General features: G+C 62.2%; 60 protein-coding genes and 4 tRNA genes (2 of these 64 cut by a window edge). 26 read left to right on the top strand and 38 right to left on the bottom strand.

Features of this window, described 5'->3' with window-relative positions:
- The 16 genes from gspJ to AB5I84_RS07195 form a co-directional block, all read right to left on the bottom strand.
- Window positions 1-376 carry the 5' portion of a type II secretion system minor pseudopilin GspJ gene (gene gspJ, locus AB5I84_RS07270; protein ID WP_369455192.1) on the bottom strand. 260 nt of this gene lie to the left of the window's left edge, so only the first 376 of its 636 coding nucleotides appear in the window; it begins with the start codon at window positions 374-376; the stop codon falls past the left edge of the window.
- The gene (gspI, locus tag AB5I84_RS07265; RefSeq protein WP_369455191.1) at window positions 373-810 is read right to left on the bottom strand and encodes a type II secretion system minor pseudopilin GspI; all 438 of its coding nucleotides are present in this window, start codon (window positions 808-810) and stop codon (window positions 373-375) included. Before gspI ends, gspJ begins: the two co-directional genes overlap by 4 nt.
- Window positions 807-1,421, bottom strand: coding sequence for a type II secretion system protein (locus AB5I84_RS07260; protein ID WP_369455190.1), 615 nt, complete (start codon window positions 1,419-1,421; stop codon window positions 807-809). The genes gspI and AB5I84_RS07260 overlap by 4 nt, the downstream gene beginning before the upstream one ends.
- Window positions 1,405-1,842 carry a type II secretion system major pseudopilin GspG gene (gspG, locus tag AB5I84_RS07255; protein WP_369455189.1) on the bottom strand — a complete coding sequence of 146 codons (438 nt, stop codon included), beginning with the start codon at window positions 1,840-1,842 and terminating at the stop codon, window positions 1,405-1,407. The genes AB5I84_RS07260 and gspG overlap by 17 nt, the downstream gene beginning before the upstream one ends.
- A 17-nt stretch (window positions 1,843-1,859) precedes the next feature.
- On the bottom strand, window positions 1,860-3,086 hold the full coding sequence (gene gspF / locus AB5I84_RS07250; RefSeq protein WP_369455188.1) for a type II secretion system inner membrane protein GspF: 1,227 nt from the start codon (window positions 3,084-3,086) through the stop codon (window positions 1,860-1,862).
- Window positions 3,086-4,618 (bottom strand): type II secretion system ATPase GspE, encoded by a 1,533-nt coding sequence (gene gspE / locus AB5I84_RS07245; RefSeq protein WP_369455187.1) that lies wholly within the window; start codon window positions 4,616-4,618, stop codon window positions 3,086-3,088. Before gspE ends, gspF begins: the two co-directional genes overlap by 1 nt.
- Before the next feature lie 378 nt (window positions 4,619-4,996).
- Window positions 4,997-5,083 (bottom strand) — tRNA-Leu (locus tag AB5I84_RS07240).
- Window positions 5,084-5,122: 39 nt separating this feature from the next.
- A tRNA-Cys gene (locus AB5I84_RS07235) sits at window positions 5,123-5,196 on the bottom strand.
- A 205-nt stretch (window positions 5,197-5,401) separates the two neighbouring features.
- The gene (locus AB5I84_RS07230; RefSeq protein ID WP_369455186.1) at window positions 5,402-5,980 is read right to left on the bottom strand and encodes an LOG family protein; all 579 of its coding nucleotides are present in this window, start codon (window positions 5,978-5,980) and stop codon (window positions 5,402-5,404) included.
- A gap of 100 nt (window positions 5,981-6,080) precedes the next feature.
- Window positions 6,081-6,156 (bottom strand) — tRNA-Gly (locus tag AB5I84_RS07225).
- 119 nt (window positions 6,157-6,275) lie between these two features.
- Window positions 6,276-6,887: a CDP-diacylglycerol--glycerol-3-phosphate 3-phosphatidyltransferase gene (gene pgsA / locus AB5I84_RS07220; RefSeq protein ID WP_369455185.1), complete on the bottom strand. Its 612-nt coding sequence runs from the start codon at window positions 6,885-6,887 to the stop codon at window positions 6,276-6,278.
- A gap of 100 nt (window positions 6,888-6,987) precedes the next feature.
- On the bottom strand, window positions 6,988-8,826 hold the full coding sequence (uvrC, locus tag AB5I84_RS07215) for an excinuclease ABC subunit UvrC (RefSeq protein WP_369455184.1): 1,839 nt from the start codon (window positions 8,824-8,826) through the stop codon (window positions 6,988-6,990).
- A 62-nt stretch (window positions 8,827-8,888) separates the two neighbouring features.
- Complete coding sequence (gene uvrY / locus AB5I84_RS07210) at window positions 8,889-9,530, bottom strand: UvrY/SirA/GacA family response regulator transcription factor (RefSeq protein WP_369455183.1); 642 nt, start codon at window positions 9,528-9,530, stop codon at window positions 8,889-8,891.
- Between the two features lie 95 nt (window positions 9,531-9,625).
- Complete coding sequence (locus tag AB5I84_RS07205; RefSeq protein ID WP_369455182.1) at window positions 9,626-10,018, bottom strand: fluoride efflux transporter FluC; 393 nt, start codon at window positions 10,016-10,018, stop codon at window positions 9,626-9,628.
- Window positions 10,015-10,395, bottom strand: a complete 381-nt coding sequence (locus tag AB5I84_RS07200) for a fluoride efflux transporter FluC (RefSeq protein WP_369455181.1) — start codon at window positions 10,393-10,395, stop codon at window positions 10,015-10,017. The genes AB5I84_RS07205 and AB5I84_RS07200 overlap by 4 nt, the downstream gene beginning before the upstream one ends.
- A 6-nt stretch (window positions 10,396-10,401) precedes the next feature.
- Window positions 10,402-11,253, bottom strand: coding sequence for an SIMPL domain-containing protein (locus AB5I84_RS07195; protein WP_369455180.1), 852 nt, complete (start codon window positions 11,251-11,253; stop codon window positions 10,402-10,404).
- Between the two features lie 173 nt (window positions 11,254-11,426).
- Between AB5I84_RS07195 and AB5I84_RS07190 the strand changes: the two genes are divergently transcribed.
- Window positions 11,427-11,516, top strand: a tRNA-Ser gene (locus tag AB5I84_RS07190).
- A 673-nt stretch (window positions 11,517-12,189) separates the two neighbouring features.
- Complete coding sequence (locus tag AB5I84_RS07185; protein ID WP_369455179.1) at window positions 12,190-12,531, top strand: SMR family transporter; 342 nt, start codon at window positions 12,190-12,192, stop codon at window positions 12,529-12,531.
- Between the two features lie 37 nt (window positions 12,532-12,568).
- On the opposite strand, the gene bfr is transcribed toward AB5I84_RS07185, so the two are convergent.
- Window positions 12,569-13,051 (bottom strand): bacterioferritin, encoded by a 483-nt coding sequence (gene bfr / locus AB5I84_RS07180; RefSeq protein ID WP_369455178.1) that lies wholly within the window; start codon window positions 13,049-13,051, stop codon window positions 12,569-12,571.
- Window positions 13,052-13,253: 202 nt separating this feature from the next.
- Here bfr and AB5I84_RS07175 point away from each other — a divergent pair, with 202 nt between their 5' ends.
- From AB5I84_RS07175 to AB5I84_RS07155, 5 genes are all read left to right on the top strand, one after another.
- Window positions 13,254-13,643 (top strand): DUF1294 domain-containing protein, encoded by a 390-nt coding sequence (locus tag AB5I84_RS07175; protein ID WP_369455177.1) that lies wholly within the window; start codon window positions 13,254-13,256, stop codon window positions 13,641-13,643.
- An 87-nt stretch (window positions 13,644-13,730) separates the two neighbouring features.
- A complete protein-coding gene (locus AB5I84_RS07170) occupies window positions 13,731-14,408 on the top strand; it encodes a Bax inhibitor-1/YccA family protein (RefSeq protein WP_369455176.1) in 678 nt (225 codons plus the stop codon).
- A gap of 4 nt (window positions 14,409-14,412) precedes the next feature.
- Window positions 14,413-14,796 (top strand): sulfurtransferase complex subunit TusD, encoded by a 384-nt coding sequence (tusD, locus tag AB5I84_RS07165; protein ID WP_369455175.1) that lies wholly within the window; start codon window positions 14,413-14,415, stop codon window positions 14,794-14,796.
- Between the two features lie 3 nt (window positions 14,797-14,799).
- Complete coding sequence (locus AB5I84_RS07160) at window positions 14,800-15,126, top strand: hypothetical protein (RefSeq protein ID WP_369455174.1); 327 nt, start codon at window positions 14,800-14,802, stop codon at window positions 15,124-15,126.
- Entirely contained in the window at window positions 15,126-15,392 is a 267-nt protein-coding gene (locus tag AB5I84_RS07155; protein WP_369455173.1) for a hypothetical protein, read from the top strand. The genes AB5I84_RS07160 and AB5I84_RS07155 overlap by 1 nt, the downstream gene beginning before the upstream one ends.
- A 4-nt stretch (window positions 15,393-15,396) precedes the next feature.
- On the opposite strand, the gene cysG is transcribed toward AB5I84_RS07155, so the two are convergent.
- The 5 genes from cysG to AB5I84_RS07130 form a co-directional block, all read right to left on the bottom strand.
- Window positions 15,397-16,785: a siroheme synthase CysG gene (gene cysG / locus AB5I84_RS07150; RefSeq protein WP_369455172.1), complete on the bottom strand. Its 1,389-nt coding sequence runs from the start codon at window positions 16,783-16,785 to the stop codon at window positions 15,397-15,399.
- Window position 16,786: 1 nt separating this feature from the next.
- A complete protein-coding gene (serS, locus tag AB5I84_RS07145; RefSeq protein WP_369455171.1) occupies window positions 16,787-18,082 on the bottom strand; it encodes a serine--tRNA ligase in 1,296 nt (431 codons plus the stop codon).
- A gap of 77 nt (window positions 18,083-18,159) precedes the next feature.
- A complete protein-coding gene (locus AB5I84_RS07140; protein ID WP_369455170.1) occupies window positions 18,160-19,497 on the bottom strand; it encodes a replication-associated recombination protein A in 1,338 nt (445 codons plus the stop codon).
- Window positions 19,490-20,113: an outer membrane lipoprotein periplasmic chaperone LolA gene (gene lolA / locus AB5I84_RS07135; RefSeq protein WP_369455169.1), complete on the bottom strand. Its 624-nt coding sequence runs from the start codon at window positions 20,111-20,113 to the stop codon at window positions 19,490-19,492. Before lolA ends, AB5I84_RS07140 begins: the two co-directional genes overlap by 8 nt.
- 17 nt (window positions 20,114-20,130) lie before the next feature.
- Entirely contained in the window at window positions 20,131-22,452 is a 2,322-nt protein-coding gene (locus AB5I84_RS07130; protein WP_439650192.1) for a DNA translocase FtsK, read from the bottom strand.
- Between the two features lie 290 nt (window positions 22,453-22,742).
- Between AB5I84_RS07130 and trxB the strand changes: the two genes are divergently transcribed.
- The 4 genes from trxB (at window position 22,743) to infA (ending at window position 25,482) form a co-directional block, all read left to right on the top strand.
- Window positions 22,743-23,684, top strand: coding sequence for a thioredoxin-disulfide reductase (trxB, locus tag AB5I84_RS07125; RefSeq protein WP_369455168.1), 942 nt, complete (start codon window positions 22,743-22,745; stop codon window positions 23,682-23,684).
- A 3-nt stretch (window positions 23,685-23,687) separates the two neighbouring features.
- Window positions 23,688-24,464 carry a leucyl/phenylalanyl-tRNA--protein transferase gene (aat, locus tag AB5I84_RS07120; RefSeq protein ID WP_369455167.1) on the top strand — a complete coding sequence of 259 codons (777 nt, stop codon included), beginning with the start codon at window positions 23,688-23,690 and terminating at the stop codon, window positions 24,462-24,464.
- Window positions 24,461-25,177 (top strand): arginyltransferase, encoded by a 717-nt coding sequence (locus AB5I84_RS07115; RefSeq protein WP_369455166.1) that lies wholly within the window; start codon window positions 24,461-24,463, stop codon window positions 25,175-25,177. The genes aat and AB5I84_RS07115 overlap by 4 nt, the downstream gene beginning before the upstream one ends.
- Before the next feature lie 86 nt (window positions 25,178-25,263).
- Entirely contained in the window at window positions 25,264-25,482 is a 219-nt protein-coding gene (gene infA, locus AB5I84_RS07110) for a translation initiation factor IF-1 (protein ID WP_246947371.1), read from the top strand.
- An 88-nt stretch (window positions 25,483-25,570) separates the two neighbouring features.
- On the opposite strand, the gene clpA is transcribed toward infA, so the two are convergent.
- Both clpA and clpS read right to left on the bottom strand, forming a co-directional pair.
- Window positions 25,571-27,838, bottom strand: coding sequence for an ATP-dependent Clp protease ATP-binding subunit ClpA (gene clpA, locus AB5I84_RS07105; RefSeq protein WP_369455165.1), 2,268 nt, complete (start codon window positions 27,836-27,838; stop codon window positions 25,571-25,573).
- A gap of 48 nt (window positions 27,839-27,886) precedes the next feature.
- Complete coding sequence (clpS, locus tag AB5I84_RS07100; RefSeq protein WP_439650191.1) at window positions 27,887-28,255, bottom strand: ATP-dependent Clp protease adapter ClpS; 369 nt, start codon at window positions 28,253-28,255, stop codon at window positions 27,887-27,889.
- Between the two features lie 285 nt (window positions 28,256-28,540).
- On the opposite strand from clpS, the gene AB5I84_RS07095 reads away from it, so the two are divergent.
- The gene (locus AB5I84_RS07095; protein ID WP_369455164.1) at window positions 28,541-28,798 is read left to right on the top strand and encodes a cold-shock protein; all 258 of its coding nucleotides are present in this window, start codon (window positions 28,541-28,543) and stop codon (window positions 28,796-28,798) included.
- Window positions 28,799-28,801: 3 nt separating this feature from the next.
- Here the strand turns inward: AB5I84_RS07095 and icd are convergent, their stop codons facing one another.
- Window positions 28,802-30,061: an NADP-dependent isocitrate dehydrogenase gene (gene icd / locus AB5I84_RS07090; protein ID WP_369455163.1), complete on the bottom strand. Its 1,260-nt coding sequence runs from the start codon at window positions 30,059-30,061 to the stop codon at window positions 28,802-28,804.
- A 170-nt stretch (window positions 30,062-30,231) separates the two neighbouring features.
- Here icd and AB5I84_RS07085 point away from each other — a divergent pair, with 170 nt between their 5' ends.
- The 7 genes from AB5I84_RS07085 (at window position 30,232) to AB5I84_RS07055 (ending at window position 36,222) form a co-directional block, all read left to right on the top strand.
- Window positions 30,232-30,870 (top strand): pseudouridine synthase, encoded by a 639-nt coding sequence (locus AB5I84_RS07085; protein WP_369455162.1) that lies wholly within the window; start codon window positions 30,232-30,234, stop codon window positions 30,868-30,870.
- A 59-nt stretch (window positions 30,871-30,929) separates the two neighbouring features.
- On the top strand, window positions 30,930-31,394 hold the full coding sequence (locus tag AB5I84_RS07080) for an NUDIX hydrolase (protein WP_369455161.1): 465 nt from the start codon (window positions 30,930-30,932) through the stop codon (window positions 31,392-31,394).
- Window positions 31,363-32,535: a tRNA 2-thiouridine(34) synthase MnmA gene (gene mnmA, locus AB5I84_RS07075; protein WP_369455160.1), complete on the top strand. Its 1,173-nt coding sequence runs from the start codon at window positions 31,363-31,365 to the stop codon at window positions 32,533-32,535. Before AB5I84_RS07080 ends, mnmA begins: the two co-directional genes overlap by 32 nt.
- Window positions 32,532-33,164: a high frequency lysogenization protein HflD gene (gene hflD, locus AB5I84_RS07070; protein WP_369455159.1), complete on the top strand. Its 633-nt coding sequence runs from the start codon at window positions 32,532-32,534 to the stop codon at window positions 33,162-33,164. The genes mnmA and hflD overlap by 4 nt, the downstream gene beginning before the upstream one ends.
- Window positions 33,165-33,286: 122 nt before the next feature.
- Entirely contained in the window at window positions 33,287-34,657 is a 1,371-nt protein-coding gene (purB, locus tag AB5I84_RS07065) for an adenylosuccinate lyase (RefSeq protein WP_369455158.1), read from the top strand.
- Between the two features lies 1 nt (window position 34,658).
- Entirely contained in the window at window positions 34,659-35,789 is a 1,131-nt protein-coding gene (locus AB5I84_RS07060) for a JmjC domain-containing protein (protein ID WP_369455157.1), read from the top strand.
- 7 nt (window positions 35,790-35,796) lie between these two features.
- Window positions 35,797-36,222: a GNAT family N-acetyltransferase gene (locus AB5I84_RS07055; RefSeq protein WP_369455156.1), complete on the top strand. Its 426-nt coding sequence runs from the start codon at window positions 35,797-35,799 to the stop codon at window positions 36,220-36,222.
- On the opposite strand, the gene trmB is transcribed toward AB5I84_RS07055, so the two are convergent.
- A complete protein-coding gene (trmB, locus tag AB5I84_RS07050) occupies window positions 36,154-36,897 on the bottom strand; it encodes a tRNA (guanine(46)-N(7))-methyltransferase TrmB (protein WP_369455155.1) in 744 nt (247 codons plus the stop codon). The two genes, AB5I84_RS07055 and trmB, sit on opposite strands and share 69 nt — an antisense overlap.
- 66 nt (window positions 36,898-36,963) lie before the next feature.
- Between trmB and AB5I84_RS07045 the strand changes: the two genes are divergently transcribed.
- Window positions 36,964-37,680: a hypothetical protein gene (locus AB5I84_RS07045; RefSeq protein ID WP_369455154.1), complete on the top strand. Its 717-nt coding sequence runs from the start codon at window positions 36,964-36,966 to the stop codon at window positions 37,678-37,680.
- A 13-nt stretch (window positions 37,681-37,693) separates the two neighbouring features.
- On the opposite strand, the gene traF is transcribed toward AB5I84_RS07045, so the two are convergent.
- The 6 genes from traF to AB5I84_RS07015 all read right to left on the bottom strand — a co-directional run bounded on the left by traF (window position 37,694) and on the right by AB5I84_RS07015 (window position 45,403).
- A complete protein-coding gene (gene traF, locus AB5I84_RS07040; protein ID WP_369455153.1) occupies window positions 37,694-38,830 on the bottom strand; it encodes a conjugal transfer protein TraF in 1,137 nt (378 codons plus the stop codon).
- A gap of 158 nt (window positions 38,831-38,988) precedes the next feature.
- A complete protein-coding gene (locus AB5I84_RS07035; protein WP_369455152.1) occupies window positions 38,989-41,160 on the bottom strand; it encodes a malate synthase G in 2,172 nt (723 codons plus the stop codon).
- A gap of 134 nt (window positions 41,161-41,294) precedes the next feature.
- Entirely contained in the window at window positions 41,295-42,164 is an 870-nt protein-coding gene (ttcA, locus tag AB5I84_RS07030) for a tRNA 2-thiocytidine(32) synthetase TtcA (RefSeq protein ID WP_369455151.1), read from the bottom strand.
- Between the two features lie 24 nt (window positions 42,165-42,188).
- Complete coding sequence (locus tag AB5I84_RS07025; protein WP_369455150.1) at window positions 42,189-42,989, bottom strand: SDR family oxidoreductase; 801 nt, start codon at window positions 42,987-42,989, stop codon at window positions 42,189-42,191.
- A gap of 103 nt (window positions 42,990-43,092) precedes the next feature.
- Window positions 43,093-44,298, bottom strand: a complete 1,206-nt coding sequence (locus AB5I84_RS07020) for an acyl-CoA dehydrogenase family protein (protein ID WP_369455149.1) — start codon at window positions 44,296-44,298, stop codon at window positions 43,093-43,095.
- A gap of 10 nt (window positions 44,299-44,308) precedes the next feature.
- Window positions 44,309-45,403: an acyl-CoA dehydrogenase family protein gene (locus tag AB5I84_RS07015; protein ID WP_369455148.1), complete on the bottom strand. Its 1,095-nt coding sequence runs from the start codon at window positions 45,401-45,403 to the stop codon at window positions 44,309-44,311.
- Between the two features lie 188 nt (window positions 45,404-45,591).
- Between AB5I84_RS07015 and AB5I84_RS07010 the strand changes: the two genes are divergently transcribed.
- A complete protein-coding gene (locus tag AB5I84_RS07010) occupies window positions 45,592-46,752 on the top strand; it encodes a GGDEF domain-containing protein (RefSeq protein WP_369455147.1) in 1,161 nt (386 codons plus the stop codon).
- Window positions 46,753-46,794: 42 nt separating this feature from the next.
- A complete protein-coding gene (locus AB5I84_RS07005; protein WP_369455146.1) occupies window positions 46,795-47,367 on the top strand; it encodes a YecA/YgfB family protein in 573 nt (190 codons plus the stop codon).
- Window positions 47,368-47,374: 7 nt separating this feature from the next.
- Here the strand turns inward: AB5I84_RS07005 and AB5I84_RS07000 are convergent, their stop codons facing one another.
- On the bottom strand, window positions 47,375-47,944 hold the full coding sequence (locus AB5I84_RS07000; protein WP_369455145.1) for a hypothetical protein: 570 nt from the start codon (window positions 47,942-47,944) through the stop codon (window positions 47,375-47,377).
- A gap of 330 nt (window positions 47,945-48,274) precedes the next feature.
- Between AB5I84_RS07000 and AB5I84_RS06995 the strand changes: the two genes are divergently transcribed.
- Window positions 48,275-48,649 carry a DUF4398 domain-containing protein gene (locus AB5I84_RS06995; protein ID WP_369455144.1) on the top strand — a complete coding sequence of 125 codons (375 nt, stop codon included), beginning with the start codon at window positions 48,275-48,277 and terminating at the stop codon, window positions 48,647-48,649.
- Between the two features lie 2 nt (window positions 48,650-48,651).
- Complete coding sequence (locus AB5I84_RS06990; protein WP_369455143.1) at window positions 48,652-49,410, top strand: OmpA family protein; 759 nt, start codon at window positions 48,652-48,654, stop codon at window positions 49,408-49,410.
- Between the two features lie 58 nt (window positions 49,411-49,468).
- Here AB5I84_RS06990 and AB5I84_RS06985 read toward each other — a convergent pair whose 3' ends face one another.
- On the bottom strand, window positions 49,469-49,786 hold the full coding sequence (locus AB5I84_RS06985) for a BolA family protein (RefSeq protein ID WP_369455142.1): 318 nt from the start codon (window positions 49,784-49,786) through the stop codon (window positions 49,469-49,471).
- Entirely contained in the window at window positions 49,783-51,309 is a 1,527-nt protein-coding gene (locus AB5I84_RS06980; RefSeq protein ID WP_369455141.1) for a carboxylesterase/lipase family protein, read from the bottom strand. Before AB5I84_RS06980 ends, AB5I84_RS06985 begins: the two co-directional genes overlap by 4 nt.
- Before the next feature lie 218 nt (window positions 51,310-51,527).
- Here AB5I84_RS06980 and AB5I84_RS06975 point away from each other — a divergent pair, with 218 nt between their 5' ends.
- Window positions 51,528-52,508, top strand: a complete 981-nt coding sequence (locus AB5I84_RS06975) for a malate dehydrogenase (protein ID WP_369455140.1) — start codon at window positions 51,528-51,530, stop codon at window positions 52,506-52,508.
- A 391-nt stretch (window positions 52,509-52,899) separates the two neighbouring features.
- Window positions 52,900-53,385, top strand: a complete 486-nt coding sequence (locus AB5I84_RS06970; protein WP_369455139.1) for a DUF805 domain-containing protein — start codon at window positions 52,900-52,902, stop codon at window positions 53,383-53,385.
- Between the two features lie 22 nt (window positions 53,386-53,407).
- On the opposite strand, the gene rraA is transcribed toward AB5I84_RS06970, so the two are convergent.
- The 3 genes in view from rraA to AB5I84_RS06955 are tightly spaced (at most 11 nt apart) and all read right to left on the bottom strand, a layout consistent with a single transcriptional unit that may run on beyond the window.
- Window positions 53,408-53,890, bottom strand: a complete 483-nt coding sequence (rraA, locus tag AB5I84_RS06965; RefSeq protein WP_369455138.1) for a ribonuclease E activity regulator RraA — start codon at window positions 53,888-53,890, stop codon at window positions 53,408-53,410.
- 11 nt (window positions 53,891-53,901) lie between these two features.
- Window positions 53,902-54,576, bottom strand: a complete 675-nt coding sequence (locus AB5I84_RS06960; protein ID WP_369455137.1) for an NAD(P)H-binding protein — start codon at window positions 54,574-54,576, stop codon at window positions 53,902-53,904.
- A protein-coding gene (locus tag AB5I84_RS06955; RefSeq protein WP_369455136.1) for a response regulator crosses the window boundary here: on the bottom strand, window positions 54,573-54,762 show its end. Its footprint extends 2,087 nt past the window's final position; only the last 190 of its 2,277 coding nucleotides appear in the window; its start codon lies off the right edge, out of view; its stop codon occupies window positions 54,573-54,575. The genes AB5I84_RS06960 and AB5I84_RS06955 overlap by 4 nt, the downstream gene beginning before the upstream one ends.

Below are 54,762 nucleotides of genomic sequence, written 5' to 3'. Positions count from 1 at the left end.
GCCAGGTGCGCCGAATCAGTGATTTGTCTTCATCCAGCAAGTAGCTGACGCGCTGCTGCTCGCTGCGGGCGCGCAACGCAAATGGGTTGGCCCAACCGAGGCGGGTAAATTCAACCCCCTCTAGGGTGCCGCGTAGCGCCGGCTGCAGATCACCGAAGCCATCCCGCGCCGGGCGCGCGATCATTTGCTCGAAATCCTGCGATAAGGTCAGCAACAGCCGCTGGTGCTGCTCCTGACGACCAAGGTAGTCACCCAGCAGATCGCGGTTGTTGAGCGATTCGTGGAAAGCCATCTGCGCCAGCACAAACATCAGCGCAAAGATCGCCACCGCAATCACTACTTCCAGCAGCGTAAAGCCGCGTTGCCGGCGCCTCATGATTGCGGATCCTGATCATCGCTGGCGGCGGGAGTAAAGCGTGGCGCCGGTTTGCCAAGCACGCTGGTGAGCACGAAGGTGACTTGCCGCTGCGAGCCAGAGGCCGGCTCTGGACCTACTTCAATATCCACTCGGCGGGTGTCGGGGTAAGGCCCGGCGGTGACTTTAGTGCGGATATGCCAGGTGCGGCCGTAAGGATTGTCCTCATCCGGCTTCAACACTTCGTCATTGGTGCCGACATTGAGGTACTGGTTGAACACCTGGTATTCCACCAGCTTATTGCTGGCCACCAAGTAGGCTTCGGTGTGGTCTTCTAGCATGCGGGCGTGGTTGGCGGTGGAGCCCATGGTCTCCATCATCACCATGATGCCCACCGTTAGCAGTGCCAGCGCCACCAGCACCTCCACCAGCGTAAAGCCCGCCTGCCGCGTCATGCCGACGGTTCTCGAGTGATGCGACCGAAGGTGTCGAGCTTCAATTTGAGCGGCATTTCGCTTTGCCCCACTTCCCGCAGCATCAGCGTGGCGGCAGTGGATTCACCGCTGGGGAAAAAATACAGCTGCGGCCGTTCGCGCTTGTCTTCACGTTTTTCGCCCGTCGTCAGCCGTGCCTCGGCGGCATCGGCCAGCGACAGCCCTTGTTCACTAGGCGCACTATCATGACGGCGCTCATCATCACGGCTGCCGGGTTCCACCAACTGCCATTCGAGGCGCACGCTACCATCCAGCGTCAACGGCGCGATGCCATTGCGCCGATCACTGCTGAACGGCATGAATTTCTGCTCATCGGGGTCAAAACGCAGCGGCATCAGCCGCTCATCAGACAGGTACAGTCCCACCAATTCACCGGAAAACAGGCTGTGCTCGCTGAGCACCGCCACCAGATCAGTGACCTGAGCGGCGTCCTTTTCCAGCGCCTGCTCACCGGTAACGCTGACGTTGGGGATGATCACCGCCGCGCACAACGCAACGATGGCGACCACCACCAAGATTTCCAGCAGGGTAAAACCCCGCTGGCGATGCACCAGATCAGCGTTCGCCGTCACGGAACAGGATGTCGCTGTTGACGCCGTCACCACCTTCCTGACCGTCCGCGCCCAAGCTCATCAGATCAAACGGACCGGATTGGCCCGGGCTGGCGTAGATGTAGTCAGTGCCCCAAGGATCCTTGGGGATGCTGCGCAGGTAGCCACCATCCGGGAAAGTACGCGCTGATGCCGGGCGCTCCACCAGTGCCCGCAGGCCTTCCTCGGTGGACGGGTAACGGCCGTTCTGCAGCCGGTACATATCCAGCGCGGTGGCGATGCTGGCCATATTGGAACGGGCCAGATCCACCCGCGCCTGCTCACTCTGGCCCATTACGTTGGGCACGATCATGGCGGCAATCAGACCGATGATGGCCACTACCACCAGGATTTCGATCAAGGTCATGCCCTGTTGCCGGCTACGCCGGGACATTGTCTTCATGGTTTTCTCCAACCGCGTCATCGTAAGCCAAACATACTGTTCATCTGCATGATCGGCAGCATCATCGCCATCACGATCACCACCACCAAGCCAGCCATCATCAGCAGCATCATCGGCCCCAACAGGCTGACCATGGTATTGACCACCGCGCCCATTTCCCGCTCCTGATACTCAGCAGCACGGGTGAGCATGCGGTCCAGCTCGCCGCTCACCTCACCACTGGCAATCATCTGCACCAGCATCGGCGGGAAATAACCGCTCGGCTCCAGCGCTCGGCTGAGACTGCCGCCTTCGCGTACTCGGTGTGTAGCGGTGCGCACCGCCTCGCGGATGGCCAGGTTGCCGACCACCTGGGCAGAAATATCCAATGCCTCAACCAACGGCACGCCGCTGCGTGAGAGGATGCCGAGCGTACTGGCCAAACGCGAACTTTCGGTGGTGCAGATCAACGCCCCCAGCAACTTCATGCGTGCCAACCGACGGTGCACCCGCAACTTGAACTTGGGATTGCGCAATGCACGCACGAACAGTACGACGCCGGTTACCAGCAGCAGCGCCACCAGCCACAGCCAATCACGGAAAAAATCACTGACACTGATGACCAGTCGGGTGATGAACGGCAGCGCCTGTGCGTTATTGGTGAATACCTCCACCATGCGCGGCACCACGTAGGTCATCAGCGCCACCACCACCAGCACCGAGAACACCAACATGAAGATTGGGTAAATCAACGCCTGCATCACCGAGCGACCGGTATCAGCGCGGTTTTCAAGATATTCGGCCAGTTGCTCCAGTACCTGCTCGAGGTGGCCACTGGATTCGCCGGCGGCCACGGTGGCACGGTACATCTCCGAGAACGCGCGCGGGAATTCGCCCAAGGCGCGGGCCAAACTGTGGCCTTCCAAGACCTTGGCGCGAATCGCCATCACGATGCGTTCAACATGGACCTTGCCGGCCTGGCGCCCCACCGCTGCCAGCGCCTGCTCCACCGGCAGACCGGAGCGGATCAGGGTCGATAATTGGCGCGTGAACAGCGCCAGCTCGCCCATATTGAGATTGCCGCTGCGCCCGAGCCGGCTGAGCAGCGACGGCGCGCCTTTCTGGTCGCGGGTCTCGCTGACATCAATCGGCACCCAGCCTTTGTCGCGCAGTTTCTGGCGCACCATGCGGGCACTGTCGGCCTCCATGAAGCCCTTGCGGACTTTGCCAGCGGCATCCAGTGAGCGGTATTCAAACGCCGGCATCAGCCTTCCCTCGTGACGCGCAGCACTTCTTCAATGGTGGTCTCGCCAGCCAACACCTTGCGCCAGCCATCGTCGCGGATACCCGGAGTGCGCTGGCGAGCACGGCTTTCCAGCGCTTGTTCGCTGGCGCCGCTGTGGATCATCTCGCGGGTGGGATCATCGATCACTACCAGTTCATAGATGCCGGTCCGGCCGCGATAGCCAAGCTGGTTACAGTGATCGCAGCCCTTGGGGCGGTACACCGTCACTGGCGCATCGGCGGCAAGCCCCATCAGCTCGCGCTCGCTGTCACTGGGTTCATAGCCTTCCTTGCACTGGGAACACAGCACCCGTACCAGCCGCTGAGCCATCACTGCCAGCAAGCTCGACGACAGCAGGAACGGCTCGATGCCCATGTCCTGCAACCGCGTCACCGCGCCGACAGCAGTGTTGGTGTGCAAAGTGGACAATACCAAGTGACCGGTGAGCGAGGCCTGCACCGCGATCTCCGCAGTTTCCAGGTCACGGATCTCGCCGATCATCACCACATCCGGGTCCTGGCGCAGGATGGCGCGCAGACCGCGCGCAAAAGTCATGTCGACCTTGTTGTTGACCTGGGTCTGCCCGATGCCTTCGAGCTGGTATTCCACCGGATCTTCCACGGTGAGAATGTTGCGTGTGGCGTTATTCAGCTCTGTAAGGCTGGCGTAGAGCGTGGTGGTTTTACCGGATCCAGTCGGTCCGGTCACCAGAATGATGCCGTGGGGTTTATGGATCTGCTCCATCATTTCCCGATAGCACAGTTCGCCCATGCCCAGGTGCGCAAGGTGCAGACGGCCGGCCTGCTTGTCGAGCAGACGCATCACCACCCGCTCGCCGTTACTGGACGGCATGGTCGACACCCGCACGTCCACATCGCGGCCCCCAACGCGCAGCGAAATACGACCATCCTGCGGCACGCGCTTTTCAGCAATGTCCAAGCGCGCCATGACCTTGATGCGCGAGACCAGCAGCGGCGCCAGCTCACGGCGCGGCGACAGCACTTCGCGCAGCACACCGTCCACGCGCATGCGTACCAATAAGCGGCGTTCGAACGTTTCAATATGGATATCGGAGGCGTCTTCGCGGATCGCTTCCTGCAACAGGGCGTTGATCAGACGGATGATCGGCGCGTCGTCTTCCTGTTCCAACAAGTCGGAGGTTTCCGGCAGTGCTTCGGCGAGACTGGCGAGGTCAAGCCCTTCCAGATCGTCCACCGCTTCCAGCGCGCCGCCCCGCTGCTGTTCATAGGTCAGCGCCAGCGCGCTTTTGAAAGCCGGTTCGTCCAGTGTCACTAAGCTCGGCATGTGGCCGAGCCAACGGCGCACCTCAGCCAGCACTCGCAGCTCTAGCGGCGCTACCGCGCACAGTTCCTGCTGGCCGTCCTGCCGCCGCAGCAACACACCATGGCGGCGGGCATAGCTGTACGGCAGTAATTCACGGCTTTCCACCGCCGGCAGCGACGCCTCATCCTCGTCCACCAGCAGTTCCGCGGCAGAGATGGCTTCAGACATGATTGGTGTGACTCCCATCCAAACTGCACCATGCCGCTCGTTCATTACGGCCTGGTGCTGACACTGTTTGTTCTGTTGTGATGCCTGCAGCACGCTACGGCATCGGCGCGTCCTTGCCCGTGGCCGCCAACGCGCGGCTCACCCCACACCGGCATGTACCAAGCGCTCTACATTGCCATTGCGATTGCGCCGGCACAACCGCCGAAACCACTGCCTGCATTGAGTACAACGGCCAGGCGACAGTTCCCGGCCACGGCCCAGCGGCAGTGCTGCGACGACAAAACGGCAGTGTAAAGGCACGGCATGACAGAAAGATCACCGCCGCGTCCAGCGCAGCTGATCGGATCATGTGAGAACAGAAGGAGGTGTTCAGAAGAATGGTGCCCGGAGCCGGACTCGAACCGGCACGCCCCGAAGGACAAGGGATTTTAAGTCCCATGCGTCTACCCATTTCGCCACCCGGGCTCAGGGGGCTGCTGAAACGCTGACGAGAACTTCGGGAATTGGAGGCGCGGGTCGGAATCGAACCGGCGTATACGGAGTTGCAGTCCGCTGCATAACCACTTTGCTACCGCGCCTTTGATCGGTGAGACACCTAAGCACCTATTGTTCCGGTTTTCCTGCATCCTGCCGGATCTACCGCGAGGTTCTTAGGCAAGGAATCATAAAAAGCTAATTCCTTGATATCGCTGATCTTTTCACCCCATGTGTGCAGCGAGGCCGAATTATGGCCCAGTTGCCCGATGGTGGCAACCACCTTGAGTTTGATTGCTGTTATTTCGATCAACCGGGCTGATGGCCATACCATTTGTTGATCACCGGGGCCTGATATTGCTCGCAGCGATCCAGCAATGCAGACACCTCAGTATCCACCAGCAAAGTCTGTCGATGCGCCGGTTTCATGAAGCCCTCCGCACTAACGTGGTCGAGAAATGACAGCAGGCCGTCGTAGAACCCGGCCACATTAAACAAGGCACAGGGTTTGCTGTGATCGCCGATCTGCGCCCAAGTCCAGACCTCGAACATTTCCTCCAGCGTGCCGGCGCCGCCCGGCAAGGCGATGAATGCATCCGCCCGCGCAGCCATCGCCGCCTTGCGCTCGTGCATGCTGTCGACCAGATGCAACACGGTCAGCCCCAAATGCGCCATTTCCTTTTTTTGCAGTCCCTGCGGTAGTACGCCAATCACCTCACCGCCTGCGGCAAGCGCGGCGTCAGCCACTGTGCCCATTAGCCCCTCTGACGCACCACCGTAGACCAAGCTGTGGCCACGCTCCGCGATCGCGGTACCAAGCTGCACTGCTGCGTCACGATAGATAGGTTGATGGCCGGGGTTGGATCCGCAGAAAACGGCAATGTGCAAGCTGCACCTCCTTTGCGGTGAGGTCAGGAAAACCAATAACGCAGAAACGAGAAAAGGTGCCGAAGCACCTTTCCTGTTACCTGCCAGAGCAGGTGAATGTTGGAGCGGGAAACGAGGTTCGAACTCGCGACCTCAACCTTGGCAAGGTTGCGCTCTACCAACTGAGCTATTCCCGCTTGGCTGCCATCCTGCTGCTGCATGGGTGACAACGGTGGCCATTCTATCTTTCTGCGCAGGACTGTCAAGCCTTGCTCCAGCCAATCCCGCTCAACTGCCTAATTTTCAAGCAATTTACTCAGCGGGCAGCGCCTGGGCGCAGTTCCGGCCAAGCCGCTTTCAGATAACTCATCATCGACCACAGCGTCAGGACTGTAGCGATATAGAGCAAGCCGTAGGAAATCCACAAATCCCAGGTCATCAACAGGTCACCGGCCTTGGTCTTCCCCGGGGTCTGCACCAACAACGCAGTGATCGAGGCAATTTGCATCACCGTTTTCACCTTGCCGACCCAGCTCACCGCCACGCGCGCGCGCTGACCGATTTCAGCCATCCATTCACGCAACGCGGACACCGCGATTTCTCTGGAAATGATCACCAGCGCCGGAATCGCCAACCACGCGGTGGCATGATTCTGCACCAGTACCACCAGTGCGGCAGCCACCATCAGTTTGTCCGCCACCGGATCCAGGAAAGCGCCGAAGCGACTGGTCAGCTTCATGCGGCGCGCGAGGTAGCCGTCAAGAATGTCGGTGATGCCGGCGGCGAGAAAAATACCGGCCGCCAACCAACCACTCCAGTTGTACGGCAGATAAAACGCCAGGATGAACACCGGGATCGAGGCCAAGCGCGCCAAGGTCAGCAGGTTCGGCAAATTGAGATGGGAGGTATGACTGTTTGAATCCGGCATGCTGTTCTCGAGCTCATCAACTGCGGGCGGGCGGCACGCCGAACGAATCGGCGCGACATTATAGCCACATTCGTTCTACGACTTCATCGGCCTGCGGCCTTCAGTCATGCAACCACTCGTAAATACTGGTGGCGAGTACATCGCTGATGCCTGGCACCGCCGCGATGGCCTCACGGCTGGCATCGCGGAGCTGCGCCAAACCGCCAAAATGACGCAACAACTGTTGCCGCCGCCGCGGACCGATCCCGGGAATGCCTTCCAAGCTCGAACTGCTGCGCGTCTTGCCGCGTCGAGCCCGGTGACCGGTGATGGCAAACCGGTGGGCTTCATCACGGACTTGCTGCAGCAAGTGCAGGCCGGGGTGATCAGCGCCGGGGATTAGCGGCGCCCCTTGCACTGGGTGCAGCACCTCCAGACCCGCTTTGCGAGACGGCCCCTTACTGATGCCGAGCACGCGCATGCCGTCCGGCAATGTCAGCAAGGCCAGGGCGTCGTGTACCGCCCTCACCTGTCCCTTGCCACCGTCAATCAGCAGCAGTTCTGGCAGCGCTTTGCCTTCGCGCGTCACCCGCTCATAACGGCGGGTGACCGCTTCGGCCAACGCCGCGTAGTCATCACCGGCCTGTGGTGGCGACACATTGAAGCGCCGATAGTCTCCCTTAATTGCGCCTTCCGGACCGAACACTACGCAGGAGGCCACCGCGTTCTCGCCGCCGGTGTGACTGATATCAAAACATTCAATACGCTGCGGCGGCGTTGATTTGAGCAGTTCGCCAAGCGCTGCAAAGCGCTGGTCCAGATTGGACTGCGTGGCCAGATGAGCGGCCAAGCTCTGGTTGGCATTAGCTTGCGCCATACGCAGCCAACCGGCGCGCTCGCCACGTACCGCACTGGCGAAGCGCACCCGGCGCCCACGCGATTGTTTCAGCGCATCAGCCAGCGTATCAGCCACTTCGACTTGGCGATCGAGCAATACCTCCGCCGGTAGCGCTTGGTCCCCGAGATCGTTGAGGTAGTACTGGGCGAGGAAGGCTTCCAATACATCTTGCTCGGTTTCCTCGCCGCGATAGCGAGGAAAATAACTCTGGTGCCCGAGCACTCGGCCTTGGCGCACCATCAGCAACTCCACCACCACCACGCCGGGGGCGCTGGCTACTGCCAACACGTCCGCATCACCACGCTGGGTATCGACATATTGTTTCTGCTGCACCTGGCGGATGGCGGCAAGCTGGTCTCGCAGTTCGGCAGCGCGCTCGAAATCCTGCGCCTGCGCCGCATCCAGCATGCGTTGTTCCAGCTGCTGCGATACCGCGGTGTCACGCCCTTCGAGAAAGTCGATCGCCAGACTGACCTGACTGCGGTAATCCGCTTCAGACACCAACCCGACGCAGGGGCCGGTGCAGCGCTTGATCTGATATTGCAGGCAAGGACGGGTACGGTTGTTGAAATAGCTGTCCGGGCAATTGCGCAGCCGGAACACCTTCTCCACCGTTGCCAGCCCTTCGCGCACACTGCCAGCGCTGGGATAAGGGCCAAAATAACGGGTGCCACTGCGGCGCTTACCGCGATGGAAGCTGACGCGCGGGAAAGCTTGCTCAGTGCTGATACGGATGTACGGATAGGACTTGTCGTCGCGCAGCAAGATATTGTACGGCGGTCGCAATTCCTTGATCAGCGCCTGCTCCAGCAGCAACGCCTCGGTATCGTCAGCGGTCACGGTGGTGGCAATGCGGGCAATGCGCTGTACCAGCGCCCGCGTTTTCACCGAACTGACGTTTTTCTGAAAATAGCTGTTCAACCGCGCCTGCAGGTCACGGGCTTTGCCGACATAGAGGATGCTGTCATCGGCACCGTACATGCGATATACGCCCGGCCGGCGGCTGCAATGGCGCAGGAATTGGGCAGAATCGAACGGTACGGTGGTTTCAGGATTGAACATGCAGACGTCTGGGTGACCAAGGACGTCTGCATGATACGGCCCATGCCGGCCGTGGACAAAACTCAGGCGGTTTCGGTGTCGAGCATGCCGTGACGCATCGCGATCAGCGTCATTTCCACGTCAGTATTGATGTTCAGCTTCTCGAAAATCCGGTAGCGGTAGGTGTTCACCGTTTTCGGTGACAAGCACAGCTTGTCAGAGATGTCCTGCACCTTCTGGCCGTTGACGATCATGATCATGATCTGCAGCTCTCGCTCAGACAGCAGCTCGAACGGCGTGGCATCGGCGCTATAGGGTTTAAGCGCCATGGCCTGAGCGATATGCGGGCTGATGTAACGTTGACCGGCGTGGACCACGCGGATGGCGCGCACCATTTCGTCGATATCAGCACCTTTGGTGATGTAACCCACGGCACCGGCCTTCAGTACCCGCGAGGGAAACGGCTCTTCCTCACACACCGTCACCGCGATGATGCGGATGCCATCATTGGCACGCAGCATCTTGCGGGTGGCTTCGAGGCCACCGATACCGGGCATTTTGATGTCCATCAACACCACGTCCGGCTCTTGCTCGCGACTGATGCGCACCGCGTCCTCGCCGCTGGCTGCTTGGGCGATGACACGGATGCCATCCACATCTGCCAGCATGCGGGCAATGCCGGTGCGTACCAGATCGTGGTCATCCACCACCATTACCTTGATCATTTTGGTCTCCTTGCTACGTTCCGCGTGCCCTCCCGGCACCCTGCCTCCCCCGTTGGAGACCGGTGCAGCCTAACACGCCTGGTGTGGCGGGCCTGTCAGCCGTTGTCGCGCCGCTGCCGAAGATTCTGCCCCAGCCGCCGACCACATTCCGCCGCCGCCAACCACACCAGGACCGAGCACAATGCATACACCAATGCCTGGGAAAGGCTATCGGCGCCAATGCGCACCACTTCCACACTGAACAACGAAAAGGTAGTGAAGCCACCGAGCACGCCGACCTGCCAGAATAGCGCCACTGGCCGGCGCGGGTTGTCCAGCCATGCGGCCAGCAGTGTCATCAGCCCGGCCCCCAACCCATTTACCAGCCAAAGCCAGCTCCAGTCCAGCGACGCCAGTTCCGCCGCCAGGCCGGCTCCCCAGCGGAGCGAAGCGCCGAGAGCGCCCCCGGCGGCCACCCACAGCAATTCAGAGAGCCTAATCCCGTTCACGGCCACAACCCCGCTCCCAGCTGGTAACCGGCCGCGGCGGCCGCGATGCCTAAGCATAGAGACAGCAGTAAATAACGCAGCGCAAGCCAGTGACCGGCGGGCCGGTGCCAGAGCCCAATCACCTGTCCTGCCAAGGACGACACCGTGGACAGACTGCCCAGTACGCCCACCATCACCAGCAATTGCCATACCGGCGAGGGCGGCGCCCCGGCCGCCAACATGCCCAGCACCGCCGACGCCACCAGATTGGCCGCCAAGGTTCCCCACGGCAGTAGCGGCCGGTCAGCCGCGCGCGCCAAAGCGAAACGCAGCACCGCGCCAAGCGCACCGCCGACCGCGACCATCGCCAGCATTGACCAGGAAGACAGTGGTTCCATAACGGCTTATTTCAGCGCGTAGATCACGCACACGCTGCTGCTGAGTTGCTGCGGAGATTGATCCGCGGCCAGCGCAAACTTCTCGGCACGCTCGCGGCCCGCATTCATAGTCGGTGCGGGTGCCGGCGCGGAACGCAGCGCCACATGATCCATCATCGCGCTGCGACCCATCGCGCCCTGGCTCTGTCCCCGGCACGGGCCGCTGCCCTCCTGCGCCACCAATACCCCGGCCAATTTGGCACCGGTCGCCGCCGCTGCCGCTTTGGCGCGAGCGGCGGCGTCAGCCATGGCGTCAGCAAACACATCCCGTTGCAGCGACGCATCCGGTTCTAGATAGAAGCCGAGTGCCCCACTCTGCTGCGGCCCCAACGCCAGTGCCGCGCCACGCACGAGACTGGCTTGCGCTGGTTTCAGCACCTCCACTGCCACCGTCACCCGCGCCACGTAGCCGAGCAGCGCGTCGGGGTGCACGTTTTCCTGCAGCCGCTCCTCAAACTCATTGATGCGTACGCTGACCTGGCGGTAATACGGCTGCACACTCAGGTCTGATTGCACCCGCAGTGCATCCTCTCCAGCTACCTCTCGCATGGCCGCAGTGGCCGCATTAGCACGCTCCACCGCAGCTGCAGACGCCGCTTCGCTGGTCTCAGCTTTGGTTTGGTAGGTAACGCTGAAGCGTGCGCGATTGGGCGCTTCTTCACGGAATGCGCGGCCGATCACTTCTAGCGACGGCCCCTGCTCCCACAGCGGGCGGGTATCCACCGCAGTGGGGCGCTCCGGAGCACTGCAGCCGGCCAACGTCAGGGCGGTGGCCGAACATAGCAGGACCAATGAACCAGTGCGGGAAATCGCAGACATCGAGGGACTCCTTGGGGGGCGGGTGTGGCTCAGCACACCGGAACGGGATTGGACGACAGCGCCGCCACGGGGTCGCTGACGACCGTTGGCGACAGACATCATCAACACACTGTTGACGTCGTCAAAGCAGACGCTATTATGCGTCCTTCAATTCGCGCACCACAACGCGTTACGGAGGGGTGGCAGAGCGGTTGAATGCAGCGGTCTTGAAAACCGCCGAGGATTTGCGTCCTCCGTGGGTTCGAATCCCACCCCCTCCGCCATCTTCTTATCTGCGCCCAGCGCTGAGCCGCTCCAACCTTTCTGATCCATCCTTTCGCGTTTAAACGACAATGGCTGCAGTCATTGCGAAGACGGCTCTTTGCGCTGCTGGCAGTGGAGAAGCTGCAAGGTGAGCAGCTAGAGTGTGTTGTTATCATTGACCCCACGCGCCCCTCCCGTCTCGCGGCGGCTCAATCATTTTCAGGCTCCACCACTGCGTGACTTCGGCCCGCGAGCGGTCCAGTCGACTTCACCTTGCAACACTTCCAAGCTGTTCGCGCTTACAGCGCTAGTGGGCAATGTGCCTGCCCAGCGGGCCGCGCGTTCGCGGCACCCGTCATCCATGCGGTATGCCAGTCCGAGGACGCTCTGTTTTCGCTGCGGCGAAAAGCATCGAGGCGATCACGCGCAACGAGTCCTCACAACCCGCTTGACCGGCTTCGACAGCGCTGTGCCGTTTCTTTCCTATCAGGCTCCGAGGATGATTGATAACCGCCCAAGCTTAGCGACTATGCCAGCGCCGGCTGCAGTAGGTGGCCTGTGAGCAACGATCTGATGGACGCACTTCGCACAGATAGATCGACTTCCGCATTCCAGCGCGGCAGTCTTGCCCTCCCTGCCAGGTAGCCACTGCCACCCGCTGCCGCCAGCTCGGCATCTTTAGAGGACTCCGCCATGCCCCTGCTGCATACCTACTTGTTACTCAGCGTTGCCATCATCGCTGAAGTGATCGCCACCACCGCGCTCAAATCAGCCGACGGCTTCACGCGGCTGTGGCCGAGTGTGATCACGGTGGTGGGTTATGTGGTGGCGTTCTATTGCTTGGCGCTGACGCTGAAAACACTGCCGACCGGTATCGCCTATGCGATCTGGTCCGGCGTGGGCATCGTGCTGATTTCACTGGCGGGCTGGGTATTGCATCAGCAACGGCTGGATCTACCCGCGCTGCTGGGAATGGCAATGATCATTGGCGGGGTGCTGGTCATCAATCTGTTCTCCAGCACCACCGGGCACTGAAGCCAGAACGGGGCCGGAGATGCCAGCCCCGTACGGGTCATACTGCCGGGCTGTCGCCCAGTTGGGATTGCAGGTAGTTCTGCGCGCCCAAGGTTTCAATCAAGCGCAACTGCTTTTCCAACCAGTAGGTGTGATCTTCCTCGGTGTCGGCCATCTGGCTGACCAACACATCGCGGCTGACATAGTCGCCGCGCGCTTCGCACAGCGCCACACCCTTGGCCAGCGCCTCACGCACTTTGTACTCCAGCGCCAGGTCGCTCTTTAGGCAACTCACCACGTCGGTACCGATGTCCAGCGCATCGCGATCCATATTGGGCGTGCCTTCAAGGAACAATACCCGGCGGATCAGCGCGTCAGCGTGCTGGCCTTCTTCCTCCGATTCGTGGTTCAGGCGCTCGTACAAACGGGTGTAGCCCCAGTCTTCATACATGCGCGAATGGATCAAATACTGATCGCGGGCGGCCAGTTCGCCACCGATGAGCATATTGAAATAGGCAATGACTTCCGCGTCGCCACGCATGGATATTCTCCTTTTTTCAAGCTGGCCCGCATTATTGGTCAAGCGCTCCCGCGTGGGAAGTATTATTTTGCAAACAAGCACTTAAGTGAAAAACCAATGAGAACAAGGTGCGTTAAGAAGCGCATTCGGCTTGCGTTTGCGGTGGGTTCCAGATGCCGTTTCTGGCACCCTTCTGCGCTTTACGGCGTGAGGCGGCGACCCTATGTTCATCACTCCTTGGCTGGCCGCTGGCGGGGGCCTGCTGCTGGCGGCGCTGCTGGCATTGGCATCGGGCGGCCTGATCGAACCCTATTGGGCCGGCCACCACCTGCTGCTGTCGCTCCTGACAGCACTGTGTTACGGGTTCGATAAGTGGGCGGCGCACCGTGACTGGCGACGGGTGCCGGAACGGCGCCTGTTACTGCTTGATCTGTTGGGCGGCTGGCCGGGCGGCGCGGCGGCGCAATGGCTGTTTCACCACAAAACGCGCAAGCACAGCTACCAACAGCGCTTTCTGATGGCGGCAGTGCTTCACCTCGGCGCCTTGGTCGTGTGCTGGCACTGGGGTCCGCAGCCGCTGATGGAACTGTTGTGGGCGACAGTGTCCAAATAAAGCGCCCCACTCGCCGTCTGCTTTCTTGCTTTCCGGCGGTGCGGCCCTATGATTTCCGCTGATTCAACACTCACTTGGGGAAAGACCATGGATCGTGACTACCGCTACGTCGGCCAGGCCCACGCGCAGACCGCTGCCAATGAGCGCGCCGCGGCCGTATTGCGTAACACCTATGGACTGCTGTCCATGTCGTTGGTGGTGTCTGCCGTCGCCGCCTGGTTTGCCATGAGCATGGGCATCGGCTTCATCAACCCGTTCATTGTGATCGGGGTGTACTTCGTACTGCTGTTCGCCAACGCCAAGTTGGAAAACAGCTCCGCGGGCATTCTTACCGTGTTCGGCATCACCGGCTGGCTTGGCTTCACCACCGGCCCGCTGATCAATGCCTACGCGCAGATGCCGGGCGGCATGGACGCAGTATTCCTGGCGCTGGCCATGACCGCAGTGGTGTTTGCTGGCATGACTGCCATTGCCCTGGTGACGCGCAAAGATTTCTCGTTCCTCGGTCGCTTCTTGATGGTTGGTCTGCTGGTGGCCTTCGTCGGCGCCATTGCCGGGCTGTTCTTCAAAGTTCCGGCGCTGCATCTGATGGTGTCTGCGATGTTTGCGTTGCTGTCCTCGCTGCTGATCCTGTGGCAGACCAGCGCCATCATCAACGGCGGTGAGGACAACTACATCCGCGCCACCGTGACCCTGTTTGTCAGCCTCTACAACCTGTTCCTGAGCCTGCTGCACCTGCTCGGCGTCTTCGGCGGCGACGACTGAGTCCGTGCGTTTTAGTCTCATGATCACTGCCGGGCCTGACCACCCGGCAGCCTCCACCGCCCTGCAACTGGCCCAGGCGCTGCTGCAGGGCGGACATCAGATCGTCCGCTTATTCTTCTACCGCCAAGGTGTGCTGCTGGCCAACCGCCTGACCGGTGCCGATCATCTCGCCCTCTGCCAAAGCTGGCAAAAACTGATTGTCGAGCATCAACTGGATGCCGTGGTGTGCGTCAGCGCCGCGCTGCGTCGAGGCGTGGTGGATGCCGATGAAAGCGCCCGCCAAGGGCTCGACAGCGACAATCTCGCGCCCGGCTTTCAACTCGGCGGCCTCGGCCAATGGGCGGATGCCCTAGTGCACAGCGACCGCAGCCTGAGCCTGGGGCCCTGAACGATGAGCCATACCGTTATGTTGGTACGCAGCGTAGAGGCCGACGCGGTGGCGGAACTGGCCGACCTTTCGCTGACGCTTGCTGCGTTCGGTCAGCAGGTGACGTGGTTGTGGTGCGCAGATGCTGCCTTCCTACTGGCCGAGACCCCAGCAGGCCGACTGCAAGAGTTGCTGCCGATGCTGAGCGAGTTCGGTGTGCAGCATCGCGTCACCAGCCACTCATTGGCTCAGCTGCATCTGGAGGCACAGGCATTGGCCGCCGAAGTCGTCGATGACATCGGTGTGCAGCAGCTGCTGGCCAATGCTGATCACTGTTTGGGATGGTCTTGATGGGCACTTTGCACTGGGTGGGCTTCCCGCCGGCACGGCAGGATTTACTGCAGCAATTGCACGCCAGCGTCGGGCCCCAGGACACGTTGTTGCTGGTCGACGCCGGGCTGCTTCACGCCCGCCATCCGGCGCTGCTGGCGCAGTTGCCGACGCCACTGCCCTGCCACTGCTTCGGTCCCAGCGCCGCCGCTACGCCGTCATTGGATGCAGCAGCGCTGGCGGAGCTGTGTGTGCGCTACCCACGTCACCTCAACTGGTGGCCGTGAGCTTTTATCCCTGCGGCAGCTCGCCGAACCAGTTCAGCGTACCGTGCAGCGACACCACGCTGCCGATGATCAGCAGCGACGGCGCTTCCACCTGCGCTGCCACCACCTGTTCTGTCAGCGTTGTCAGATTGCCGACCACCACTTTCTGATTCGGCAGCGTGCCTTGCGCGACCACCGCAGCCGGGGTCTCGGCGCTGCGACCGGCTTCCACCAGCGCTGCGCAGATATCCGGAAGACTCAGCAGCCCCATGTAGAACACCAGCGTTTCACGGGCGTCGGTGAGCTGCTCCCAAGGCAGATCCAAGCGGCCATTTTCCTTGCGGTGACCGGTAAGGAAACGTACTGACTGGGCATGGTCGCGATGGGTCAGCGGGATGCCGGCATAAGCGGCACAACCTGAGGCGGCGGTAATGCCCGGCACCACCTGGATTGGCAGATTGGCCGCCGCTGCTTCCGCCAGCTCTTCGCCGCCACGGCCGAAAATGAACGGATCGCCGCCCTTGAGCCGGCAGACTTTCTTGCCCTCGCGCGCGAGCGCTACCAACAGCGCATTGATTTGTTCCTGCGGCACCACGTGGTCAGAGCGTTTCTTGCCGACGTAGATGCGGTCCGCATCGCGCCGCGCCAACTCCAGTACGCCGGGCGACACCAAGCGGTCGTAAACCACCACGTCAGCTTTCTGCAACAGTCGCAGCGCTTTGAAGGTGAGTAGGTCGGGATCGCCGGGACCGGCGCCGACCAGATAAATCTCGCCCGCACGGCGGTCGTCAGTGTCGGCCAAGGCTTGGTCCAGCGCGTCGCGGGCGTCGTCAGTACGCCCGGCCAGCACCGCCTCCATGGCGGGGCCTTCCAGCTGTCGTTCCCAAAAATCACGGCGCTGAGACAGCAGCGGCCACCGGCTGGCCACCCTCTCGCGGTATTCGGCGAACAACGCGGTGGCATCGCCCCAGCGCGCCGGCAACCAACTTTCGATACGGCTGCGCAGCCAGCGCGCCAGCACCGGCGACGCACCGCCAGTGCTGATGCTGATTACCAGCGGATCGCGGTCGATCAACGCCGGGAACAGCACCGTGGACAGCGCGGGACGATCCACCACATTGAGCGGTTTGGCCTGAGCGCGCGCCACTTCACTGACTTGCAGCGCAACGGCGTCGTCGTCTGCCACGACCGCCAACAGCACGCCGTCAAGGTCTCCGGGCTGGAAGCCACGTTGGCGCCAGTCATCGCCGTCTTGCAGCAGATCGCCCAGCTCCGGCAAGACGCTGGTGGCGACCAATCGCAAACGGGCCCCAGCACGGCGCAGCAGCCGCGCCTTGTGCAGCGCGGCGTCACCACCACCGACCAGCAATACCCATTGATCCTGAAGGCGCCACGCCAACGGCAGTGTCTGCACCTCAGACTCCGATGCGCTCGGCGCCACGCAGGTACGGCCGCAGCGCCGCCGGCAGCGTGATCGAGCCATCCGCGTTCTGGCCATTTTCCAGCAGCGCCACCAAGGTGCGGCCTACCGCCAGGCCAGAGCCGTTCAGGGTATGCACCAGCTCTGGTTTGCCAGTAGCCGGATTACGCCAGCGCGCCTGCATGCGGCGTGCTTGGAAGTCACGGAAGTTGGAGCAGGAGGAAATTTCGCGGTAGGTGTTCTGCGACGGAATCCAGACTTCCAAGTCGTAGGTCTTGGCGGCAGAGAAGCCCATGTCACCGGCACACAGCGTCATCACCCGGTACGGCAGCTCCAGTGCTTGCAGCACGGCTTCTGCGTGGCCGGTCAACTGCTCCAGCGCCGCGTCGGACTGCTCTGGATTCACCAACTGTACCAATTCTACTTTTTCGAACTGGTGTTGCCGGATCATGCCGCGGGTATCGCGGCCATGGCTGCCGGCTTCACTGCGGAAACACGGCGTATGGCACACGCGCCGCTGCGGCAGCAGGCTCGGCTCCAGGATTTCGTCAGCGAACAGATTGGTCACCGGCACTTCGGCGGTGGGAATCAGGTACAGCTCGCGCTCACCTTCCAACTTGAACAGGTCTTCAGCGAACTTCGGCAACTGGCCGGTACCGCGCAGCGCATCGGGGCCGACCATGTACGGCACATAGGTTTCCAAGTAGCCGTGCTGGCTGCTGTGCAGGTCGAGCATGAAATCGATCAACGCCCGGTGCAGGCGCGCCACGGTGCCGGTCATCACCGCGAAGCGGGCGCCGGACAGTTTCGCTGCACGTTCGAAGTCGATGGCGCCATCGCTCAGCGACTCACCGAGTGCCACGTGATCGCGCACGGCAAAGTCGAACTCACGCGGTGTGCCCCAGCGGCGCACTTCCACGTTGTCACTTTCATCGCGACCCGCCGGCACTGATTCATGCGGCACGTTGGGAATATCCATCAGGAACGCCTGGATGCGGGCTTGCACCGCCTCGGCCCGAGCCACTTCCTGATCCAGCTCAGCATCCAGCGTTGCCAACGTCTGTGCCACCTGGGCTTTGGCTTGCTCCACCGGCATACCGGACTTCACCAGATCACCGACCTGCTTAGCCGTCTGCTTGCGCTGCGCCTGCAGCGATTGGGAACGCATGTCCGCGTCTTTGCGCTCGGCGTCGAGGGCGTTGAAGGCGTCCAGGTCGAGCGTGTAGCCACGCAGGGCCAATCGGGTTTGCAGTGCCTCGCCTGACTTGCGCAGGTCTCGGATATCAAGCATGGAAAAATGTCCGGTCAGATAGTCTGGGAAAAGCGGCATTATCCGGGCTTCAGCGCCGGGATGCGAGTGCCGCAGGCTCAGGCGTCAGCGTCGCGCCGCTGCCAATCGCTTTCCGCGTTGCGGGCGCGCAACTGCGCCATTTTGTCGGCGATGCGGATTTCCAATCCCCGCGGTACCGGCTGGTAGAACGACGGCGGCACCATGTGGGTGGGAAAATAATCCTCGCCGGCGGCAAAGGCATCGGGATAATCATGAGCGTAGCGGTACTCGTCGCCATAGCCCTCGGCTTTCATCAACGCAGTGGGGGCATTGCGCAGATGCAGCGGCACCTCGTCCGACGGGTGCTCCCGGACAAAGCGGCGCGCTTGGTTGTAGGCCATATAGACGGCGTTGCTCTTGGCGGCCACTGCCAGATAGACCACCGCTTGAGCAATCGCCAGTTCGCCTTCCGGCGAGCCGAGGCGCTCCTGCACATCCCAAGCATCCAGTGCCAAGCGCAGCGCACGCGGGTCCGCATTGCCGATGTCCTCGCTGGCCATGCGCACCACCCGTCGAGCGATGTAGAGCGGATCAGCACCGCCATCGAGCATGCGCACATACCAGTACAGCGCCGCGTCAGCATCGGAGCCCCGCACGGACTTGTGCAGCGCACTGATCTGGTCATAGAACAGATCGCCACCTTTGTCGAAGCGGCGCAGGCTATCGCGGAACAGTTCCTTGAGCAGCGCTTCCGAGACCACGCCGCCCTCTTCCGCCGCCAAATCCGCTGCGATTTCCAGCAGGTTCAGCAGCCGCCGCGCGTCGCCATCAACCTGGTCCAACAGCTGTTCGCGCTGGGCCGGCGCCAACTGGATACCGGCCAGCGCTTCGCTCGCCAAGGCCCGGTCAATCAAGGCCGCCAAATCATCCCGTTGCAGCGATTGCAGACGGTAGACCCGCGCCCGCGACAGCAAAGCGTTGTTGAGTTCAAACGACGGGTTTTCGGTAGTAGCGCCGATGAACAGAATGGTGCCGTCTTCCACGTGCGGCAGGAACGCATCCTGCTGCGACTTGTTGAAGCGGTGTACTTCATCGACAAACAGCACGGTGCGCTGCCCGAACGCCAACCGCTCACGGGCGCGCTCCACTTCTTGGCGGATGTCCTTCACACCGGCCAGCACCGCTGAGAGCGTCACGAACGCGGCCTGCACGTGCTGGGCGAGGATCAGCGCCAGCGTGGTCTTGCCGGTGCCGGGTGGTCCCCAGAGGATCATCGAGTGCAGCTGGCCCTGCTCTAACGCACGCCGCAGCGGCTTGCCAGGACCGACCAAGTGCTGCTGACCGACATATTCATCCAGTGACTGCGGGCGCAGCCGCGCCGCCAACGGCTGGTGGGGCTGCGCCCCGGCTGGCGGCGCAAACAAATCGTCATTCATCTTCGCGGATCACATCCACGCCGGCGGGCGGGGTGAAGCGGAATAGCGCTGCCTCCACACTGCCGTTCAGGCGCACATCGACGAAATCAATGATGGTTTGCTGTCCGAGCGCATCTTCGAGCCGCATGGTTTCCGGCGCTTGGCCATCAAAGCTGACTTCCAGCGCAGTGAATAGCGGGTCTTCGCCGGTGGGGGTCAAGCGGAAGGTGCGCCGATTGCCTTCCTGCTCACCTAACTCCACGCGGAATTCGGTGGCCACTTGCTCGGGTTGGCCACTGAACAGCAGCGCCGGAGTGGCCCCCATTTGCCCTGACAACGGCCGCTCGATCACCTGCTCCAGGTCCACATCGTAGATCGACACCCGCTGGCCATTGGACACGATCACCTGCTCGAACGGTTGCTCAGCGTGCCAGTAGAACTGGTTCGGCCGCGCCACAGCTAATTCACCGCCGGCCTGCTGCAAGCGCGTACCGCCACGGTCGAGAATGGTCTGTTCGAAACCAGCCTGCATGCTCTGCACGCCGGCGAGGATCTTCACTAGATCTTCAGTGGGCCCCGCCCACGCCACCGGCGCGCACAGCGCCAGTAGCCCGATTGCTTTGTTCAGTGTTTTCATCCGGTTGGCACTCCGCCTCAGCGATCCGATCCCGGCACGATCACTTCGCGCTGGCCGTTGTGGCCAGCCGGCGTGACGATGCCTGCCATTTCCATCGCCTCCACCAAGCGGGCGGCGCGGTTGTAGCCGATCTTCAGTTTGCGTTGCACCGCAGAAATCGACGGCCGGCGGGTCTCGATCACATGGGCCACCGCCTCGTCGTACAGCGGGTCCTGCTCGGCGTCGTCATCACCGCCTTCGCCGCCGTCACCGAAACCACCGAGCCCGGTGGTGTCACCCTCCAGTACTTCCGGGAGGTAATTCGGCTCGCCCCGGGCACGCCAGTCATCACACACGCGGTGCACTTCCTCGTCTGAGACAAAAGCGCCGTGCACACGTTCCGGCACACTGACACCCACCGGCAGATACAGCATGTCACCGTGACCAAGCAGCTGTTCGGCGCCGCCCTGATCCAGCACCGTGCGGGAATCGATCTTCGACGACACTTGGAACGCCATGCGTGACGGCACGTTGGCCTTGATCAGGCCGGTGATCACATCCACCGATGGCCGCTGGGTGGCCAGGATCAAGTGAATGCCAGCGGCACGGGCCTTCTGTGCGATCCGAGCGATCAGCTCTTCTACCTTTTTGCCGACGATCATCATCATGTCGGCAAACTCGTCCACCACGATCACAATGTAAGGCAGTTTTTCGAGCAGCGGCGCCTCTTCGGTGAGGTCCATCGGATCGTTGGGTTTCCACATCGGGTCTTTCAAGGGCTGGCCGGCCTTCTCGGCTTCAACCACTTTGCGGTTGAAGCCGGCCAAGTTGCGCACGCCCATGGCCGCCATCAGGCGATAGCGACGCTCCATTTCACCCACCCCCCAACGCAGCGCGCTGGCGGCCTCTTTCATGTCGGTGACCACCGGGGTAAGCAGGTGCGGAATGCCGTCGTACACCGCCAGTTCAAGCATTTTCGGGTCAATCATGATCAGCCGCACATCTTCCGGCGGCGACTTAAACAGGATCGACAGCAGCATGGCGTTAAGGCCCACCGACTTACCGGAGCCGGTGGTACCCGCCACCAGCAAGTGCGGCATCTTGGCCAGATCGGCCACCACCGGGCGACCGCTGATGTCCTTACCCAGTGCCAATGTCAGCGGCGAGGCGGAATCGTCAAAGGCGCGGCTGGCTACGGCTTCGGTGAAGCGAATCATCTCGCGCTGCTCATTGGGGATTTCGATGCCCACCGTGGTTTTGCCAGGAATCACCTCGACCACACGCACCGAAATCACCGCCAACGAACGCGCCAAGTCCTTGGCCAAGTTGGTGATGCGGCTGACCTTGATACCGGCCGCCGGCTGGATCTCAAAGCGGGTGATCACCGGGCCCGGTTGGACCGCCACCACCTCGGCTTCGATATTGAAATCGCGCAGCTTGATTTCCAGCAGCCGCGACATGGCATCCAGGGTTTCTTCGGAATAACCGCCCTTCTGCTCTTCCACCGCATCCAGCAGCACCAGCGATGGCAAGCCGCCTTCCGACTGGGTGGCGGCGAACAGCGGCTGCTGCTTTTCCTTCTCGGCGCGCACGCTGGTTTCCACTTTCTTTACTGCCGGTGTGATCGATGGCGGCACCCGGGTGGCGGCTTTTTTCTTTGCCACTTCCACCACTTCCCGGCGCTGCGCCACCGCGACCTTGGCCAGGCGGTCATCCTCGCGTCGCTCACGGCGCGCGCTGAACCAAGCCGGAATGCGCTGCGACATCAACAGCACACCGGCGCCGATGCGCTCACTGAGCTTGATCCAAGACAGGTCAGTAAAGATGGTCATGCCGATCAAAAACAGCGTGATCAGCACCAGGTTTCCGCCAGTCAGGTTGAAACCATTGAGCGCGGCGCGGCCAACACTCTGGCCAAGAATGCCGCCGGTATTGGCCGGCAGCAGACTGCTGGCACTACCAAAATGGATATAGGCCAGCCCAGTGCCCGCCACCATGGTCAGCACGAAGCCGACCAAGCGCAGGCTGAACATCGGCCAGTTACCGGCCAGTCCAGCCTTGCGTTCACGCAGCACGCGCACGCCCCAAAACGCCACCAAGAATGGGAACAGGTAAGCGAGGTAGCCAAACAAGAACAACAACAGGTCCGCCGCAAAGGCGCCAAACATGCCGCCAGCGTTACGTACTTCCTGAGTTTGGGTGGTGAATGACCAGCCCGGGTCCTGATGGTGGTAGGTCACCAAGGCCAGCAACAAATAGAGGGACAGCGCGAGCAGACCGATGATCATGCCTTCCATCAGGCCGCGCTGCAGATGGGTGACCCATCCCGGGGTCTCGCTCTGTACCTTGGACTTGCTCAACAGTTGTGCTCTGCCATGTCGATGGTGGGCGAAGAATTTACGCGATGGGGCCGGCGGCTGCCACCGACACCGTCCCGACCATTGCGGCAAAGGCCCTATGGTAATCCTGCACCGGGGCACTGGCCAGCCGGACAGCATTGCGCGATCGGCGTTGAGGCCACCGCGAACATGGGCCACTGCCCTGCCCACCAACTACACCCGGTTCCGAAAATGGTGTAGCGTGCTTGCCCCTGTGCCGGCACTGTCGCACTGCGGCGGTTGCCCCGACCCGATACCAGCGCGAGGACGCCATGAGCACGACCCAACACCATCGACTGATCATCCTCGGTTCCGGCCCGGCCGGCTTTGCAGCAGCTGTCTACGCAGCACGTGCCAACCTCGACCCGGTGGTGATCACCGGTATGCAACAGGGCGGCCAGCTCACCACCACCACTGACGTCGACAACTGGCCCGGTGATGTGGACGGCGTGCAAGGCCCGGCACTGATGGAGCGCATGCAGGCCCACGCCGAGCGTTTCAACACCCAAGTGGTATTCGACCACATCCAGCGCGCTGACCTGTCGCAGCGCCCGTTCCGGCTTGAAGGTGACAACGGTCACTACACCTGCGATGCATTGATCATTGCCACCGGCGCGTCGGCACGCTACCTGGGCCTGCCGTCCGAAGACAGCTTCAAAGGCCGTGGCGTCTCCGCCTGCGCCACCTGCGATGGTTTTTTCTACCGTGGCCAGGACGTGGTAGTGGTTGGTGGTGGCAACACCGCCGTGGAAGAGGCGCTGTATTTGTCCAACATCGCTCGGCACGTGTATCTGGTGCATCGCCGCGACAGCCTGCGCGCAGAAAAAATCATGCAGGACAAGCTGCTCGGCAAGGACAACATCACCCCGTTGTGGCACAGCACTCTGGATGAAGTGCTCGGCGACGACAGCGGTGTCACCGGCGTGCGGCTGCGCTCCACTCAAGACGACAGCACCCGCGAGCTGCCGGTACACGGCGTGTTCATCGCCATCGGCCACACCCCGAACACCGATCTGTTCAGCGGCCAGCTGGACATGAAGGACGGCTACCTGAAAATCCGCAGCGGCACGGAAGGCAATGCCACCGCCACCAGTCTCGATGGCGTGTTTGCTGCCGGCGATGTGGCCGACCACATCTACCGTCAGGCGATCACCTCGGCTGGCGCTGGTTGCATGGCGGCGCTGGACGCCGAGCGCTTCCTCGACAACCTGTAACCGATGCGCGATCTGCGTCACCTGCCCTGGCTGCTGCCGGGGCAGGACTTCCCCGCCACCGGTGACGCGCTCGACGATCCCAATGGACTGCTGGCGATCGGCGGCGACCTCAGCGTTGAGACGCTACTGCGTGCCTACCGACGCGGCATCTTTCCTTGGTTTAGCGATGGCCAGCCAGTGCTGTGGTGGAGCCCCACCCCGCGCCTGGTGCTGCTACCCGATGCGTTCCATCTGTCACGCAGTCTGCGTAAACAACTGCGCCGCCAGCCCTGGCAGTTCTCGTTCGATCACGCTTTTGAACAGGTGGTCGCCCGCTGTGCCGGCAGCGAGCGCCCCGGGCAGGACGGCACCTGGATTACCGCTGATATCGAAGCCGCCTATGTCGCGCTTCATCACGCTGGCCATGCCCACAGTGTGGAAGTTTGGCAGGATGGCGGACTGGTAGGCGGTTTCTATGGCGTGCACCTCGGCGGCGTGTTCTTCGGTGAGTCCATGTTCAGTGCCGTGGCGGATGCTTCCAAGGCGGCACTGGCACTGTTGTGCGCGCTGCATCAGGAACACCGCATCAGTTTGGTCGACTGCCAAGTACGCACCCCGCACTTGGTCTCACTGGGCGCGGCCAGCGTCCCTCGCGCCACATTCGAAACCCTGCTGGCGCAGCGTCTGCCCGTGCCACCGGGGCACTGGAGTTGGCCCCATGCCCCAGCGCCGCTTGCGCATTATGGCCGGCGCTATAGACTGGATTTCGGCTTGTCCGCACTCCAGATAGAGACCCCATGAGCAATCTTTCCGCGCTGCGTTTTTTCAGTACCCCCGCCCATGCCTGCAGTTATCTGGAAGAACAGCAGGCGACGACGCTGTTTGTCGATCCCAAAACGCAGATTTCCCCGCGCCTTTACGACGAGCTGACCCGGCTCGGCTTCCGCCGCAGCGGCGACTACCTCTACCGCCCGCATTGCCAGCTATGCGCCGCCTGCATCCCGGCCCGCGTGCGGGCGGCAGAATTTTCCCCGCGCCGTGCCCAGCGCCGCATTCTCCAGCGCAATGCCGGTCTACAAGTCGAATTGATCGCGCCGATCTTTACCCAAGAGCTGTACCAGCTTTACAGCCGCTACATTGAAGAGCGCCACGGCGACGGCGATATGTTTCCGCCATCGCAGGAGCAGTTCGCCAGCTTCCTGATGTCGAGCTGGAGCGACACCCGCTTCTGCTGCTTCCGTGACGCCGATGGCCGCCTGCTGGCGGTGGCAGTGATCGATGTGATGCAGGACGGTGTGTCCGCGGTCTACACCTTCTATGAACCTAGCCTGCCAGAGCTTGGTCTTGGCACCCTGGCAGTCCTGTGGCAAATCGACTACTGCCAGCAGCACCAGCTGCCCTATGTCTACCTCGGCTATTGGATTCAGAACTGCCGCAAGATGCGCTATAAGTCGGCCTTCCAGCCCCTGGAGATCTTCGTTGAGGATCGCTGGCAGGATGCGCCGCTCCCGTAATCCGGCAAAGACTTTGCAGCCTTAGGCCATTTACGGCACAATCACGCCTCCTTTCAGGCTGAGTACCCTTCAGGGCTTAGGATTGCATGGCAAAAGAAGAGCAGATTGAACTCGAAGGCGTGGTGGTGGATACGCTCCCCAATACCATGTTCCGAGTGCGGCTGGATAACGGCCACGAAATTATCGCGCATATTTCAGGCAAAATGCGCAAGCACTATATCCGTATTCTCACCGGTGACCGGGTGAAGGTTGAAATGTCGCCTTACGACTTGAGCAAAGGCCGCATCACCTTCCGCATGAAGTAACACCGTCGCTGGAAATTGAAAATGCCGCGCATGACGCGGCATTTTTCGTTTCCGGAAAACAGGCACCTCCCTGTGCCCCGCTACCGTATCAGGTTGCAGCGGTGGCTTCCGCCTCCTCCACATCCAGCGCCAAGCGCCCATCGCGGACGCGCACCTGGACTTTGCCACCGTGCTCGGCCAACTCGCCGAACAACAGCTTTTCGGCCAGCGGCTTCTTCAGTTGCTCTTGGATCAGGCGCGCCATCGGACGTGCCCCCATGTCACGGTCGTAACCGCGCTCGGCCAACCACGCCCGCGCTTCGCCGTCGACACTGATGGTGACACCGCGATCGTCCAGCTGTGCCTGCAGCTCTGTGAGGAACTTATCCACCACGCCGAGGATAGTGCTACCACCCAAGGGGGCGAACTGGATGATGGCATCCAAGCGGTTGCGGAACTCCGGCGTGAATACTTTCTTCAGCGCTTCCGCACCATCGCTGGTGTGATCCTGGCGGGTGAACCCGATCGACGCCCGGCTGAGCATTTCGGCACCCGCGTTGGTGGTCATAATCAGAATCACGTTGCGGAAGTCCGCCTTGCGGCCGTTGTTGTCGGTCAGAGTGGCGTGGTCCATCACCTGCAGGAGCAAGTTGAACACATCCGGATGCGCCTTCTCGATTTCATCCAGCAGCACCACCGAATGCGGTGACTTGGTCACCGCCTCGGTGAGCAGACCGCCCTGATCAAAGCCCACATAGCCTGGCGGTGCACCAATCAAACGGCTGACCGTATGGCGTTCCATGTATTCGGACATGTCGAAGCGCAGCAACTCGACCCCCAGCGCCCGCGCCAATTGACGGCTGACCTCGGTCTTGCCGACCCCGGTAGGACCAGCGAACAGGAAGCTGCCCACCGGCTTGTCAGCAGCCTTGAGCCCGGCCCGCGACAATTTAATCGCAGACGCCAGCGCATCGATGGCATCGTCTTGGCCAAACACCGTCATTTTCAGGTCACGCTCGAGGTTGCGCAGCAGCTCCTTGTCGGACTGCGACACGGACTTCGGCGGAATCCGGGCAATTTTCGCCACCATTGCTTCGATGTCTTCGACCCCGATGGTGGTGCTGCGCTCGGCCTCCGGCCGCAGCCGCTGCCAGGCACCGACCTCGTCGATGACGTCGATGGCCTTGTCCGGCAAATGACGGTCGCTGATATAGCGTGCCGACAGCTCTGCCGCACTGCGCAGCGCTTCATCGCTGTAGGCAACCTGGTGGTGATCTTCGAAACGCTTTTTCAAGCCGACCAGGATGCGCACCGTTTCATCCACGGTAGGCTCGACCACGTCAATCTTCTGGAAACGACGTGACAGCGCCCGGTCCTTCTCGAAGATGCCGCGGTATTCCTGATAGGTGGTAGAACCCATGCACTTGATTGAGCCGTTGGCCAGCGCCGGCTTCAACAGATTGGAAGCATCCATGACGCCACCAGACGCCGCCCCGGCACCAATGATGGTGTGAATCTCATCAATAAACAGGATGGCGTCAGGCCGCTTTTGCAGTTCGCCGAGCAGCGCCTTAAAGCGTTTTTCGAAATCACCGCGGTACTTGGTACCGGCCAGCAACGCGCCCATATCGAGCGAGTAGATCACCGCATCTTCCAGCGGCTCTGGCACTCGACCTTCGACAATCATCCACGCCAATCCCTCCGCGATGGCCGTCTTGCCGACACCGGGCTCGCCCACCAGCAACGGGTTATTTTTGCGGCGCCGGCAGAGGATCTGCGCCGCACGCTCAATCTCAAATGCACGCCCTACCAGGGGATCAATGCGATCCTGGCGCGCCAGTTCATTGAGATTGACGGTGTACTGATCCAGTGCGCTGGCACTGGCCGCTTCGCCCTCGCCTTCGGCGGCTTCAGGACGGCGCTCGGCATCACCGGCATCATGGATGCGGGAAATGCCATGAGCGATGAAGTTCACCACATCCAGTCGGTTGACGTTCTGCAGCCGCAACAGATACACCGCCTGGCTTTCCTGCTCGCTGAAGATCGCCACCAACACGTTGGCACCGCTCACTTCGCGCTTGCCGGATGACTGCACGTTGAAAACCGCGCGCTGCAACACCCGCTGGAAGCCAAGCGTCGGCTGGGTATCGCGCTCCGGGTCCTCGCTGGGAATCAGCGGCGTGGTGTCTTGGATGAAGCGCGCCAGCGCCTCCCGCAAATCTGCCAGGTTGGCTCCGCAGGACTCGAGCACTTCCACAGCCGCTTGGTTGTCCAGAAGTGCCAGCAGCAAATGCTCCACCGTCATAAACTCATGGCGATGGCTGCGGGCGTGACGAAACGCCTCGTTCAAGGTTTGTTCCAGTTCTCTACTGAGCATGGCTCACCTCACTTGCATTGCACTTCGCAAAGGGTTGGCTGCAGCAACTCAGACCTGCTCCACCTCACATAGGAGCGGGTGCTGATGCTCGCGGGCGTAGTCCACCACCATTGCCGCTTTGGTTTCTGCCACATCACGGGAATACACCCCACATACTGCACGTCCTTCCATATGGACGGCGAGCATGATTCGCGTGGCCTGTTCACGATCGAGACCAAAGAAGCTTTCCAATACTTCCACGACAAAGTCCATCGGCGTGTAATCATCATTGAGCATGACCACCTGATACATCGCCGGCGGCTTGAGCGCTGGGCGCTCCGCCTCCACCACCCAGTCATCCTGGTGGCCGGGCTGGGCCGGCGCATCGTCGCCTGACTGCAGCCGAAGCGGCAGCATGTTGCACACATCCTGGTTCATGAAACTCTCAACTGGTTGCAGATCCGGTACCCGCCGACGCTCTCTGATATGGAGAGTGCGGGACCCGATTTCAAGCGCCACCCCCATTGGCTGTGGCGCAGCACGGCTCCAGCGCCAAGGCCACAGTCGTGCTTAAGCACGACCGCGCCAATCTTGACAGTCTCTGGAGCATGATGAAAAGTGGGGCCTGCCTGGTTGGACACGAGGTTCATTCTAGCGCATCTGCTGCGCAGGCCGGGCATAACAACAATAAATCAGCCATCGGACGGTCAGAGGGAATGCACCATGGCGACAGGTAAGGTCAAATGGTTTAACAACGTCAAGGGATATGGCTTCATCCGGCCGGATGAAGGCGGCGACGATCTGTTCGTCCACTATTCCTATATACAGATGAAGGGCTATCGCAGCCTTAAAGCCGGTCAGCCGGTGGAGTACGAACAACAGGAAGCCAACAAGGGTTTCCATGCCACCAACCTGAAGCTGGTTGGTGACGCCCCCGCAGACGAAGCGGACGATGCCGCCCCGCCTGCAGAAGCCCGATAGGCATCACTCCATGTGCTGCACGATCGCCTTGCCGAATGCAGAACAGCTCAGCAAGGTGGCGTCAGGCATCAGGCGCTCGAAGTCGTAAGTGACGGTCTTCGCCTTGATGGCCCCTTCCATACCCCGGATGATCAGGTCAGCCGCCTCGTTCCAGCCCATGTGCCGCAGCATCATTTCTGCAGACAGGATCAGTGAACCGGGGTTGACCTTGTCTTGGCCGGCGTACTTCGGCGCAGTACCGTGGGTGGCTTCGAACAGCGCCACCGAACCGCCAATATTGGCGCCCGGCGCGATACCGATGCCGCCCACTTCAGCCGCCAACGCATCAGAGATGTAGTCACCGTTCAGGTTCAGCGTGGCAATCACACTGTAGTCCGCCGGGCGCATCAGAATCTGCTGCAGGAAGGCGTCAGCGATGACATCTTTGATGACGATGTCACGGCCGGTGCGCGGGTTTTTCAGCGTCAGCCAAGGACCACCGTCCAGCGGCGTGGCACCGAAGCGTTCGTGGGCCAGTTCGTAGCCCCAGTCTTTGAACGCACCTTCGGTGTACTTCATGATGTTGCCCTTGTGCACCAGCGTGACCGACTCTTTGTCGTTGTCGATCGCATACTGGATCGCCTTACGAACCAGGCGCTGGGTGCCTTCACGGGAAACCGGTTTGATGCCGATACCACAGCCTTCCGGGAAACGGATCTTGGTGACGCCCATTTCTTCGCGCAGGAAGCGGATCAGCTTGGTCGCTTCCGGACTGTCTGCCGCCCATTCGATACCGGCGTAGATGTCTTCGGAGTTCTCGCGGAAGATGACCATGTCGGTCAGCTCCGGATGGGTAACTGGACTCGGCACGCCTTCAAACCAGCGCACCGGGCGCATGCAGGTATACAAATCGAGTTCTTGGCGCAGGGCCACGTTCAGGGAACGGATGCCGCCACCAACAGGGGTGGTCAGCGGGCCTTTGATGCCAACGGCAAATTCGCGCATGGCTTCAAAGGTTTCTTCCGGCAGCCAGACATCTGGCCCGTAGACGCGGGTCGCTTTCTCGCCCGCATAGATTTCCATCCAGGTGATGGCACGCTTAGTGCTGTAGGCTTTGTCTACAGCGGCATTCACCACGTCGATCATAACCGGCGTGATGTCTACCCCAATCCCGTCTCCTTCGATGAAGGGGATGACCGGGAAGTTGGGGACATTAAGGGATAGGTCCGCATTTACGGTGATTTTGTCGCCGTCCGCGGGAACCACGATCTTTTGGTATCCCATCTAACTACTCCCTCTGAAAAAAACCATTCAAAAGTGGGTGGCGCGATTATAGCATCGCCGGGGCTGGCGTGCCTGAACTTTTAGTATGGGCGCCGCCGGATAAAAACTAGCCTGTTCAGCAACATGGACCTCGCATTACCGCAGTGGACGCGTAGTCACGGGAGCGCAGCATGGCGCGAATTGTTCTTCTCAACAAGCCATTTCAGGTGCTGTCACAGTTTACCGATGACCAAGGGCGGCGCACCTTAGCCGACCTGGTTCCGGTGCCTGGCGTGTACGCAGCCGGGCGTCTCGACTGGGACTCGGAAGGCCTGTTGCTGCTGACCGATAGCGGCTCGCTGCAAGCCCGAATCAGCGCGCCAAGACACCGCACCCCAAAGACCTATTGGGCACAGGTAGAAGGCATCCCTGACGCCGCTGCGCTGGCGCGACTGGCGGCCGGCGTGACTCTCAAGGACGGCCCAACCTTGCCGGCCACGGTGCGATTGATGGCCCCGCCCACGCTGTGGCCACGGCAGCCGCCGATCCGAACGCGCATCACGGTACCTGACAGCTGGATCGAAATCACCATCACCGAAGGTCGCAATCGGCAAGTGCGGCGCATGACCGCTGCCATCGGCCATCCAACGCTGCGCTTGGTGCGGGTTAGGATCGGCGATTGGCGACTGGGTTCCCTCGCACCCGGCGAGTACCGCATTGAGAACATCGAGGCGCCCACCGAGACGCCACGCCGCCCGCGCCCTGCGAATGGGCGCACCCACACCACCAGCACCCGACAGCGACCGTCACCACGGCGCCCGCGCCGGTGAGCGCTGTCCTGCTGCCAGCGGCTGAGGTACCATGCGGCGCCTCATTCCGGGAGTCGCCCATGAACAGCTTCGAGCCTCGCATATCGGTTGCCACCATTGTGGAGCGCGACGGGCAGTTCCTGTGTGTGCAAGAGCGGATCGATGAGCGCAGTGTCATCAACCAGCCCGCTGGACACGTGGAAGCTGGCGAGCGCATCGTGCAGGCAGCATTCCGCGAGACGCTGGAAGAGACCGCGTGGCAGGTGGACATCACTGCCCTGCTCGGCTTGTACCTTTACCAGCCCAAGGCGCGCGGCCCGGTGTATCACCGCTATTGCCTGATCGGCACGCCGCTGCGACACGACCCAGGCCAAAAGCTGGACCGCGGCGTCGAAACCGCGCTGTGGCTGAGCCCTGAGGACTTGCGTTCCGCGCCGAACCTGCGCAGCCCGTTGGTGCTGCGCTGCGTCGAGGATTATCTCGGCGGTCGGCGGCTGCCGCTGGACGCCATTTATGAACACCCCTGGCCGCTGCAACGCGGCTGACCTGCTGGAGAGTGTGGCTGCTGTGACCGCCCTGCCCCCGTTCGACCGTCCGCCCCAAGAGACCCGCATCATTGTCGGCATGTCCGGCGGTGTGGACTCGTCTGTGGCCGCTTGGCGCCTGATGCAACAGGGCTATCAAGTGGAAGGGCTGTTCATGAAGAACTGGAACGAGGACGACGGCACCGAGTACTGCACTGCCCGTGAAGATCTGTTGGATGCCATGCAGGTGGCCGGTGTGTTGGGCATTGAGCTGCACACCGCCAACTTCGCCGAGGAGTACTGGGACCGGGTGTTCGAGCACTTCCTGGCGGAGTACCGCGCTGGTCGTACGCCCAACCCGGACATCCTCTGCAACAAGGAAGTGAAGTTCAAAGCATTTCTCGACCATGCACTGACGCTGGGTGCCGATGGTATTGCCACCGGTCATTACGCCCAAGCCAACCACGCTTGCGCGCCGGCCGAGCTACTGCGCGCGGTGGATGCCAACAAGGACCAGACCTATTTTCTGCATGCGGTGGCTGGACACCAGTTCAGCCGCACGCTGTTCCCGCTGGGCGACCTAGTGAAGCCGGAAGTGCGACGCATGGCCGACGCCTGTGGTTTCGCTAATAGCCGCAAAAAGGATTCCACCGGCATTTGCTTCATCGGCGAGCGCCGCTTCAAGGACTTCTTAGAGCGCTACTTGCCTGCACAGCCTGGCCTAATCGAAGACGATCACGGCAATGTGATTGGTGAGCACAGCGGACTCATGTATTACACCCTTGGTCAGCGTCAGGGCCTTGGCATCGGCGGCCGCGCCAATGCCGACGAGTCGCCTTGGTATGTGGCGCACAAGGATCTCGCCCGCAACGTGCTGATCGCCGTACAGGGCCATGATCATCCACTCATGCTGTGCTGCGAAGTCAGCACCGAGCCAGCTCATTGGATCAGCGGCACTGCGCCGCAGCCGGGGGCAGCGCTCACCGCCAAGACCCGCTATCGCCAAGCCGATCAGAACTGTCGCATCCAGGTTGGTGAAGACGGCCGACTGCGGGTGGCGTTCGAGCAATTGCAACGCGCGGTCACCCCTGGCCAATCGCTGGTGCTCTACGATGGGCCGCGCTGCCTCGGCGGTGCTGTGATTGCGGAGACCCACCCATGAATGCCTCCCACCACCAGGTGCTGGGATTAGCGGCGGTGATGCAGGCCGCGCTGCTGGCCGATGATATCGCCAGCCAAGGCACGCTCGACGCCCCAGCCAGCGCCGCCCTGTTCGAAGCCGCCCTGTGCCTGGCACCGAACAGTTATGAAGATGTGTTCCCGCAGCCACAGCAACTGGACCGCGGACTGCGCTTCCTGCTCGCCACACTGCAAGGCGGGCGCCATACCGATCCGGCACGCCAGCGCAGTCTCAGTTATGGCTTGGCGCTGCTGCACTTGTCCGATCGCTTGCGCCGCGATCGGAGTCTGATGCAGGTGCTGCGCGAACGCCTCGAGAGCTTGGATCGTCAGCGCGCCCACTTCCCGGATTTGTCCTCGGCGGAGTTCGCCCACCGACTGGCTGGCATTTACGTAGACACCCTCGGCACCTTCCGCTTTCGCATCAAGGTGCGCGGGGAACCGACCCACCTGCGCAACGAAATCCTGGCCGCCCGTATCCGTGCGCTGTTCCTGTCCGGGGTGCGTGCCGCATTTCTGTGGCACCAAGCCGGCGGCCGGCGCCGGCACTGGATCTTGTCCCGGCGCCGACTGGTTAAAGCAACGAAAGAAATAATAAATTCATATAGTTAGAATCAATACATAACAAATTACTTTAGCTTATGGCAGCACTGATTCCGCCCGGCACCGCGCCCCATTTTGCGGTATCATGCGCGCCACAAGACGCCCCAGACCGTGCAAGGAGTTCTGTTCCCATGCCTTCCCTTGATTTGCTCAATGCCCTGTCACCGGTCGATGGCCGCTACGCAGGCAAGTGCGACGCTCTGCGCCACATCACCAGCGAATATGGCCTGATCCGCAACCGCGTACTGGTGGAAATCACCTGGCTGGAACTGCTGATCAAGACCCGGGAAATCCCCGAAGTGCCGCTGATCAGTGCTGATGCCGCCTACCTGCTGCGCCAGATCACCAAGAAGTTCGACCTGGCCGCCGCCGCGCGGGTGAAAGAAATCGAGCGCACCACCAACCACGACGTGAAGGCGGTGGAGTACTACATCAAGGAACAGCTGGCCAAGCTGCCGGACTTCGCCCACCTGAGCGAGTTCGTGCACTTTGCCTGCACCTCCGAGGACATCAACAACCTGTCTTACAGCCTGATGCTGAAAGAAGCCCGCGAAGACGTGCTGCTGCCGATGATGGACCGCGTGATTGACGCCATCCGTCGCCTCGCGCACCAGTACGCTGATCAGCCGATGCTGTCGCGCACCCACGGACAAACCGCCTCCCCCACCACGCTGGGCAAAGAAATGGCCAACGTGGTGGCGCGCCTGCGCCGTCAGCGTGAACAGTTCGCTGCCACGGCCCTCCTGGGCAAGATCAACGGTGCGGTGGGCAACTACAACGCCCACCTGGCGGCCTACCCGGATGTGAAATGGGCGCGCCTGGCACAGGACTTCGTGGAAGGGCTGGGACTGGAGTTCAACCCCTACACTACCCAGATCGAGCCGCACGACTGTGTCGCCGAGTACTTCCACGCGCTGATGCGCTTCAACACCATCCTGCTCGACTTCGACCGTGATGTGTGGGGCTACATCTCGCTGGGCTACTTCAAGCAGCGCGCGGTGGAAGGCGAAGTCGGCTCCTCCACCATGCCGCACAAGGTCAACCCGATCGACTTCGAAAACTCGGAAGGCAACCTCGGCATCGCCAACGCGCTGATGGACCACCTCGCCGGCAAGCTGCCGATTTCCCGCTGGCAGCGTGACCTGACCGACTCCACCGTGCTGCGTAATGTCGGTGTCGGCCTGGCCCACAGCCTGATCGCCTACGAAGCATCGCTCAAAGGCATCAGCAAGCTGGAGCTTAACCGCGAGCGCCTACTGGAAGATCTCGATCACGCCTGGGAAGTCCTCGCCGAGCCGATCCAGACAGTGATGCGCCGCTACGGCATTGAACAGCCCTACGAGAAACTCAAAGCGCTGACCCGCGGCAAGGTGATCACCCAGGAAACCCTGGCTGAATTCATCGACAGCCTTGCGCTGCCGGACGATATTAAGGAGCGCCTCAAGGAGCTGACCCCGGCCAGCTATATCGGCAACGCGCCGGACCAGGCCCGGGCCATCTGATATGACCGCCCTGCCGCGCTTCCAGCTGCCGCTTCCGGCGGCGGAGTTCTTGCGCGACTACTGGCAGCAGCAGCCGCTGCTGGCGCCCGGTTCCGCTTCGGGATTGGAGCACGTCAGCGTGGCGCTGCTGCAAACGTTGGCTGCTGACGACGAGATCGAAGCGCGACTGATTCAGGGCGCCGGCGACGGCCCTTGGCAGCTGCGCCACGGTCCGTTTACGGCGGCCGACTTGGCTGAGTTGCCCCCCACCGATTGGACGCTACTGGTGCAATCGGTGGACCACTACCGCACCGACGTGTCCTTGCTGCTCGACAGCTTTGCCTTCCTGCCCGGCTGGCGGCTGGAGGACATCATGATCAGTCACGCGGTACGCGGTGGTAGCGTGGGCGCCCATTACGACCGCTACGACGTGTTCCTGGTGCAAGCGCGCGGTCACCGCCGCTGGCACCTCGGCCCCACCTGCGATGAGCACAGTCCGCGCCTGCCTCACGATGACCTGCGCCTGCTGGCCGACATGCCGATCACCGCGTCCCACCTGCTGGGACCCGGCGACGTGCTGTATTTGCCACCTGGCGTCGCACACTGGGGCATGGCTGAGGACGACGACTGCATCACTTGGTCGGTGGGTTTCCGCGCACCGCGCCTCACCGAGGTGCTGGCTCGCATCACCGATGAGGCCTTGATGCTGGCCGGCGACACGCTGTTCAGCGATGCATCGCGGACGCCCGAATCAGCGCCGGGTCAGCTTCAGGATGCCGATGTGGCTGCTCTTTCAGAGCAGGCATTGGCCTTGCTGACCCCACCAGCAATTCGCGACGGGCTGGCCCAGCTGCTGAGCGAGCCACGCCAGCCTGATGCGGTGCTGCGCGACGAAGACCCCGCGCCGCTGCAATCACTGCTACCGAGCGGGACCTTGGTGCGTCGCGGCGCCACCCGTCTGCTAGCAGACACGAAAGGGTTATGGATCAATGGTGAACACTGGCCACTGGATAGCGAAAGTCTGCCGCTGGCGAACTTTTTGGCTGCCCAGCGGGTCTATGCGCGCAACGACCTGGAGGCCCACCTCACCGTCGCGGGCAGGAGCTTGATCCATGAATGGACTCAACAGGGATTTTTCCTATCTCTTCCATGAGGTAGCCATGCAAGCACAGATTCAAAAAACCCGCTGGACCGAGCACGAAGCGGCCCTGCGTGCAGTACGCGATACCGTCTTCATCCGTGAGCAACGGGTACCGCCGGAGCTGGAGTGGGACGAACACGACAGCGCGTCGGTGCACTTCCTCGCCGCGCTGCCGGACGGCACCGCCGTAGGCTGTGTGCGGCTGATGGCTTCCGGCCAAATCAGTCGACTGTCGGTACTGAGCGATTATCGCAACCACGGCATCGGCAAGGCGCTGGTGTGCGCCGCAGAGGATGAAGCGCGCCAACAAGGGCGCGACGAAATTTTCCTGCACGCCCAGACCCACGCCACCAGCTTCTATGAGTCGCTCGGCTTCTCAGTGACCGGCGGCATCTTCCTGGAAGCCAACATCCCGCACCGGCAGATGTTCAAAATCCTCGACTGATGCAGCATCCAGATCGGCCGTCAGCTGCCACAGCTGATGGCCGCTCAATTGGTACTTTTCTTCAAAGTCGGTGAGGAACGGTGGCTGCGCGGTGTACGCGGCGGTCTCAGCGCGGTGCCCAGAGCAGGCTAGCGCCAGCGCCATTTCCTCGGCATAAATCGGCCAATTAGTACGCAGCTCCAGCTGCCCTCCCAGACGCAGCAACTCCGCCCACGCCGGGTGCCCATGCCACCGCCGACGCAGATGCCCCGGCTTCGGCCATGGGTTGGGGAACCACAAGGCGTGGTGAGCCAGGCGCCAGCCGGCGGCCACCGCCAGACGCCAGAAATCACCGGCCTCGGCCCGCAGCCACAGTAAGTTGTCCGGCAGCTGTTCAAAGCGCCGACCGCCGCGTTGCAAGCGGTCCGCTGATTGGTCCAGCCCGATCACCAAAGACTGCGGCCAACGTTCGGCCAACACCAGCGTCGAGCGGCCAGTGCCGCAACCGGAATCCAGCACCAGCGGTCGCTGCGCCCCTTGCCGGGCGCGCCAGTTCTCCGCCAGATCGAACGCCGCGCGCGTATGCGCTGCCACCGGGCCCTGCCAGGGACGGGACAGATGCCGCCGCACTACCCGCTCCAAGTCCGGATGCGGCCCTGGCTGGCTGCTTTGTACCGTTCGACTGTTGCCGCTCATGGCCTCTCGCCCTTGATTGCAAAGCGGGGCATGATAGCCCAATCCCCTCACCAGCCAAGTGATGCCATGCGCCGACTCGCCCTGCTCTGCCTGCTGTTGTGGAGTCTGCCCGCCGCGATGGCGTCAGAGCAGACCTATATTTTGCACAGCCTCAATGCCAGCGGTCTGGCCACCGCACTGCGACCGCTACTGCCGGTGGAGGCAGTGCTGATTCCTTACCAGGATCGGCTAATCCTGCGCACCACCGCCGAACATTACGCTGAGTTGCTACCGCTGATTCAAGAACTGGACCGACCACCGCGCTCGCTGCGTATCAGTCTGCGCCGCAGCGGCAGCCAACGAGAACAGAGCCAAAGCCTAGACCGCCACGGCATCGCTGCGCGGCAACAGTCGGGGCAGGATCAACAACAGATCACTCTGATCGCGCTAGAGGGCCACAGTGCCCACATTGATCAGGGCACGCTGGTACGGCTCACCGGTTTGTATGGTGAAACTTATTTGGCAGAGCTGGAAGGCGGCCTGGAAGTATTGCCGCAAGTGGATCGCGATGGCGGCGTGCGGCTGCAACTGGGGCAGCGAGAGGTACAGTGGCACGCGGACAGCGGCCAGGCAGCGACCCAAACGCTGCGCACTACCCTATCGCTGTCACCAGGGCGCTGGCGCGAAGTCGGCCATCTGCAGATCCAGCAACGCAGCCGCCAGCTGGGCACCGACGGGGTACAGACCAGCCGCTCGCAAGTATCGCTGCCCTTGGAAGTGAAGGTAGAACTGATCGACCCCTGATGCTGGACTCGGCTCAGAACCGGCCACCGAACTGCAACGCCAGCCCACGGCTGTCGCCGCGACCAATCAGGGCTGCCACGTCCAAATTCAACACCCCAAATGGCGTCAGTCCGACGCCAGCGGTCCAGGCGCCGACCACCTGCTGCTGCAGATCGTGGCGATAGCCCACACGCAGCTGGCCCAACCAACGCACGCCCAGCTCCAATCCAGCCTGGGCATACTGGGTACCGACCACCTCGCCATAACCCGGCCGCGGCAGCAGCTCCACGTCCAACTCAGCTTGCAACACGCCCCAGCGGGCGCCGGCGCCGAGCGCCAGTTCTGGACGCATGCGGTAGCGGCTCTGCTCCGGCCCGCGGTAACTGACCGGCACCAAGTTGCGCCCCCGTAGTGCCAGCGCATAACCGCCGAGCGGCTTCAATACACCGAAATCCAGGTTGGCGCCCTGCCGATCCTCGCGGTGACGTGAATCGGCAATATCGTATTCATCGAACTCAGCGATGCGGGCGTCATAATGCAGCAGCCGCACATCCTGCAGCGCTAACGTGGCGCCCCAGTGGAAAGTGCCGAGTACGTCATGCTCGGTGCTCAGCGCACCCATTAGCGCCACTTCGCTGATCGCTACTCCGCTGCCGCGCATGCGGCTGTGCATATCCTCTTGCTCGATGCCGGGCAGCGGCGCCGCCAGCAATGCCGCGTCGCGATCGTCATAGTGCAGCCGGGCCGCCAATCGGGTGTCGTTTCGCACCACCAATGCCAACGGCAACCGGGAAATCACCGCCGCCGTGACCGCCCCCAACTCGCCTTGCACCGGCTGCCGTGAAAGCTGGCGTAGCTGTGCATCAATGCGGCCCGGCAACGCCGGGTCGAGGGCCTGCCACGCGGTCAACTGATCCAAGTCTCGCTGCAGGCTGTCGATGCCATCGAGCACCCGGTCACCGTCGTAGACCGCCACGCCACCGCCAATCAGCAGTTCGGCCACACCCTCGCGGGTGGTGGCCAGCAGAGCCGGGTTACCGGCCAAGTAAGCCCGATCGCCCGATACCAACCCGGCACCACCGCGCCCCAGTGCACGCGCATCGGCCACCGCCGCCACCTCTACGCTCAGGCTGCACAGCAGCAGCCCCAGGCCCCAACGCACCCAACCCATGGCGTCTCTCTATTGTCCTGGTGCCAGACCAGAACCGGTCCGGCGGGCGCGAAGTGTAAAATTGTTTCCTTGAAACACCTAGACCGCTGGTGCTATTGGCGACTCCAGACATAAAAAAAGCCCCGCTAGGCGGGGCTTTTTAGTGTTGCTACTGCGCCTTACGCGCCGTATTTGGCTTTCGCCTCACGGCGGCGACGGTGCAATACCGGCTCGGTGTAGCCGTTCGGCTGCGCGCGGCCTTGGAACACCAACTCGCAGGCAGCCTGGAAGGCCACGTTGTCGTCGAAGTTCGGTGCCAGATTGCGGTACAGCGGGTCACCTGCGTTCTGCTGGTCCACCACTTCCGCCATGCGGCGCATGGAATCCATCACCTGCTCTTCAGTGCACACACCATGGTGCAGCCAGTTGGCAATGTGCTGGCTGGAAATGCGCAGAGTGGCGCGGTCTTCCATCAGGCCGACACCATTGATATCCGGCACTTTGGAGCAGCCCACGCCTTGGTCGATCCAGCGTACAACGTAGCCGAGGATGCCCTGGCAGTTGTTGTCCAGTTCCTGCTTGATCTCCTCAGCGCTCCAGTTGACCTGCTTGGCCAGCGGAATGGTGAGGATCGCATCCAGATCCGCCATCGGGCGGCTCATCAGCTGGTCTTGGATAGATGCCACATTAACTTGGTGGTAATGCATCACGTGCAGAGTGGCCGCAGTCGGGGACGGTACCCAAGCGGTATTGGCGCCAGCTTTCGGGTGACCGATTTTGGCTTCCATCATCGCTTTCATTTCGTCCGGCATGGCCCACATGCCCTTGCCGATCTGGGCACGGCCTTTCAGGCCGCCACGCAGACCGTTGTCCACGTTCCAGGCCTCATAGGCACCGATCCATGGCTCTGCCTTGATGTCGTTTTTGCGCACTACGGCGCCAGCTTCCATGGAGGTATGGATCTCGTCACCGGTGCGGTCGAGGAAACCGGTATTGATGAAGATCACGCGCTCCTTGGCAGCAGCGATACAGGCTTTCAGGTTCACCGTGGTACGGCGCTCTTCGTCCATGATGCCGATTTTGAGGGTGTTCTTCGGCAGGCCCAGTGCCTGCTCCACCCGCTCGAACAGCTCGATGGCGAATTCCACTTCTTCCGGACCGTGCATCTTCGGCTTCACGATGTAGACCGAGCCTTCCACCGAGTTGCGCACGCCGTCTTGTTTCTTCAGGTCGTGCATCGCCGCCAGCACGGTCACCATGCCGTCGAGGATGCCTTCCGGCACTTCGGCGCCATTGAACAGGATGGCGTCGTTGGTCATCAGGTGGCCAACGTTGCGCACCAGCAGCAGTGAGCGGCCTTTCAGCACCAGCTCGCCGCCGTCTTTGGCGTTGTAGACGCGGTCGCTGTTCAGCTCGCGGGTCAGCGTGCGGCCGCCCTTGGCGAAGCTTTCCTGCAGATCGCCCTTCATCAGGCCGAGCCAGTTTTTGTACGCCAGCACCTTGTCTTCTGCGTCCACTGCGGCAACCGAGTCTTCGCAGTCCTGAATCGCGGTAATGGCAGACTCCAGCAGCAAGTCTTTAACTTGCGCCTTGTCCTCCGCGCCGATCGGGTGGTTAGCGTCGATTTGGATTTCGATGTGCAGGTTGTTGTTGCGCACCAGGATGCCGGTCGGGGCATTGGCGTCGCCGAGGAAGCCCACGTACTGGGACGGATCCTTCAGTGCCACGTCTTCGCCGCCGACGGTCGCCAGCAGCGCACCGTCCTTGATTTGGTAACGGGTGGCGTCGTGATGGGAGCCCTGAGCCAGCGGCAACGCGGTATCCAGCAGGTCGCGACCGTAGGCAATCACTTTGGCGCCACGCTTGGGGTTGTAAGCGCCACCGCGCTCGGCACCGCCTTCATCGGAAATCACGTCGCTGCCGTAGAGCGCGTCGTACAGGCTGCCCCAGCGCGCGTTGGCAGCGTTGAGCGAGTAACGGGCGTTCATCACCGGTACCACCAGCTGCGGGCCGGCGATGGTGGCGATTTCCGGGTCCACGTTCTCGGTGGTGGCGCTGAAGTCCGCCGCTTCCGGCAGCAGGTAGCCGATCTCGGTCAGGAACGCTTTGTACTCGTCCATGTTGATCGGCTGGCCCTTGCGCGCTTGGTGCCACGCATCGATCTTGACCTGCAGCGCATCGCGCTTGGCCAGCAGCGCCTGGTTCTTCGGCGCCAGGTCAGTGAGGATGCCTTCCAGCTGGGACCAGAAATGTTCCGGATCCACGCCGGTGCCAGGGATGATCTCATCGACTACCAGATCGTGGAGAACACGGGCGATCTCCAGTGAGCCTTTCGTGATGCGCTCGGACATAATTCGGCTACCTTTTGGACTTAACGTAACAGCGGAACGCCCGGGCGTGGGCCGGGCACGATTAGCGGGCCGGATTCTAGCTGAAAATCCGCCTCTTTTCATGGGTGTCCTCCCTCAACGGCAGGACTTACCGGTCAGTGGAACAGATTGACCAGCTCCAGCCGGTGTTCAGCCCGGCTGCCTTCGCGCTTGAAGCCCTGTTCCAGTTCGGCGAAATCGAACAGCTTGGTGTCGGCCAGCTGGCTTGGCGCCACATTCTGCAGCGCCGCGAAGATGTTTTCGATACGCCCCGGAAACTCTCGATCCCATTGCTGCAGCATCGCCTTAATCGCCTGGCGCTGCAGATTGTCCTGCGAACCGCACAAGTTGCAGGGAATGATCGGGAAGTTGCTGAGTTCGGAGAACTTGGCGATGTCTTTCTCACGGCAATAGGCCAGCGGCCGGATCACCATGTTGCGGCCGTCATCACTGCGCAGCTTCGGTGGCATGGCTTTCATCTTGCCGCCGTAGAACATGTTCAGGAACAGCGTCTCGATGATGTCGTCGCGGTGGTGACCGAGGGCAATCTTGTTAGCGCCGATTTCCTCGGCAAAGCCGTACAGGCTGCCGCGCCGCAAGCGGGAACACAGCGCACAGGTGGTTTTCCCCTCCGGCGTTTTCTCGCGCACGATCGAGTAGGTGTCTTTTTCGAGGATGTGGTACGCCACTCCTTCGCGCTCCAGATACTCCGGCAGAATGTGCTCGGGGAAGCCCGGCTGCTTCTGGTCCAGATTCACAGCCACCAGTTCGAAGCGGATCGGCGCCGACATCTGCAAATTGCGCAAGATTTCCAACATGGTGTAGGAATCTTTGCCGCCGGACAGGCACACCATCACCTTGTCGCCATCTTGGATCATGTTGAAATCGGCGATGGCCCGGCCGGTTTCCCGCCGCAGGCGTTTCTGCAGCTTGTTGTAACGGATACGGTCCTTGGGCGACAAAGCGTCGTCGGTGGCGAGCGTCATGGATGAATTCCGCAGTGCTGGGTGTCAGGTGGTCTTGATGCGTCGAATCACCTTGCGGTACAGCGCCGGGAACCAGCGCTTGAGGTAGATGCCGACTACTTCACGGCCGCCGATGATAACCTGCTCGCGGTCCTGCTGCACGGCACGGATGATGCGCGCGGCGCAGACCTCCGGCGCCATCGCCGCGTCTTGGTGCGGGTCCATGATGCCGTGCTTGCCGCCGTCGGCGGTGATGGCATTGATCGACACATTGGTGCGCACGAAACCGGGCATCACCATGGTCACCCGCAATCCTTGGTCGTGCTCCTCGGCGCGCAAGGCGTCGAACCAACCGTGCAGCGCATGCTTGCTGGCGCAATAGGCGGAACGCATCGGCGTCGGCAACTCACCGACCAAACTGGAAATCACCACCATACGGCCGCCACCTTGGGCCAGCATCTGCGGCAGTACTGCTTTCGCCATGGCGATGGCGCCGAAATAGTTCAGCTCCATCACCCGGCGGTCCACCGCCAGTTCGGTATCCGCTACGCGCGAACGCTGGCTGATGCCACCGTTATTAACGAGGATGTCGACGCCACCGAATTCGCGCTGAACCCGCTCCGCCGCTGCGGTGATCTGGTCCGGGTCAGTGAGATCCAACGGCACCACGGCATGACGCTCGGGATGTGGTAAGGATTGACGCACCCGCTCCAGTTCACTTTCACGACGTGCCGACAGCAGCACCCGCGCGCCTTGGATCGCAAATGCCTGCGCCAACGCTTCACCGATGCCGCTAGAGGCGCCGGTGATCCAGACCCGCTGATCTTTAAAGGAATGGGTGGCCATGCTGTGCGTCTCCGGACTGGACTGAAGACGCCATGATGCCGAGCACGGCGGCATCAGAAAAGGGGGATGGCGCCCTGCGGCAGGCGCCGCCGGTGCCAATGGATTACTTCAGTTCCCGGGACGACAGCCCAAGCAGGTGGCGGGCCACAATCAATTGCTGGATCTGCTGGGTGCCTTCAAAGATATCGATGATCTTCGAGTCTCGCGCCAGTTTTTCCAGCAGCGTGTGCTCGCTGTAACCAAGCGCTCCGCACAGTTCCACGCACTTGAGGGTGACCTCGGTGCCCATGCGCCCGGCTTTGGCCTTGCACATCGATGCTTGCATCGAGTTCGGCTGGCTATTGTCAGCCATCCACGCGGCCTGCCAGGTCATCAGTCGGGCCGCTTCTAGATCAGCCTCCATGCGGTACAGCTCGGCCTCGATCGCGGTGCTGTTGTTGAGCGTGCGCGCGTAGTCAGCTTTCACACCTTCCGCTGCCAGCAACTCGCGGGTAATTTCCAGCGCGGCGCGGGCTACCCCCAACGCCATCGCCGCCACCGCCGGCCGGGTGTTATCAAAGGTCTGCATTACCCCGCCGAACGCCTTGCGGCGCGCAGCATCGGTGTCGCCCACGCTTTCTTGGCCGAGCAAGTGGTCGCGGGGAATGCGGCAGTTCTGGAACGACAGCGCAGCGGTGTCAGATACCCGCAGCCCCATTTTGTCCTCCACCCGCAACAGCGTTAAACCCGGGGTGCCCTTGGGCACAATGAAGGACTTAATCGCGCCCTTACCCTTGCTGCGATCCAGCGTCGCCCACACCACCACCGCCTCGCAGCGCTGGCCGCCGGTGCAGAAAATCTTCTCGCCGTTGAGCACCCACTCGTCACCGTCCAGCACCGCCGTAGTCGCCACCGCAGCGGAATCAGAACCGGCTTCCGGCTCCGTGATCGCCATGGCGCAGTACAGCTTGCCGAAACGCTCTTTTTGTTCCGGCGTGCCCACTGCACTGATAGCGGCATTGCCCAGCCCTTGGCCGGGAATCGACAGCAGCAGGCCAACGTCTCCCCAGCACAGCTCCTCACCCACCACCACGGCGGCCAAGTTGACGCCGTTACGCACCGCACCCGGCTCCGACTCGCCCGCACCCGGCGCGCCGCCCTTGCGGCTGAGCTGGGCGCGCATCTGCGCCAGCGGCACCAGTTCTTCCGGGGTTGGACAGTGCTCGATTCGGTCATACTTGCGGCTGATCGGACGCAGCATCGACACCGCCACCTGGTGGCTCATCTGCTGCAGATTCTTCAGTTTGGTCGGCAGTTCGTAGTTGATCATGATGGTCTCCTTACACCAGCGCCGTCCCTTCGAGCACGCCGATGGCGCGCAGATTGCGGTACCACATTTCCAGCGGCACATCGCGGATGAAGCCCGCACCGCCGAACAGCTGAATGCCGTCGGTGCCGATCTTCATGGCCTTGTCGGCGCACAGCACCCGCGCCAAATACGCCTCACGATGGAACGGCAGGCCCTGCTCGGCGCGGCTGGCCGCATTCCAAACCAATGCCCGCATCGCTTCCAGCTCGATGCCGATGTCTGCCACCATGAACGCCACCGACTGGCGCCAAGCAATCGGCTCGCCGAACGCCTTGCGCTCCTTAACGTACGGAATGCAGGTATCCAGCACCGCCTGACAGCAGCCTACCGCCAAGGCGCAGATGCCGATGCGCGACAGATCCACCAAGCGTTGCAGGTCGAAGTCCACCAACCGGTGATCGGCCGGCACCAATACCCCCTGCAACCGCACAGTGGCGGTTTCCACCGCACGCAGTCCCATATACGACTCGGCTTCACGGGTCAGGCCGGCGCTATCGGTGGGCACCACAAACGCCGCCGGTTCGCCGTCACATTCGGCGATCACCAGCAGCTGATCTGCTTGCAGTCCCATAATCACCAATCGCTTTTCGCCGTCCAGGCGGTACTGGTCGCCCTGCACCACGGCGCGAGTCGTGAGTTCGGACGGCTCAAAGGTGGCGCGCGGTTCCATCAACGCAATACTGGCCGCCACGTAGTGCTCCTGCGCCAGCGGCGCTAGAAACTGTTCTTGCTGGGCAGCACTACCGAAATCCACCAGCGCATTCACAAAGCCCTGCGGTGCCAGCATCGCCAACGCCAGCGACATATCGCCATACGCCAAGTCTTCGGCATTGAGCAAGTTGGACATCGGCGAGCGCGGCAAGCCGGCACCGCCGCACAGCTCCGGCATCGGCAACAGCGCGAGTCCCAGTTCGGCGCTATGGCGCAGCACTGCGTCAGGCACCGTCGCTGCTTCGTCAGCGGCACGGGCGGCCGGACGCAGTACATCGCGGGCCAGTCGGCGCATGCTTTCGCGGCTGATACGCTGGTCTTCGGTCAGCGTCAGATCCAGCAAGGCATCAGTCATGGTGGGGCTTCTCCTTCACAGGCCGGCGCCGCCCGGCGCCGGCATTCGATCGATGCAGGATGCTGGCACGCCACCCGGTTGGACAAAAGGTCAGGATCGCTCAACTGCCCGGTCGACAATGATTGATCTGGCCAATCAGCAGCAGTGGACGGCGAGGCGATTTGTGCTATACCAGCCCGCTGCCCAAGATGGGCTCGCGTACACCGGCACAGGGAGGGGCGATTCTGGATACCACCACGGAAGACAGGCTGCGGCAGCGGGAACCGCTACAGCGTTTGCGACTAGGGCTCTATTCCTACCTGCTGCTGTGGGCAGCCACCCTGCTCGGCATCCGCACCGGCTTGCTACAGGCTGACACGCCACACTGGCTGCTGTTCGGTGCTGCCCTGCTGGTCACGCTGCTGCTAGCGCTACAGTCACGTTACTGTCCCGGGCGTGATCCCAGCACCCTTGCCTTTCCGCACCTGGCCGTGGCCACAGCACTGGTTTCCGCGCTGATGTACTACGCCAATGAAGTGCGCGACATGATGATGTTCTGCTACTTCATCATCATGACGTTCGGCTTATTCACGCTGCGACTGCGCCAACTGATATTGCTGGCGGCATTGATCCTGTGCTGTGCCGGACTGCTCGATGCGTTGGAATGGCAGCGGCAGGCGGACAACAAGGCGCTGCTACCGACGCTGGCACAACTGTCGCTGCTGATCGGCGGGCTGGCTTGGTTCATCTATATAGGTGCCCATCTGCGGCTGTTTCGCCGCCGCGAACGGCAGCAGCAATTGCGCTTGGCAGCCCAGCAACAGCATTTGGAGGCCACCAACCAACGGCTGCGCGACGCACTGGAAGCGTTGGAGCAGATGGCAATCCGCGATCCGTTGACCGGCATCTATAACCGCCGCTACTTCATGGAACGCTTGCACCAGGAAGTGGCACGTTGCCAGCGCCACCCGCGCCCACTGCATCTGGCGATGTTGGATCTGGACCATTTCAAGCGCATCAATGACCAGTACGGCCACCCGGCCGGTGACCGGGTATTGGAGCAAGTGGCGGAGATCCTCGGCAGCCTGCTGCGGCGTACTGACCTGCTGGCTCGTTACGGCGGCGAGGAATTTGCCTTACTGCTAGTGGACCTGAGCGACAGCGGCGCGCGCCAAGTGCTGGCGCGACTGCAACAGCGGCTGGCCGACCCGGCGGTGCAAGCGATTTTACCGCAGCCGGTGACCTTTTCTGCCGGTGTGGCCGCCTGGCGCCCGAACGACAGCGCCGAACAACTGATCGAGCGCGCCGACCAGGCTCTCTACGCGGCCAAACATGCAGGCCGCGATCGCGTGGCGAGCGCCGACGACTGACACTATACTGCCGGCCCACCACAACACCCCGGAGCCGGCGGCATGGACACCCTCAACAACCCTTCACTGCGCAAGCGCGTTGACCAGTTCATCACGGACGCCGGCGACGACGCCCTGACCTGGGTGGAAATCCACGGTCTGATGTGCGCGGTGGCCACCGGCCCGGAAGCCCCGGCCGACTGGCCGGCGGCCTGCCACGCTGAGGACCAGGTACCGGCTGACATCGCTGCCGCCTTGGTCAACCTGAAAGACCGTATCGCCGCCACGCTTGGCGCCGGCGAGCCGATCAAGCTACCTTGCCGCCTCGACCCCTACGCCGAAGACGAAGGCGCCGACCTTGCCAGCTGGTGTGCCGGCTTCATGGCCGGGGTCTATCTGCAGGAAGCCGCTTGGTACGCCGCGGACGAAGACACCGCGGCCAACCTGCTGCTGCCCATGGTGCTGATCGCCGGCCTCGATGATGACCCAGCACTGGATGACCTGTGGCAAGACAGCAAGCTGGTGCGGCAGATGGCGATGGGCATTCCCGAGCTGCTGGAAGAGTTGTTCCTGTTCTACCACGCACCGGATCTCGCCAGCGGTGAAGACGCAGACGGCGACGACCAAGACGACTGAGCGCGGCTCAGGGCACCAACGTCAAATGGCTGGTGTCCGGCGTGGCCGGCACCTCGCCGCTGACGGCGTTTTCCAATACCGCTCCGACCGGCGCCAGACTCAAATGGGAAATGTCCGGCGCCACTGAGGTCACGGCTTGCTGCTGTACCCCCAGATCAGCCCCCACCTCCGACACTGAAAACGCCCCACTGAAACCACTGCCGCCGCGGCGGATAGTACCGACCATATCGAGATCTGCGCCGGTTTCCGCTTGGCCAGACACGCGGTCTGACGCAGCACCGGCAATATCGGCGGAGCGCGGCTCCGCAGCAGGCGCTGGAACCGGCGCGGTTACGGCTGTCGTCACCGGCGCTGCCGGTTCCACCTCGCAGAGCGCACCGGCCTGCCGCAGGGCCGCTTTAAAACGCATCATGGTGGCTTGATCCACCCCCTTTTTCAGTTGCACTCGGCGGCCACTGAACAACGCGGCGGCAGCACTGTCGTTCAGGCGAAATAGCTGCTGTAACCGCGACTGCACCTGCTCCGGCGCTTCCCCGCGCGCCACTTCACCTGCAAAAAATATGTTGAATCCAGTCACCCTCATTCCCCTATTTTTCAACTTCACTGAGCGCCTCAAGCCAGGCTAAGAAGCGCTCTAAAGCCTGTATTCATGCCCATATAAGGCATTCCAAAATTATTTGATTTTTATTTTTTTACGTTTCAAATCAATCGCATGCAGCTGTAAAAATTCACGCACTGACATATTCGTTCCGCAAACGCTGTTCTACGATGAACGCCGCTGATTGAAACAGTGTTCGGCGTCGTCCGGTCCAGCTCTCCGGTCCGGGCAGCGCCACGATGACTGCAGCGGCCGCTGCCCTATCGGGCCGGTGTTGCAGACGCCCTTGTCACTTAGGAGATGTCCACAATGAAGCTGACTCCCGCACGCTTGGCAACCATTGCCGCTGCGTCCCTGCTGATGACTGCCTGCGCCAGCACCCCGGCGCCCACCGCTGAACTGGCGGCGGCGGAGTCGGCGGTGGCTCGCGCCCAGAACGCCGAGATTCCCCTGGACGGTCGGGTCAACCTGACCTCCGCCCGGGAGAAGCTGGAGCTGGCCCGCAAGGCCGTGAGCAACAAGCAAAACGACCTCGCCCGCCGTCTGGCCGAGGAAGCCCGCCTGGATGCGGAACTGGCGATGGCCAAAGCCAATAGCCAGAAAGCCCGCGCCGCGGCTGAGGAAATGCAGCGCAACATCCAAACGCTGCAGAGCGAAATCCGTTACGGCCAAGGAGCACAGTAATCATGAAACAATTTAAACTGGCCGCCATGGCCGCGGTATTGGGTACCACTGTCGCCGTTGCCGGCTGCTCATCCACGCCGCCGTCCTACCCGGACCTGACGTCCGCCCAGCAGCAGCTGGATGGCTTCCGCCAAGACGCTAATGTCGCCAACTACGCGCCGGTACAATTGCGTGAAGCCGAGCGTGCGGTGAACAATGCCTCCCAGGCGCTGCAGGACAAGAAAGATCCGACTGAGATCAACCACCTGATCTACATGGCAAAAGGCAAATTGGCGCTGACCCAGGCCGAAGCCGAACGCCGCGGCGCCGAAGAGCGTGCTAAGAAATTGGCCCGTGATCGCGACGCGACCATCCTCGACGCCCGCACCCGCGAAGCGGCCATGCTGCGTGAGGAACTGAACGCAAAAAAAACTGACCGTGGCATGGTGATTACCCTCGGTGACGTACTGTTCGCCACCGGCCAAGCCACGTTGCAGCCCGGCGCCCGCGCCAACCTGGACAAACTGGTGCAGTACCTGAATGAGTACAGCGACCGCACCGTGTCCGTGGAAGGCCATACCGACTCCACCGGCAGCGACGCTATCAACCGTCGCCTGTCGCAGGATCGCGCCGAGGCTGTGAAGGGTTACCTGACCTCCCGTGGTATCGCTGGCAGCCGCGTCACCGCGGTAGGCAAGAGCCAAGATTACCCGGTGGCCAGCAACAGCACTGCCGAAGGCCGACAGCAGAACCGTCGCGTGGAAATCATCATTTCCCAGTGATCGGCGCTGTCAAAAAAACCCGGGCTTGCCCGGGTTTTTTCATTTCTGCGTGACTGCTTCAATCCTGCGCACTACCGCCGCGACAGTTCGGCGACGGATTGGCTTCTCCGCCCCGCTGCTGCCACTCCTCTGGCGTATAGGTATGCAGCGCCAGCGCATGCACCGGCACCGGCATCAACTCCCTTACCAACGCGTAGATACGCTGGTGACGCTGCACCGGTCGCTGGCCAGCAAAGGCGTCAGACACCAATACCAGTTTGAAATGGGAGTCAGTGGCCGGACCGCTATGGCGGTGGCTTTCGTTCTCCAGCTCGAAGTGGCTCAGCGGCAAAGCGTCGCGCACCAAGCGCTCCAGTGTGCGGGCAGTATCGCTCATGACGATTCCTCAGTCGGTGGTGGCAGTGCGTCCTGCCACAACGGTTCATAGGCGGTGCGCAGCAACGGTTCGCCGTTGCCATCGGGACCGAAATAATGGGGCGCGTCGTGGCCGGCCTGCCACGCTGGCCAGGGGGGCATCTCCCCGCGGGCCAGCCCGCCCCACACCGATGCCACCTGCTGCGCCAGTGCCGCCGCACCCGGTCCACCGCCAGTGAACAGTCGGCCCAGCGGCGACTCGGTGTTGTCGAACACAAACGGCACATCCACCACATGGGGGGTGCCGAGCGGCACGCCCATCAGCGTGGTGGGCCAGGTGAACAGGTAGCCCCAGCTCTGGCCACCGGCCGCCGCGTGGGCATCCAGCAACCGCCGGGTCGGCACCCGAAACAGCCGGTCAGACTCCATCGCACTGAAGATATCGAGCCGGCTGCGCGCCGGGTCTACATCGACGTGCTCGCTGTAAAGCTGCCAGGCCTGCTGGTGGTGCTGCGGCAGCAATCGCTCGAAACGGCTCTGCAGACTGCTGTCATCCACCTCGCGCAGCGCGTCCATGGATTTGCCGCCGTTATAGGGCGGCGCATAGACGAACAGATGGTATTCATCACGGCAAGCACCCGCCAACAGCCATTTGTCACGCGCCACACCGCGGGCGATGGCCTGCAGCGGCGGCTCTGGCAGCAACTCGCCGTCCACCGCCGGCAGGAACGGCATGCCGTACTGCGGCACGCGGTCACTCATGGCCCGCGCCACCGGCTCTTTCATGGCGGCCCGCTGAGCGCGCACAAACTCCGCCGCCGGTGCATGCTCGAGATCGTCCAACAGTGCCGGGTTGGCGGCCAACACCAACTCCGTAACACGCTGGGCTTCCTCCGGGCTGACCACCATGTCGGCGGCACCGGATTGCACCACCGCGCGGTGGAACAGCGACCGGGCGCTGGGCACCGCCAGCAAGGTGGCCACACTAAAGCCGCCGGCAGACTCGCCAAACAGAGTGACTTGATCTGCCGCGCCACCGAACGCGGCAATGTGCTCCTGCACCCAACCCAGCGCCGCGATTTGGTCGCGCAGGCCGAGGTTGCTGTCCGCGTCCGGAATGCGGTGACGGAACCAGCCATACCCCCAGACGCCGAGCCGATACCCGACGTTCACGACGATCACATTTTGGCTCCGAGCCAGGTTGGCGCCGTGGTACAGCAGTTGCGACGGCGAGCCGGAGGTGTAGCCACCGCCATGCAGCCACACCATCACCGGGAATGGGCCGTCGCCGTACGGCACCCAAATATTCAGCGCCAGACAGTCGTCGCCAATCGGCTCGCCGAGCATGGCGCTGGCTTCCTGCCAGGCGGCCGCCGGATAGCGGTCGGCGCGGCGCACGCCCTGCCACGCCGACACCGGCTGCGGCGCCCGGAACCGCAGCGCCCCCACCGGGGCTGCGGCGTAGGGTACGCCACGGAATTCCGTGACGCCGTCATCGCGACGCAAGCCTTCAATCACTCCACAGGACAACTGCACCTGGCTCATGCCCACTCCTTCAATGCGGCACTGGATTCGGGCTCCGATGATGCCTGATGGCGACGGCCAGCAACACCGTCGGCGAGCAATCCACACCCGCAGCGGGTGTTATCGGCTGGCCAGTCCTTTATAATGCGCGCCGCCCGGGCCTGAGGCTGGCGTCGCACAGGTTGCGCCGGTCGGTCCACGCCCTTTTCCGCCCACTGGGCGACAACTGGAGATGATTCATGAAAGCACCCGTTCGCGTCGCGGTCACCGGTGCCGCAGGCCAGATCAGCTACTCCCTGCTGTTCCGCATCGCTGCCGGCGACATGCTCGGCAAAGACCAGCCCGTGATTCTGCAACTTCTGGAAATCACCCCGGCTCTGGAAGCGCTCAAGGGCGTGGCCATGGAGCTGGACGACTGCGCGTTCCCGCTGCTGGCGGGTATCGTTCAGAGTGACGACCCGAAGGTGGCTTTCAAGGACGCTGACTACGCTCTGCTGGTTGGCGCCCGTCCGCGCGGCCCGGGCATGGAGCGCAAGGACTTGCTGGAAGCCAACGCCGCGATCTTCTCCGTTCAGGGCAAGGCGATCAACGAAGTAGCCAGCCGTGACATCAAAGTGCTGGTGGTCGGCAACCCGGCCAACACCAACGCCTTGATCGCCCAGCGCAACGCGCCGGACATCAACCCGCGCCAATTCACCGCCATGACCCGCCTCGACCACAACCGTGGCATGGCACAGCTGGCCGAGAAACTGGGCAAGACCGTCAACGACGTGAAGAAAATGACGATCTGGGGCAACCACTCCTCCACCCAGTACCCGGACCTGCACCACACCTTGGTGGACGGTAAAATCGCCGTCGACCAGATCGATGCTGACTGGTACGCCAACAGCTACATCCCTGATGTACAGCAGCGCGGCGCCGCCATCATCAAAGCCCGTGGCGCCTCCTCTGCGGCCTCTGCTGCCAACGCGGCCATTGACCACATGCGCTCCTGGGCGCTGGGCACCGCCGAAGGCGACTGGGTGTCCATGGGCATCTACAGCGACGGCTCCTATGGCATCCAGGAAGGTCTGATCTACTCCTTCCCGTGCGTGTGCAAAAACGGTGACTGGGAAATCGTCCAAGGCTTGGATGTGAACGACTTCTCCCGCGCCCGCATGCAAGCGACCGAGCAGGAGCTGGCCGAAGAACGCGATGCGGTACAGCACCTGCTGCCCTGATCATCTGCGTGTTTGACAGGACGGAGCCTACGGGCTCCGTTTTGCGTTGTGCGCCATTTTTATTGCGCGATCCGGCACCGGCCATCGGCGCCTTACTACCGTTGGCACCCCACTCCGGATGCGTTTTACACCGGCCTCTGGACAACAAAGGCCGCCAGCGCTGACTCTCCCTCAGCGAAGACCGTGACACTGGTCAATGGAATAAATGCAATTTTACGTCCGCGCCGGTAATTGCCATGTCATCCACGGGTCATCTGTCGGTATAGTGCAGCCCGATAAAGCGGAACTACCATCCCAGTCACAGCGCTGACCTAGCACGGGGAGAATCATGCGTTACCGGGTCCCGCCCGCGCCCGCATACGGGCAGATTGAGCACCAGGGACTGCCTTTGATGCAGCAGCCCAGCTTTCTCTGCGCGAGCCGTATTGGCCGCCTACGCTTGCTGCTCTATCTGATGCTGACGGTGCTGGTGGGGCATGCGGCGATCTTGCTGATTCTGGCTGGCCACGGCCTGCTCACCGGCGGCAGTGCGCCGACCGCATCGGTGTGGAACGTGGTGCTGATGTGCTACGCCGCCCAGCTCGGTTACGCGGTAGTGCTGGTAATGCGGCGCCTGCATGACCTGAACTTGTCCGCCTGGTGGCTATTGCTGCTACTGATTCCGGTGTTCAACCTGACGTTGCTGGCGGCACTGCTGGCGATGGGCGGTAACAGCTACGACAATCGCTACGGCCATATGCCGGCGCCAAATGGCAAACTTACGCTGGCCGTGGTGCCGGTGGTGTTGGTCGCCGTCACCGGCTTTTCGGCACTGATCTTGTCAGAAACCGTACGCAGTGAAGCCGAAGCGCCGACGCAGGTGCACGCAGGCCGTTGACCCGCGCCGGCAATCGCCGAATTTACACCAGCGCTTGATCCGCCACGATAATGCCGTTGTTGTCGACATACACCCACTGCCCCGGCGTGAACGTCACCCCACCGAACACCACCGGGATGTTCAACTGACCCTCGTCGCGGCGCACGCTTTTAATCGGTACGCAACCGAGCGCCATCACGCCCAGATCCAGGCCTGCCAAGGCATCCACATCGCGGCACGCGCCGTGGATGATCACCCCACTCCAGCCGTTCTTCACCGCGCTCTCAGCGATCATGTCGCCGATCAGGGCATTGCGCAGCGAACCGCCACCGTCCACCACCAGCACTTTGCCGGCGCCGGGAGTCGCCAGGCGCTCTTTCACCCGCGAGTTGTCCTCATGGCATTTGACGGTATCGATCTGACCGGAAAAACAGTGACGGCCGCCAAATTGGCGCCAGTGCAGGCCGGTTACCACCGCCACGCTGCCTTCGTTGGCATCGCTCAGATCGCAGGTCACAAATTCCACGTCGCACCTCATTACTTGGTTACTGAACAGGCCGCCAGCTCGGTGAGCTGGCGGTAATAAAGGATGTCCTCGCCCGGCTGTCGACGGGCGGCAGCCACCGCCAACGCCTGGCCGACGCAATCCGCCTTGATCGCACGCCAAGACGGCGTACGTGCGCCAAGCAGTGGTTCGATAGCGCCCATCAGCCGACCGGCCACCGCTTCGCCAGTACGACGCTGACTGCGCTCACCGAGCAGCAGCGACGGCCGCGCCAACACCAGCGACGACCACGCCAAGGCCCGCACTGCGGCCTCGGTTTCCGCCTTCACGCGCGGATAGAAAAACATGGAGTTAGCGCTGGCGTTGCTGGACGACACCATCAGCCAATCCGGCGTGCCGGCGGCGCGTATCGCGCAGGCCAAACGCACGATCAAATCATGGTCCACTGCCCGAAAGGCAGCACGGGAGCCGGCGTCGCGCAACGTGGTACCCAGGCAGCAGAGTGCACAGTCCACCGCTAAGAACGATTCCGGCAGCGGTGTCTCCGGGCGCAAGTCATGCTCCACCCATTGCAGCCGCGGATGTGCAAACGGCGCCGGCCGACGCGCCAGCACGCGCACTTGGTCCCAGTGGCCACTAGCGAGCAATTCCTGCAACGCAGCCTGCCCCACCAAACCGGTGGCACCGAGCAATAGCACGCTGCTCATGGCAATACCTCCAAGGTCGGCGCCGATGGTGTCGATGGCAGCCAATGCATCAACACCGTTTCCAGCTCTTCCAGCCGCACCGGCTTGGCAAGGAAATCGTCCATACCCGCGGCGAGGCAACGCGCCTGCACCCCTTCCACGGTGGCGGCGGTGAGCGCGATGATCGGCATGCGCTGTTCGCGATGC

This window comes from Alcanivorax sp. REN37 (assembly GCF_041102775.1).
Lineage (GTDB): Bacteria > Pseudomonadota > Gammaproteobacteria > Pseudomonadales > Alcanivoracaceae > Isoalcanivorax > Isoalcanivorax beigongshangi.
The sequence above is the reverse complement of the archived record's forward strand: the minus strand, read 5'-3'. Positions and strand labels throughout refer to the sequence as shown.

Bases quoted from the DNA above. Each gene is read 5' to 3' on its own strand.
- gspI (WP_369455191.1), bottom strand. From the start codon at position 810: ATGACGCGGCAGGCGGGCTTTACGCTGGTGGAGGTGCTGGTGGCGCTG.
- gspG (WP_369455189.1), bottom strand. From the start codon at position 1,842: ATGAAGACAATGTCCCGGCGTAGCCGGCAACAGGGCATGACCTTGATC.
- gspF (WP_369455188.1), bottom strand. From the start codon at position 3,086: ATGCCGGCGTTTGAATACCGCTCACTGGATGCCGCTGGCAAAGTCCGC.
- gspE (WP_369455187.1), bottom strand. From the start codon at position 4,618: ATGTCTGAAGCCATCTCTGCCGCGGAACTGCTGGTGGACGAGGATGAG.
- pgsA (WP_369455185.1), bottom strand. From the start codon at position 6,887: ATGCCGGATTCAAACAGTCATACCTCCCATCTCAATTTGCCGAACCTG.
- uvrC (WP_369455184.1), bottom strand. From the start codon at position 8,826: ATGTTCAATCCTGAAACCACCGTACCGTTCGATTCTGCCCAATTCCTG.
- uvrY (WP_369455183.1), bottom strand. From the start codon at position 9,530: ATGATCAAGGTAATGGTGGTGGATGACCACGATCTGGTACGCACCGGC.
- AB5I84_RS07200 (WP_369455181.1), bottom strand. From the start codon at position 10,395: ATGGAACCACTGTCTTCCTGGTCAATGCTGGCGATGGTCGCGGTCGGC.
- AB5I84_RS07195 (WP_369455180.1), bottom strand. From the start codon at position 11,253: ATGTCTGCGATTTCCCGCACTGGTTCATTGGTCCTGCTATGTTCGGCC.
- AB5I84_RS07185 (WP_369455179.1), top strand. From the start codon at position 12,190: ATGCCCCTGCTGCATACCTACTTGTTACTCAGCGTTGCCATCATCGCT.
- bfr (WP_369455178.1), bottom strand. From the start codon at position 13,051: ATGCGTGGCGACGCGGAAGTCATTGCCTATTTCAATATGCTCATCGGT.
- AB5I84_RS07175 (WP_369455177.1), top strand. From the start codon at position 13,254: ATGTTCATCACTCCTTGGCTGGCCGCTGGCGGGGGCCTGCTGCTGGCG.
- AB5I84_RS07170 (WP_369455176.1), top strand. From the start codon at position 13,731: ATGGATCGTGACTACCGCTACGTCGGCCAGGCCCACGCGCAGACCGCT.
- AB5I84_RS07160 (WP_369455174.1), top strand. From the start codon at position 14,800: ATGAGCCATACCGTTATGTTGGTACGCAGCGTAGAGGCCGACGCGGTG.
- AB5I84_RS07155 (WP_369455173.1), top strand. From the start codon at position 15,126: ATGGGCACTTTGCACTGGGTGGGCTTCCCGCCGGCACGGCAGGATTTA.
- serS (WP_369455171.1), bottom strand. From the start codon at position 18,082: ATGCTTGATATCCGAGACCTGCGCAAGTCAGGCGAGGCACTGCAAACC.
- AB5I84_RS07140 (WP_369455170.1), bottom strand. From the start codon at position 19,497: ATGAATGACGATTTGTTTGCGCCGCCAGCCGGGGCGCAGCCCCACCAG.
- lolA (WP_369455169.1), bottom strand. From the start codon at position 20,113: ATGAAAACACTGAACAAAGCAATCGGGCTACTGGCGCTGTGCGCGCCG.
- trxB (WP_369455168.1), top strand. From the start codon at position 22,743: ATGAGCACGACCCAACACCATCGACTGATCATCCTCGGTTCCGGCCCG.
- aat (WP_369455167.1), top strand. From the start codon at position 23,688: ATGCGCGATCTGCGTCACCTGCCCTGGCTGCTGCCGGGGCAGGACTTC.
- AB5I84_RS07115 (WP_369455166.1), top strand. From the start codon at position 24,461: ATGAGCAATCTTTCCGCGCTGCGTTTTTTCAGTACCCCCGCCCATGCC.
- infA (WP_246947371.1), top strand. From the start codon at position 25,264: ATGGCAAAAGAAGAGCAGATTGAACTCGAAGGCGTGGTGGTGGATACG.
- clpA (WP_369455165.1), bottom strand. From the start codon at position 27,838: ATGCTCAGTAGAGAACTGGAACAAACCTTGAACGAGGCGTTTCGTCAC.
- clpS (WP_439650191.1), bottom strand. From the start codon at position 28,255: ATGAACCAGGATGTGTGCAACATGCTGCCGCTTCGGCTGCAGTCAGGC.
- AB5I84_RS07095 (WP_369455164.1), top strand. From the start codon at position 28,541: ATGGCGACAGGTAAGGTCAAATGGTTTAACAACGTCAAGGGATATGGC.
- icd (WP_369455163.1), bottom strand. From the start codon at position 30,061: ATGGGATACCAAAAGATCGTGGTTCCCGCGGACGGCGACAAAATCACC.
- AB5I84_RS07085 (WP_369455162.1), top strand. From the start codon at position 30,232: ATGGCGCGAATTGTTCTTCTCAACAAGCCATTTCAGGTGCTGTCACAG.
- AB5I84_RS07080 (WP_369455161.1), top strand. From the start codon at position 30,930: ATGAACAGCTTCGAGCCTCGCATATCGGTTGCCACCATTGTGGAGCGC.
- mnmA (WP_369455160.1), top strand. From the start codon at position 31,363: ATGAACACCCCTGGCCGCTGCAACGCGGCTGACCTGCTGGAGAGTGTG.
- hflD (WP_369455159.1), top strand. From the start codon at position 32,532: ATGAATGCCTCCCACCACCAGGTGCTGGGATTAGCGGCGGTGATGCAG.
- purB (WP_369455158.1), top strand. From the start codon at position 33,287: ATGCCTTCCCTTGATTTGCTCAATGCCCTGTCACCGGTCGATGGCCGC.
- AB5I84_RS07060 (WP_369455157.1), top strand. From the start codon at position 34,659: ATGACCGCCCTGCCGCGCTTCCAGCTGCCGCTTCCGGCGGCGGAGTTC.
- AB5I84_RS07055 (WP_369455156.1), top strand. From the start codon at position 35,797: ATGCAAGCACAGATTCAAAAAACCCGCTGGACCGAGCACGAAGCGGCC.
- trmB (WP_369455155.1), bottom strand. From the start codon at position 36,897: ATGAGCGGCAACAGTCGAACGGTACAAAGCAGCCAGCCAGGGCCGCAT.
- AB5I84_RS07045 (WP_369455154.1), top strand. From the start codon at position 36,964: ATGCGCCGACTCGCCCTGCTCTGCCTGCTGTTGTGGAGTCTGCCCGCC.
- traF (WP_369455153.1), bottom strand. From the start codon at position 38,830: ATGGGTTGGGTGCGTTGGGGCCTGGGGCTGCTGCTGTGCAGCCTGAGC.
- AB5I84_RS07035 (WP_369455152.1), bottom strand. From the start codon at position 41,160: ATGTCCGAGCGCATCACGAAAGGCTCACTGGAGATCGCCCGTGTTCTC.
- ttcA (WP_369455151.1), bottom strand. From the start codon at position 42,164: ATGACGCTCGCCACCGACGACGCTTTGTCGCCCAAGGACCGTATCCGT.
- AB5I84_RS07025 (WP_369455150.1), bottom strand. From the start codon at position 42,989: ATGGCCACCCATTCCTTTAAAGATCAGCGGGTCTGGATCACCGGCGCC.
- AB5I84_RS07020 (WP_369455149.1), bottom strand. From the start codon at position 44,298: ATGATCAACTACGAACTGCCGACCAAACTGAAGAATCTGCAGCAGATG.
- AB5I84_RS07015 (WP_369455148.1), bottom strand. From the start codon at position 45,403: ATGACTGATGCCTTGCTGGATCTGACGCTGACCGAAGACCAGCGTATC.
- AB5I84_RS07010 (WP_369455147.1), top strand. From the start codon at position 45,592: ATGGGCTCGCGTACACCGGCACAGGGAGGGGCGATTCTGGATACCACC.
- AB5I84_RS07005 (WP_369455146.1), top strand. From the start codon at position 46,795: ATGGACACCCTCAACAACCCTTCACTGCGCAAGCGCGTTGACCAGTTC.
- AB5I84_RS06995 (WP_369455144.1), top strand. From the start codon at position 48,275: ATGAAGCTGACTCCCGCACGCTTGGCAACCATTGCCGCTGCGTCCCTG.
- AB5I84_RS06990 (WP_369455143.1), top strand. From the start codon at position 48,652: ATGAAACAATTTAAACTGGCCGCCATGGCCGCGGTATTGGGTACCACT.
- AB5I84_RS06985 (WP_369455142.1), bottom strand. From the start codon at position 49,786: ATGAGCGATACTGCCCGCACACTGGAGCGCTTGGTGCGCGACGCTTTG.
- AB5I84_RS06980 (WP_369455141.1), bottom strand. From the start codon at position 51,309: ATGAGCCAGGTGCAGTTGTCCTGTGGAGTGATTGAAGGCTTGCGTCGC.
- AB5I84_RS06975 (WP_369455140.1), top strand. From the start codon at position 51,528: ATGAAAGCACCCGTTCGCGTCGCGGTCACCGGTGCCGCAGGCCAGATC.
- AB5I84_RS06970 (WP_369455139.1), top strand. From the start codon at position 52,900: ATGCAGCAGCCCAGCTTTCTCTGCGCGAGCCGTATTGGCCGCCTACGC.
- AB5I84_RS06960 (WP_369455137.1), bottom strand. From the start codon at position 54,576: ATGAGCAGCGTGCTATTGCTCGGTGCCACCGGTTTGGTGGGGCAGGCT.